General features: G+C 61.8%; 57 protein-coding genes, 3 tRNA genes, 1 pseudogene and 1 riboswitch (2 of these 62 cut by a window edge). Of the genes and pseudogenes, 30 read left to right on the forward strand and 31 right to left on the reverse strand.

Annotated features, from left to right (window positions below):
• Nucleotides 1-800 carry the 5' portion of a lytic murein transglycosylase gene (locus tag HJ536_RS02050; RefSeq protein WP_177156487.1) on the reverse strand. Its footprint begins 505 nt before the window's first position, so only the first 800 of its 1,305 coding nucleotides appear in the window; its start codon is at nt 798-800; its stop codon lies off the left edge, out of view.
• 211 nt (nt 801-1,011) lie between these two features.
• On the opposite strand from HJ536_RS02050, the gene HJ536_RS02055 reads away from it, so the two are divergent.
• Nucleotides 1,012-1,716, forward strand: a complete 705-nt coding sequence (locus HJ536_RS02055) for a glutathione S-transferase family protein (RefSeq protein ID WP_177156488.1) — start codon at nt 1,012-1,014, stop codon at nt 1,714-1,716.
• Here HJ536_RS02055 and rnr read toward each other — a convergent pair.
• The 6 genes from rnr to dapD form a co-directional block, all read right to left on the reverse strand.
• Nucleotides 1,697-3,952 carry a ribonuclease R gene (gene rnr, locus HJ536_RS02060; RefSeq protein WP_177156489.1) on the reverse strand — a complete coding sequence of 752 codons (2,256 nt, stop codon included), beginning with the start codon at nt 3,950-3,952 and terminating at the stop codon, nt 1,697-1,699. The two genes, HJ536_RS02055 and rnr, sit on opposite strands and share 20 nt — an antisense overlap.
• Before the next feature lie 54 nt (nt 3,953-4,006).
• Nucleotides 4,007-4,432 (reverse strand): GNAT family N-acetyltransferase, encoded by a 426-nt coding sequence (locus HJ536_RS02065; RefSeq protein ID WP_177156490.1) that lies wholly within the window; start codon nt 4,430-4,432, stop codon nt 4,007-4,009.
• The gene (gene dapE / locus HJ536_RS02070) at nt 4,429-5,571 is read right to left on the reverse strand and encodes a succinyl-diaminopimelate desuccinylase (RefSeq protein WP_177156491.1); all 1,143 of its coding nucleotides are present in this window, start codon (nt 5,569-5,571) and stop codon (nt 4,429-4,431) included. Before dapE ends, HJ536_RS02065 begins: the two co-directional genes overlap by 4 nt.
• A gap of 56 nt (nt 5,572-5,627) precedes the next feature.
• The gene (locus tag HJ536_RS02075) at nt 5,628-5,981 is read right to left on the reverse strand and encodes a hypothetical protein (protein WP_176852672.1); all 354 of its coding nucleotides are present in this window, start codon (nt 5,979-5,981) and stop codon (nt 5,628-5,630) included.
• A gap of 121 nt (nt 5,982-6,102) precedes the next feature.
• Nucleotides 6,103-6,357, reverse strand: coding sequence for a GlsB/YeaQ/YmgE family stress response membrane protein (locus HJ536_RS02080; protein ID WP_176852671.1), 255 nt, complete (start codon nt 6,355-6,357; stop codon nt 6,103-6,105).
• A 137-nt stretch (nt 6,358-6,494) separates the two neighbouring features.
• Entirely contained in the window at nt 6,495-7,322 is an 828-nt protein-coding gene (dapD, locus tag HJ536_RS02085; RefSeq protein WP_177156492.1) for a 2,3,4,5-tetrahydropyridine-2,6-dicarboxylate N-succinyltransferase, read from the reverse strand.
• Nucleotides 7,323-7,483: 161 nt separating this feature from the next.
• Between dapD and HJ536_RS02090 the strand changes: the two genes are divergently transcribed.
• Nucleotides 7,484-8,302: an LOG family protein gene (locus tag HJ536_RS02090; protein WP_177156493.1), complete on the forward strand. Its 819-nt coding sequence runs from the start codon at nt 7,484-7,486 to the stop codon at nt 8,300-8,302.
• 4 nt (nt 8,303-8,306) lie between these two features.
• Nucleotides 8,307-8,630 carry a YnfA family protein gene (locus HJ536_RS02095; RefSeq protein ID WP_177156494.1) on the forward strand — a complete coding sequence of 108 codons (324 nt, stop codon included), beginning with the start codon at nt 8,307-8,309 and terminating at the stop codon, nt 8,628-8,630.
• Here the strand turns inward: HJ536_RS02095 and HJ536_RS02100 are convergent.
• From HJ536_RS02100 to HJ536_RS02110, 3 genes are all read right to left on the reverse strand, one after another.
• Nucleotides 8,627-9,085 carry an Lrp/AsnC family transcriptional regulator gene (locus HJ536_RS02100; protein WP_176852667.1) on the reverse strand — a complete coding sequence of 153 codons (459 nt, stop codon included), beginning with the start codon at nt 9,083-9,085 and terminating at the stop codon, nt 8,627-8,629. The genes HJ536_RS02095 and HJ536_RS02100 overlap by 4 nt on opposite strands.
• 244 nt (nt 9,086-9,329) lie before the next feature.
• Nucleotides 9,330-9,761 carry a large conductance mechanosensitive channel protein MscL gene (gene mscL, locus HJ536_RS02105; protein WP_176852666.1) on the reverse strand — a complete coding sequence of 144 codons (432 nt, stop codon included), beginning with the start codon at nt 9,759-9,761 and terminating at the stop codon, nt 9,330-9,332.
• Between the two features lie 79 nt (nt 9,762-9,840).
• The gene (locus HJ536_RS02110; protein WP_177156495.1) at nt 9,841-10,497 is read right to left on the reverse strand and encodes a pyridoxamine 5'-phosphate oxidase family protein; all 657 of its coding nucleotides are present in this window, start codon (nt 10,495-10,497) and stop codon (nt 9,841-9,843) included.
• Nucleotides 10,498-10,553: 56 nt separating this feature from the next.
• On the opposite strand from HJ536_RS02110, the gene pdxR reads away from it, so the two are divergent.
• A complete protein-coding gene (gene pdxR / locus HJ536_RS02115; RefSeq protein ID WP_177156496.1) occupies nt 10,554-11,999 on the forward strand; it encodes a MocR-like pyridoxine biosynthesis transcription factor PdxR in 1,446 nt (481 codons plus the stop codon).
• Between the two features lie 33 nt (nt 12,000-12,032).
• Here pdxR and parC read toward each other — a convergent pair whose 3' ends face one another.
• On the reverse strand, nt 12,033-14,288 hold the full coding sequence (parC, locus tag HJ536_RS02120) for a DNA topoisomerase IV subunit A (protein WP_176852663.1): 2,256 nt from the start codon (nt 14,286-14,288) through the stop codon (nt 12,033-12,035).
• A 167-nt stretch (nt 14,289-14,455) separates the two neighbouring features.
• Between parC and HJ536_RS02125 the strand changes: the two genes are divergently transcribed.
• The 7 genes from HJ536_RS02125 (at nt 14,456) to HJ536_RS02155 (ending at nt 19,778) form a co-directional block, all read left to right on the forward strand.
• Nucleotides 14,456-14,989, forward strand: a complete 534-nt coding sequence (locus HJ536_RS02125; RefSeq protein WP_177156497.1) for an SH3 domain-containing protein — start codon at nt 14,456-14,458, stop codon at nt 14,987-14,989.
• A 60-nt stretch (nt 14,990-15,049) separates the two neighbouring features.
• Nucleotides 15,050-15,880 carry an SDR family NAD(P)-dependent oxidoreductase gene (locus tag HJ536_RS02130; protein ID WP_177156498.1) on the forward strand — a complete coding sequence of 277 codons (831 nt, stop codon included), beginning with the start codon at nt 15,050-15,052 and terminating at the stop codon, nt 15,878-15,880.
• Nucleotides 15,881-15,947: 67 nt separating this feature from the next.
• A complete protein-coding gene (locus tag HJ536_RS02135; RefSeq protein WP_176852660.1) occupies nt 15,948-16,160 on the forward strand; it encodes a twin transmembrane helix small protein in 213 nt (70 codons plus the stop codon).
• Nucleotides 16,160-16,732, forward strand: coding sequence for a cob(I)yrinic acid a,c-diamide adenosyltransferase (locus HJ536_RS02140; protein ID WP_176852659.1), 573 nt, complete (start codon nt 16,160-16,162; stop codon nt 16,730-16,732). Before HJ536_RS02135 ends, HJ536_RS02140 begins: the two co-directional genes overlap by 1 nt.
• A gap of 272 nt (nt 16,733-17,004) precedes the next feature.
• Entirely contained in the window at nt 17,005-17,763 is a 759-nt protein-coding gene (locus tag HJ536_RS02145; protein WP_176852658.1) for an electron transfer flavoprotein subunit beta/FixA family protein, read from the forward strand.
• Nucleotides 17,763-18,689, forward strand: coding sequence for an FAD-binding protein (locus tag HJ536_RS02150; protein WP_176852657.1), 927 nt, complete (start codon nt 17,763-17,765; stop codon nt 18,687-18,689). The genes HJ536_RS02145 and HJ536_RS02150 overlap by 1 nt, the downstream gene beginning before the upstream one ends.
• Nucleotides 18,690-18,902: 213 nt before the next feature.
• Nucleotides 18,903-19,778, forward strand: coding sequence for a 3-hydroxybutyryl-CoA dehydrogenase (locus HJ536_RS02155; protein WP_176852656.1), 876 nt, complete (start codon nt 18,903-18,905; stop codon nt 19,776-19,778).
• A 118-nt stretch (nt 19,779-19,896) separates the two neighbouring features.
• Here the strand turns inward: HJ536_RS02155 and HJ536_RS02160 are convergent, their stop codons facing one another.
• The 3 genes from HJ536_RS02160 to HJ536_RS02170 are packed head-to-tail and all read right to left on the reverse strand — an operon-like array spanning nt 19,897 to nt 22,223.
• Entirely contained in the window at nt 19,897-21,006 is a 1,110-nt protein-coding gene (locus HJ536_RS02160) for a CaiB/BaiF CoA transferase family protein (RefSeq protein ID WP_177156499.1), read from the reverse strand.
• A complete protein-coding gene (locus HJ536_RS02165) occupies nt 21,003-21,701 on the reverse strand; it encodes a DsbA family protein (RefSeq protein ID WP_177156500.1) in 699 nt (232 codons plus the stop codon). The genes HJ536_RS02160 and HJ536_RS02165 overlap by 4 nt, the downstream gene beginning before the upstream one ends.
• Nucleotides 21,702-22,223, reverse strand: a complete 522-nt coding sequence (locus HJ536_RS02170) for a DUF721 domain-containing protein (protein ID WP_177156501.1) — start codon at nt 22,221-22,223, stop codon at nt 21,702-21,704.
• A gap of 82 nt (nt 22,224-22,305) precedes the next feature.
• On the opposite strand from HJ536_RS02170, the gene mutY reads away from it, so the two are divergent.
• Both mutY and HJ536_RS02180 read left to right on the forward strand, forming a co-directional pair.
• The gene (mutY, locus tag HJ536_RS02175) at nt 22,306-23,376 is read left to right on the forward strand and encodes an A/G-specific adenine glycosylase (RefSeq protein ID WP_177156502.1); all 1,071 of its coding nucleotides are present in this window, start codon (nt 22,306-22,308) and stop codon (nt 23,374-23,376) included.
• Between the two features lie 56 nt (nt 23,377-23,432).
• Complete coding sequence (locus HJ536_RS02180) at nt 23,433-24,566, forward strand: alkane 1-monooxygenase (protein ID WP_177156503.1); 1,134 nt, start codon at nt 23,433-23,435, stop codon at nt 24,564-24,566.
• Here HJ536_RS02180 and HJ536_RS02185 read toward each other — a convergent pair.
• The 4 genes from HJ536_RS02185 to HJ536_RS02200 form a co-directional block, all read right to left on the reverse strand.
• On the reverse strand, nt 24,563-24,892 hold the full coding sequence (locus HJ536_RS02185) for a potassium channel family protein (RefSeq protein ID WP_228028330.1): 330 nt from the start codon (nt 24,890-24,892) through the stop codon (nt 24,563-24,565). The genes HJ536_RS02180 and HJ536_RS02185 overlap by 4 nt on opposite strands.
• 111 nt (nt 24,893-25,003) lie before the next feature.
• Nucleotides 25,004-26,119 carry a site-specific DNA-methyltransferase gene (locus HJ536_RS02190; protein ID WP_176852649.1) on the reverse strand — a complete coding sequence of 372 codons (1,116 nt, stop codon included), beginning with the start codon at nt 26,117-26,119 and terminating at the stop codon, nt 25,004-25,006.
• A 90-nt stretch (nt 26,120-26,209) separates the two neighbouring features.
• Nucleotides 26,210-26,851 carry a ribonuclease HII gene (locus HJ536_RS02195; RefSeq protein WP_177156504.1) on the reverse strand — a complete coding sequence of 214 codons (642 nt, stop codon included), beginning with the start codon at nt 26,849-26,851 and terminating at the stop codon, nt 26,210-26,212.
• Between the two features lie 97 nt (nt 26,852-26,948).
• A complete protein-coding gene (locus tag HJ536_RS02200) occupies nt 26,949-27,515 on the reverse strand; it encodes a hypothetical protein (RefSeq protein ID WP_177156505.1) in 567 nt (188 codons plus the stop codon).
• A gap of 159 nt (nt 27,516-27,674) precedes the next feature.
• Here HJ536_RS02200 and HJ536_RS02205 point away from each other — a divergent pair, with 159 nt between their 5' ends.
• Nucleotides 27,675-27,953 (forward strand): hypothetical protein, encoded by a 279-nt coding sequence (locus HJ536_RS02205; protein ID WP_176852646.1) that lies wholly within the window; start codon nt 27,675-27,677, stop codon nt 27,951-27,953.
• Nucleotides 27,931-28,617, forward strand: a complete 687-nt coding sequence (locus HJ536_RS02210; RefSeq protein ID WP_338081953.1) for a winged helix-turn-helix domain-containing protein — start codon at nt 27,931-27,933, stop codon at nt 28,615-28,617. Before HJ536_RS02205 ends, HJ536_RS02210 begins: the two co-directional genes overlap by 23 nt.
• Here HJ536_RS02210 and HJ536_RS02215 read toward each other — a convergent pair.
• The 3 genes from HJ536_RS02215 to HJ536_RS02225 form a co-directional block, all read right to left on the reverse strand.
• Nucleotides 28,614-28,883, reverse strand: a complete 270-nt coding sequence (locus HJ536_RS02215; protein ID WP_177156506.1) for a hypothetical protein — start codon at nt 28,881-28,883, stop codon at nt 28,614-28,616. The two genes, HJ536_RS02210 and HJ536_RS02215, sit on opposite strands and share 4 nt — an antisense overlap.
• Before the next feature lie 112 nt (nt 28,884-28,995).
• The gene (locus tag HJ536_RS02220; protein WP_177156507.1) at nt 28,996-30,213 is read right to left on the reverse strand and encodes an acyl-CoA dehydrogenase; all 1,218 of its coding nucleotides are present in this window, start codon (nt 30,211-30,213) and stop codon (nt 28,996-28,998) included.
• Between the two features lie 123 nt (nt 30,214-30,336).
• Nucleotides 30,337-30,413, reverse strand: a tRNA-Arg gene (locus tag HJ536_RS02225).
• A 113-nt stretch (nt 30,414-30,526) separates the two neighbouring features.
• On the opposite strand from HJ536_RS02225, the gene HJ536_RS02230 reads away from it, so the two are divergent.
• The 4 genes from HJ536_RS02230 (at nt 30,527) to HJ536_RS02245 (ending at nt 35,624) form a co-directional block, all read left to right on the forward strand.
• Entirely contained in the window at nt 30,527-31,552 is a 1,026-nt protein-coding gene (locus HJ536_RS02230) for a LacI family DNA-binding transcriptional regulator (RefSeq protein ID WP_177156508.1), read from the forward strand.
• 387 nt (nt 31,553-31,939) lie between these two features.
• Nucleotides 31,940-33,325 (forward strand): 2-oxoadipate dioxygenase/decarboxylase HglS, encoded by a 1,386-nt coding sequence (gene hglS / locus HJ536_RS02235; RefSeq protein ID WP_177156509.1) that lies wholly within the window; start codon nt 31,940-31,942, stop codon nt 33,323-33,325.
• 45 nt (nt 33,326-33,370) lie between these two features.
• Nucleotides 33,371-34,879 (forward strand): L-piperidine-6-carboxylate dehydrogenase, encoded by a 1,509-nt coding sequence (amaB, locus tag HJ536_RS02240; RefSeq protein ID WP_177156510.1) that lies wholly within the window; start codon nt 33,371-33,373, stop codon nt 34,877-34,879.
• Nucleotides 34,880-34,958: 79 nt separating this feature from the next.
• On the forward strand, nt 34,959-35,624 hold the full coding sequence (locus HJ536_RS02245) for a DNA-3-methyladenine glycosylase I (protein ID WP_177156511.1): 666 nt from the start codon (nt 34,959-34,961) through the stop codon (nt 35,622-35,624).
• A 12-nt stretch (nt 35,625-35,636) separates the two neighbouring features.
• Here the strand turns inward: HJ536_RS02245 and HJ536_RS02250 are convergent.
• Both HJ536_RS02250 and HJ536_RS02255 read right to left on the reverse strand, forming a co-directional pair.
• A tRNA-Lys gene (locus tag HJ536_RS02250) sits at nt 35,637-35,712 on the reverse strand.
• A gap of 150 nt (nt 35,713-35,862) precedes the next feature.
• Nucleotides 35,863-35,938 (reverse strand) — tRNA-Lys (locus HJ536_RS02255).
• 109 nt (nt 35,939-36,047) lie between these two features.
• Here HJ536_RS02255 and dapF point away from each other — a divergent pair.
• The 7 genes from dapF (at nt 36,048) to HJ536_RS02290 (ending at nt 42,170) form a co-directional block, all read left to right on the forward strand.
• The gene (dapF, locus tag HJ536_RS02260) at nt 36,048-36,890 is read left to right on the forward strand and encodes a diaminopimelate epimerase (protein ID WP_177156512.1); all 843 of its coding nucleotides are present in this window, start codon (nt 36,048-36,050) and stop codon (nt 36,888-36,890) included.
• A complete protein-coding gene (gene mtaB, locus HJ536_RS02265; protein ID WP_177156513.1) occupies nt 36,883-38,145 on the forward strand; it encodes a tRNA (N(6)-L-threonylcarbamoyladenosine(37)-C(2))-methylthiotransferase MtaB in 1,263 nt (420 codons plus the stop codon). The genes dapF and mtaB overlap by 8 nt, the downstream gene beginning before the upstream one ends.
• A 101-nt stretch (nt 38,146-38,246) precedes the next feature.
• Nucleotides 38,247-38,531 (forward strand): hypothetical protein, encoded by a 285-nt coding sequence (locus HJ536_RS02270; protein ID WP_177156514.1) that lies wholly within the window; start codon nt 38,247-38,249, stop codon nt 38,529-38,531.
• The gene (locus HJ536_RS02275) at nt 38,528-39,127 is read left to right on the forward strand and encodes a glutathione S-transferase (RefSeq protein WP_176852636.1); all 600 of its coding nucleotides are present in this window, start codon (nt 38,528-38,530) and stop codon (nt 39,125-39,127) included. Before HJ536_RS02270 ends, HJ536_RS02275 begins: the two co-directional genes overlap by 4 nt.
• Nucleotides 39,128-39,396: 269 nt before the next feature.
• A complete protein-coding gene (gene petA, locus HJ536_RS02280; RefSeq protein ID WP_176852635.1) occupies nt 39,397-39,960 on the forward strand; it encodes a ubiquinol-cytochrome c reductase iron-sulfur subunit in 564 nt (187 codons plus the stop codon).
• An 18-nt stretch (nt 39,961-39,978) separates the two neighbouring features.
• On the forward strand, nt 39,979-41,307 hold the full coding sequence (locus HJ536_RS02285) for a cytochrome b (protein ID WP_176852634.1): 1,329 nt from the start codon (nt 39,979-39,981) through the stop codon (nt 41,305-41,307).
• A gap of 14 nt (nt 41,308-41,321) precedes the next feature.
• Nucleotides 41,322-42,170 (forward strand): cytochrome c1, encoded by an 849-nt coding sequence (locus HJ536_RS02290; protein WP_177156515.1) that lies wholly within the window; start codon nt 41,322-41,324, stop codon nt 42,168-42,170.
• 127 nt (nt 42,171-42,297) lie between these two features.
• On the opposite strand, the gene rpiB is transcribed toward HJ536_RS02290, so the two are convergent.
• A complete protein-coding gene (gene rpiB / locus HJ536_RS02295) occupies nt 42,298-42,747 on the reverse strand; it encodes a ribose 5-phosphate isomerase B (RefSeq protein ID WP_176852632.1) in 450 nt (149 codons plus the stop codon).
• Between the two features lie 300 nt (nt 42,748-43,047).
• Here rpiB and HJ536_RS02300 point away from each other — a divergent pair, with 300 nt between their 5' ends.
• Nucleotides 43,048-43,905, forward strand: a complete 858-nt coding sequence (locus HJ536_RS02300; RefSeq protein WP_177156516.1) for a DMT family transporter — start codon at nt 43,048-43,050, stop codon at nt 43,903-43,905.
• Here HJ536_RS02300 and HJ536_RS02305 read toward each other — a convergent pair.
• The 3 genes from HJ536_RS02305 to HJ536_RS02315 are packed head-to-tail and all read right to left on the reverse strand — an operon-like array spanning nt 43,902 to nt 47,066.
• A complete protein-coding gene (locus tag HJ536_RS02305) occupies nt 43,902-44,591 on the reverse strand; it encodes a thiamine ABC transporter ATP-binding protein (RefSeq protein WP_177156517.1) in 690 nt (229 codons plus the stop codon). The genes HJ536_RS02300 and HJ536_RS02305 overlap by 4 nt on opposite strands.
• On the reverse strand, nt 44,578-46,101 hold the full coding sequence (locus HJ536_RS02310) for a thiamine/thiamine pyrophosphate ABC transporter permease ThiP (protein WP_177156518.1): 1,524 nt from the start codon (nt 46,099-46,101) through the stop codon (nt 44,578-44,580). The genes HJ536_RS02305 and HJ536_RS02310 overlap by 14 nt, the downstream gene beginning before the upstream one ends.
• Complete coding sequence (locus HJ536_RS02315) at nt 46,077-47,066, reverse strand: thiamine ABC transporter substrate-binding protein (protein ID WP_177156519.1); 990 nt, start codon at nt 47,064-47,066, stop codon at nt 46,077-46,079. Before HJ536_RS02315 ends, HJ536_RS02310 begins: the two co-directional genes overlap by 25 nt.
• A gap of 45 nt (nt 47,067-47,111) precedes the next feature.
• A riboswitch (TPP riboswitch) is annotated at nt 47,112-47,216 on the reverse strand.
• Nucleotides 47,217-47,312: 96 nt separating this feature from the next.
• Here HJ536_RS02315 and aroC point away from each other — a divergent pair.
• Nucleotides 47,313-48,413 carry a chorismate synthase gene (aroC, locus tag HJ536_RS02320; RefSeq protein ID WP_177156520.1) on the forward strand — a complete coding sequence of 367 codons (1,101 nt, stop codon included), beginning with the start codon at nt 47,313-47,315 and terminating at the stop codon, nt 48,411-48,413.
• A 64-nt stretch (nt 48,414-48,477) separates the two neighbouring features.
• Here aroC and HJ536_RS02325 read toward each other — a convergent pair whose 3' ends face one another.
• From HJ536_RS02325 to ade, 4 genes are all read right to left on the reverse strand, one after another.
• Nucleotides 48,478-49,371 (reverse strand): DMT family transporter, encoded by an 894-nt coding sequence (locus HJ536_RS02325; protein ID WP_177156521.1) that lies wholly within the window; start codon nt 49,369-49,371, stop codon nt 48,478-48,480.
• 170 nt (nt 49,372-49,541) lie between these two features.
• The gene (locus HJ536_RS02330) at nt 49,542-49,832 is read right to left on the reverse strand and encodes an HU family DNA-binding protein (RefSeq protein WP_176852625.1); all 291 of its coding nucleotides are present in this window, start codon (nt 49,830-49,832) and stop codon (nt 49,542-49,544) included.
• A gap of 136 nt (nt 49,833-49,968) precedes the next feature.
• Nucleotides 49,969-51,447 carry an AMP nucleosidase gene (locus HJ536_RS02335; RefSeq protein ID WP_177156522.1) on the reverse strand — a complete coding sequence of 493 codons (1,479 nt, stop codon included), beginning with the start codon at nt 51,445-51,447 and terminating at the stop codon, nt 49,969-49,971.
• Nucleotides 51,448-51,453: 6 nt separating this feature from the next.
• On the reverse strand, nt 51,454-53,259 hold the full coding sequence (ade, locus tag HJ536_RS02340) for an adenine deaminase (protein ID WP_177156523.1): 1,806 nt from the start codon (nt 53,257-53,259) through the stop codon (nt 51,454-51,456).
• A 133-nt stretch (nt 53,260-53,392) separates the two neighbouring features.
• On the opposite strand from ade, the pseudogene HJ536_RS02345 reads away from it, so the two are divergent.
• Both HJ536_RS02345 and HJ536_RS20815 read left to right on the forward strand, forming a co-directional pair.
• A pseudogene (locus tag HJ536_RS02345) lies at nt 53,393-54,244 on the forward strand (SDR family oxidoreductase); the annotation flags it as partial.
• A 24-nt stretch (nt 54,245-54,268) separates the two neighbouring features.
• On the forward strand, nt 54,269-54,497 hold the 5' portion of the coding sequence (locus tag HJ536_RS20815) for a YybH family protein (RefSeq protein ID WP_228028629.1). Its footprint extends 119 nt past the window's final position; the window shows 229 of its 348 coding nt (coding positions 1-229); it begins with the start codon at nt 54,269-54,271; its stop codon lies off the right edge, out of view.

Genomic DNA, 54,497 nt, shown 5'->3' on the forward strand with positions numbered 1-54,497 from the left:
ACCCAGCCGAAACGCGCCAGATACGCGGCGGTCGAGGCCAGAGCATCCGAAGGGTCTTCCCCCCAGATGTCGCGACGGCCATCGCCGGTGAAATCGACCGCGTAATCCAGATAGCTGGTCGGGATAAATTGAGTGTGCCCCATCGCCCCCGCCCAAGAGCCAGTCATGTTTCGCGGCGCGACATCCCCCGCTTGCAGGATCTTGAGCGCAGCGACCAGTTGCCCTTCGAAGAACTGCCCTCGGCGCCCATCGAAGGCCAGCGTCGACAGGGCGCTGATAATATCGATGTCCCCGCGGAACGTGCCATAGGCGCTTTCCAGTCCCCAGATCGCGGCAACGACCTCTTTTTCGACGCCATATTTGGCCTCGATCGCATCAAGGGTCTTGGCATATTTGCGCAGGGCATCCTTGCCGTTCTTCACCCGCGCATCCGAGGCGGCGCTGTCCAGATAGTCCCAAAGGGTCTTGGTGAATTCGGACTGGTTTCGGTCTTTTTTAACCACATCGGGCAGATAGGTGGCCCCCGCAAAGGCGCGCTGCAGGGTCGCTTCGGAGATGCCCTGCGACACCGCACGCCCGTGGAACGCGGCCAGCCACGCGTCATAGCCAGAATTTGCGGCGATCTCGGTCACTTGGGGCACCTCGGACGTTTGGGCGACAGCCGGCGCAGCATAGCGGCCGTTTTGCAGAACTGCCACATCCGGCGCAGTTTGTCTTGGCCCGCGCACGGCTATATCGGCGGCAGCGGCCTCGGCAGAGAGGGCCACAACAACTGTCGATAGAATTGCGCGAAAGGGCATAATGGAAACCTGCTCTTATCTTTGATGTCTCAAAGGCTAACTCGCAAAACTGTACCGACAACCAGATCACCCTTGATTTCAAAGGAAATGGCAGTGTTTTGCGCATTGCAAGGAAATAGCGCGGAAATTCGCCGAATTAGGGAATATGACACGGCCCGTTTACCATCTGCTGTGATAGGGTCGGGTCGACGCTCTCAACCAGAATGGTACAATGATTACGCTGCTGACGTTTCCGGCCGGGCTGCACGAACCATCGCTGAGCCCGTTCTGCACAAAGGTGATCCACCTGCTGAACATGTCCGGCCAGGAATGGCAGCGCAAAGACGTGGCGAACCCCTCGCGGATGCCCCATGGCAAGCTGCCGGTGATCCAGTGGGACGGTCAGACCATTGCCGACAGCCACCTGATTCAGGCAGCACTGGAACGGGCGGGGACGGATTTCTATGCGGGCGTCGGGCCGTTGGAACGCGCCCAAGGCCAAGCCATCCTGCGCATGATCGAGGATATCCCCTGCCGCGCCCTGATCTATGACCGCTGGGTGCCGGACCACGCGTGGGACATCTGCCGAGAGGTGTTCTTTGCCAAGATGCCCGCCGTGATGCGCAAGCACGTCAGCAATGTGATCCGCAAAAGCGTCCGGCGCGGGCTGGAGCGCCACGGCATCGCCCTGTGCACCGAGGCAGAGCGCTTGGCTCTCGTCGATCGCGATCTGGCCGCGCTGTCCGAGTTTCTGGGGGACCGCCCGTTTGTGCTGGGGGATGCCGTCACGGCCGCCGATGCGGGGTGCAGTGCCGTATTGGGGGCGATCCGCAACCTGCCGGTGGAAACGCCCCTGCGCCATCGCATCCGGTCGGACAAGCGAATCACGCTTTATCTCGACCGGTGCACTGACGCTTTCAGGTCTTCTTACGTTTGACCTTGCGCTCCACGCGTTCGCGCTTGCGCTTTTCCTTGACCAGACGGCGTTTGACGGGGCCCGAAGCGGGGCGCTGACGACCGCGGGGCAAGGGCTTGCCCTCGATCTCTAGCAGTTCCAGCGTCAGGCCACCGGTTACGGCCACAGCCTCGGCGATGCGGACGGTGACGCGCTGGCCCAGACCGATCAGCATGCCGGTTTCCGACCCCATCAAGGTCTGGCTCTCGGCATCGTGGTGGAAAAACTCGCGCCCCAACGTCCGGATCGGCAGCAGGCCATCGGCGCCGGTTTCGTCCAGCTTCACAAAGGCGCCGAACCGCGCGATCCCGCTGATGCGGCCGGTCATTTCCGCGCCCACACGCTCTGACAGATAGGCGGCCAGATAGCGGTCGGTGGTGTCACGCTCGGCCATCATCGAGCGGCGCTCGGTCTCCGAGATGTGCTGCGCGGTGGTTTCCAGACGCTCGATATCCTCGGGGGACAGGCCGTCATCGCCCCACTTGTGGGCCGAGATCAGACCACGGTGCACGATCAGGTCCGAATAGCGGCGGATGGGCGAGGTAAAGTGCGCATACCGCATCAACGCCAGACCAAAGTGGCCGAAGTTGTCCGCACAGTAATAGGCCTGAGTCATGGCTCGCAGAGTGGACAGGTTGATCAGCTCGGCGTCATCGGAACCAGCGGCATCGTTCAGCAGCTTGTTCAGGTGACGGGTTTGCAGCACCTGCCCCTTGGCCAGCGTATAACCCGCCTCGGAGGCAACCTCGCGCAGGGCTTCCAGCTTGTCGGCGGGGGGCTCTTCGTGGACGCGATACAGCAGCGGCGTGCGCTTCTTCTCGAGGGTTTCGGCGGCGCAGACGTTGGCCAGAACCATCATCTCTTCGATCAGCTTGTGGGCGTCCAAACGCTCTTTCATGGTGATCGAAGCGACCTTGCCGTCCTCTCCCAGCTCGACTTTGCGTTCGGGCAGGTCCAGTTCCAAGGGCTGGCGATCCTTGCGCGCGCTGACCAGCGCCTCGTAGGCGTCGAACAGCGGGTGGATCACGTCCTCCATCAAGGGCGCGGTCTGCTCATCAGGGTTGCCGTCACGGCCCGCTTGCGCCTGCTCATAGGTCAGAGAGGCCGCGGATTTCATCATCCCGCGCACGAATTTGTGGCCGATCTTCTTGCCGTTCGCATCAATGCGGATCTGGCAGGCGATGATGGGGCGCGGCACCCCTTCGTGCAGCGAACACAGGTCGCCTGACAGACGGTCCGGCAGCATCGGCACCACGCGGTCGGGGAAGTAGCTGGAGTTGCCACGCTTGCGCGCCTCGCGGTCCAGGTGCGAGCCGGGGCGCACGTAATGGGACACGTCCGCAATGGCGACCCACAGAACGAAACCATCGGGGTTGTTCGGGTCTTCGTCGCGATAGGCCCAGACGGCGTCATCGTGGTCACGCGCATCGGCAGGGTCGATCGTGACCAAAGGTAGATCGCGCAGGTCCTCGCGGCCGGCCATGTTGGCGGGCTTCATGCTGTCGGCTTCCTCGATCACTTTGTCGGGGAAGGCGTCGGGAATACCGTGGTGGTGGATCGCGATCAAGGACACGGCGCGGGGCGCACTGGGGTCACCCAGACGTTCGACGATGCGGGCCTTGGCCAGTCCCATGCGGTGCTGTGGCCCTGCGGTTTCGGCCTCGACCAGCTCACCGTCCTTGGCGCCGCCTGTCATGCCGTTGGGCACGATCCATTCCTTGTCCGAGCCCTTGTCCACGGGCACGATACGGCCCCCTTCGGAGCCAGCGCGGAAGATGCCCAGCATCCGGCGCGGGTTCGCACCGATCTTGCGGATCAGGCGGGCCTCGTAGTGGTAGTCCTGATCGCGGACAGCCTGCAGTTTGGCCAGGATGCGGTCCCCCTCGCCCAAGGCGGGGTCGGTCTGGCGCTTGATGTACAGAACGCGGGGCTCGTGCCCTTCGCCGTGCCACTCCAGCGGCTTGGCGAACTGGTCGCCATCAATGTCGGGGGCGTGCATCATCAGCACGCTCACCGGCGGCAAGGTGTCCGGATCGCGATAGGATTTCTTGCGCTTTTCCAGATGCCCCTCGTCCTCGAGCTGGCGCAGCAGTAGCTTGAGGTCCACGCGCGCGGCCCCCTTGATGCCAAAGGCTTTGGCAATGTCACGCTTGTTGGCTTGGGTCGGGTTCGCCTCGATCCAGTTCAGGATGTCGGCTTTTGTGGGCATATGCTTCATAACTTGGCCCCTATCACAGGCGAATGACGCCGTCATTCAAGAAAGCGTAGCCCCCTAGCGCAGGGGACGGCGCATCAGCAGATGGGGAATTCCGGCGTCATCGAATTCATCGCCCTCGGCGACATACCCCAGCTTTTCATAGAACCCCAAGGCACTGACCTGAGCGGTCAGGATGGTTTCATCCACCCCACCCAGCTTTGACATTTCCTTTTCACAGGCTCGCACCAGCGCAGCCCCAAGGCCGGTACCGCGCGCCTCCTTCAGGACCGCAACGCGCCCGATCTTGGCCGAGCGCCCCTGCAGAACGATGCGGGCGGTGCCGACGGGTTTGCCGTTCTGGGTTGCCAGAAGATGCCGCGCGACGGCGTCGTAATCGTCATGCTCGATCTCGGCGGGGACGCCTTGTTCATCCACGAACACGGTAAAACGGATCGCCATGCAGGCGTCCAGATCGTCGGTCAGCCTAATCTTGGTGCTCATGCGAAATAGTCCGTCAGGATGCGCGTATAAATCTCTTTTAGCTGGTGGATCTGCTCGACCACCACGTATTCGTCCACTTGGTGCATAGAAGTGCCAACTAGGCCGCATTCGACCACCGGACAGTGGTTTTTCACAAATCGCGCATCCGACGTCCCGCCCGAGGTCGACATTTCCGGCGTCTTGCCCGTTACGGCCTGCACCGCGCTGACGATCATCCGGCTGAACGCGCCCGGTTCGGTGACAAAGCTGTCGCCCGAGATATTGGTCGTCATCTGGACGTCGACGTTGAATTCAGCGGCGACCTTGTCCGCCTCGGCCCGCAGCCACGCGATCAGGCTGTCACCGGTGTGGGCGTCATTGAAGCGGATGTTAATCGTGGATTTGACCTGATTGGGGATCACGTTCGTGGCCGCGTTGCCGGTGTCGATGGTCGTGATCTGCAAGGTGGAGGGATCAAAATGGTCGGTCCCTTCGTCCAGCGTATGGCTGGCCAAGCGATCCATCAGGCGCACCATCGGGGCCATCGGCGTGCGGGCGCGGTGCGGATAGGCCACGTGCCCCTGCTGGCCAATGATGGTGAACTTGGCGGTCAAGGACCCGCGGCGACCGATCTTGATCATCTCACCCATTTCGTTGGGACAGGTGGGTTCGCCCACCAGACAATCGCTCATGCGCTCGCCGTTCGCATCCATCCAGTCCAGCAGGGCCACGGTGCCGTCGCGCGCGGGGCCTTCTTCGTCGCCGGTGATGGTCAGGATAATCGCGCCGTCGGGTTTCTGGTTCTGGACGAAATCCACAGCGGCAGCGGCAAAGGCAGCCACGCCCGACTTCATATCGCAGGCTCCACGGCCATACATGTTGGGCCCGTCGATCTGCGCGCCAAAGGGATCATAGGTCCAGTCGGCCACATCGCCCACGGGCACCACATCCGTGTGCCCGTTGAACCCGAACGACTTCTCCGCGCCCTTGGCACCCCAACGGGCGAACAGGTTCGGCGTGCCGTTCCGATCCACCCGCGTGCATTCGAACCCCGCCTGCCCCAACAGATCGGCCAGCAGCACCAGCGCACCGCCTTCGTCAGGGGTGACAGATGGGCAGCGGATCAGATTGGCGGTCAGCTCTACGGGGCAAGTGGTCATGGGTGGCTCCTTTATCAGCAGCCACTTTTACCGGAAATGTAACCGGATAACAGGGGTCAGTCGAAATAGGGCTCGAGCTGCGCGATGATGACCGAGTTCTCTTCCAACGCGCGCTTCATCAGCTCGCGCTCGTGTTCGTCAATCTCGTGGCCGAGCTGCTCGCGCTCTTCCAGAGTGCCATAGCCGGTCACGTCCAGCGGGGCCATATCGGCTTGCTTCAGGATCAGGACGGTTTCGCGTACGGCCTCTGCCTCGTCCACGCCGCTGGCATAGCACATGATGCCCGCGCCAGTGGCACCTTTGGGCAGACCGTCACCCTTCTTGCGGCCAACCTCGATCACCAGCGTATAGACCTGCTGGGGACGCTTTTCCTTTTTGGGCTTTTCGTCCGTGGGGGTGTTCTCGGTCATGGTGGCCTCGGGCTAGCAGAAGTTGCGCCTGTCGATGGGGCCAAGCACGCGGCATGTCAAGCCAAACGCAAAAGGGCGAGGACCCGTCGGTCCCCGCCCCTTTGAAATCAGTCGGCCGGTGTTACGCGGTGCGACGCATCGCGCGGGCCAGAGCGATCAGGATACATGCCCCCAGAATACCGACCACCAGCTGGCCGATCCAGCCACCCAGCGTTGCACCGAACACAAATACCAGCAGCGCATTCATCACGATCGCACCCAGAATACCCAACACGATATTCAGCAAGAGACCCATGCGTGCGTTCATAAATTGCTCGGCGATCCATCCCGCCAGAGCACCAACAATAATGGCGGCAAGCCAACCCATACCAGTCATAACCAAACTCCTAAATCTTTGAAACAGCGTCTGGTTTACCAATCCCTATCGGGCCGGATTGTTCCCCGTGAAACACAAAACGCGGCCCCGAAGGACCGCGTTCGCCATCACATTCCCGAGAAGACGGGCAGATGAAATCAGTCGCGCAGCAGCTCGTTGATGCCGGTCTTGCTGCGGGTCTTTTCGTCAACGCGCTTCACGATAACCGCGCAGTACAGGTTGATGCCGTTCTTCGAAGGCATCGAGCCCGACACGACGACCGAGTACGGGGGAACTTCGCCGTACATGACTTCGCCGGTTTCGCGGTCAACGATCTTGGTCGATTTGCCGATGTAAACGCCCATGCCCAGAACCGAGCCTTCGCGGATGATACAGCCTTCGACAACCTCGGAACGCGCGCCGATAAAGCAGTTGTCCTCGATGATGGTCGGGCCCGCCTGCATGGGCTCCAGAACGCCGCCGATGCCGACGCCGCCGGACAGGTGCACGTGCTTGCCGATCTGAGCGCACGAGCCAACAGTTGCCCAAGTGTCAACCATGGTGCCTTCGCCCACATAAGCGCCGAGGTTCACGAACGACGGCATCAGAACCACGCCGGGCGCGATATATGCGGATTTGCGAACAACGCAGTTGGGAACAGCGCGGAAGCCAGCAGCGCGCCACTGGTTTTCGCCCCAGCCTTTGAACTTGCTGTCAACTTTGTCCCACCAGCCGCTGTCCTGCGGACCACCGGTCTGGATTTCCATGTCCTGGATGCGGAAGCCCAGCAGAACGGCCTTTTTCGCCCACTGGTTCACGTGCCAGTCGCCGTTTTCCATCTTCTCGGCGACGCGCAGGCTGCCGCTGTCCAGAGCGTTCAGCGTATCTTCGATCGCTTCACGGGTCTCGCCGGTGGTGGCAGGGGTGATCTGGTCGCGGTTTTCCCACGCCGCCTCGATGGCGGCTTCCAGCTGCGCGTTGGACATGGGCAGGCTCCTTGCTGGTGTTATTCGATTTCAAAACTCGCAGGCTTGTAGCCCGATATTCCATCACTGTGAACGGTAAATACACATCCCTGACACGCCTGACTGGCAAACGCATTTGGAAACAATTAGCTATATTAGGTAACGACCCTGACGGAGCCCCTATGAAAGACGACAGACAAAACCCGCTTCCCGACGCCTCTCGCGATATTCGCCTGGCCGAGGGCGTCCCGCGCACCCCGCAAACCCTGTCTCCGTCCTATCAACTGGCCTTCCACGATCTCGACTTTCTGAAGAAAGACGAGCTGCGCCCCGTGCGTCTGCAACTCGAGCTGCTGAAGCCCGAGATGATCCTGAACGAGCAGAACGTGAAATCGACCATCGTGATGTTCGGCGGCGCGCGCATTCCCAGCCCCGAGCGTCGCGATATGGCCCGCAGCCCCGCGATGGCCGAGCTGTCGCATTACTACGACGAGGCCCGCGAATTCGCCCGCCTGATGACCGAAGAGTCCCTGAAATCCGGCGGCAGCGAAAACGTCGTCGCCACCGGCGGCGGCCCCGGTGTGATGGAGGCAGGCAACCTTGGCGCGCTGGACGCGGGTGGCCGGTCCATCGGGTTCAACATCGTGCTCCCGCACGAACAGGCGCCGAACCCCTATGTGACGCCGGAACTCAGCTTCAACTTCCACTATTTTGCCATCCGCAAGATGCACTTCCTGATGCGCGCCCGCGCCATCACCATCTTCCCCGGCGGGTTCGGCACCTTGGACGAACTGTTCGAGACCCTAACCCTGATCCAGACCAAACGGATGAAGCCCGTGCCGATCCTCTTGTTCGGCCGCGAATTCTGGGAGCAGATCGTGAACTGGGAGGCCCTGAAAAACGCGGGGACCATCGCCCCCGAGGATCTGGACCTGTTCCACTATGTCGAGACCGCCCAAGAGGCGATCGACCTGATCAAAGCGTCCGAAAAGGGCGCCTGACCCCATGACCACCTTTGCGGTGTTCGCATTGGCAGCCCTCGCGGAAATCGGGGGCTGCTTTGCGTTCTGGAGCTGGCAGAGGCTGGGGCAATCGCCCCTGTGGCTGATCCCGGGCATGGCGTTGCTGGCCTGTTTTGCCTGGCTGCTAACGCTTAGCCCCGCCGATCAGGCAGGGCGATCCTATGCGATCTACGGCGGCATCTATATTGCCACCTCCCTGCTATGGCTTTGGCTGGTCGAGGGCAAGCGCCCCGACACATGGGATCTGGCAGGCACCGCCCTGTGCCTGATCGGCGCGGCGGTGATCCTGCTGGGGCCGCGCGGTTAGACCGGCAGCGCGGTGGTTTTGAACACCGTCCGCAGGGCAAAAGAGCTCTGCATCTGTGCCACGCCCGGCAGGCGGGTCAGGTACTGGCGGTGGATGCGTGCGAAATCCTCGGTGTTTTCGGCGACGACCTTCAGGATGTAATCCGCCTTGCCCGCCATCAGATGGCATTCCAGCACGTCGGGCACGCGCCCCACCGCTGTTTCAAAGGCTTCCAGAACCTCGTCTGCCTGCGTTTGCAGGGTGATTTCCACAAAGACCGTGGTCGGCACGCCCATCTTGCGGGCGTCCAGCAGGGCCACGTAATCCTTGATGTATCCCTCTTCTTCCAGCCGCTGGACACGGCGGTGACACGCCGAGGCAGACAGGTTGATCGCGTCAGCCAGTTCCGCGTTCGAAATGCGGCCGCGCCGCTGGAGAGTATGAAGGATGCGTCGATCAGTCGGGTCGAGGGTCATGTCGTTCAGATTTTTGCGCCATTATCGCGATTTGGCGAAGAAACTGCCGGAATTGGCCGGAAAGATACAGCGGAATCGAACCGCTGCCCCCTAGCCGAATAGTAGTATCCCGTAACGCCGCGAAATCGGGCCTTTGTTGCACGGCCATGACGTGCTTTTGCGGCGCGTGTGATGTTCACGAACCCCAAGAAGGCTCTCACCAGCTTTCGACAGACTGGGGCCGGCTCGACCGGCCCCCATTTTTTCACTTCTGCAGCAAATCGCGGATTTCCGTCAGCAATTCGATATCGCGCGGGGTTGCCGCGGGCTTTGCGTCGGCAGGGGCGGCTTTTTCCTCGCGGATGGCGGCTTCTTTGACGCGGTTCACCAGCTTGACCATCATGAACACGACAAACGCGATGATAACAAAGTTGATGATCGCCATGACAAAGCGGCCAATCGCGAACACGGGCGCGCCCGCTTCGGTCGCCAGTTCGATCGAGGGGTATTCGTTGCCGTCCAGCGCATAGAACCAGCCGGAAAAGTCGATCCCGCCCGTGAACAGGGCGATGATCGGGTTCATGATATCGGCCACCATGGACTGGACAATCGCCGTAAATGCGGCGCCGACGATGATACCGACGGCCATGTCCATGACGTTACCGCGGGCGATAAAATCGCGGAAATCCTTCAACATTTCACTCTTTCCTTTCAGAGGCGGGAGAATCCCGTTTGCTGACACAACGGAAACAGTGTGGCAGAGGTTTCCTTGAAAATCACCTTTTTGAACGATCCAGCGAGAATCTGGTGATGTGATCAGGCGCTGTGACGTCCGGCAGGTTGCGCGGATCATGCTCTAGCGCGCCCAAGGTCTGGGTCACGGGGATCACACCGGCCCAGATTGGCAGGGCGTAATCCTCTTCGTCGTCGGACGGCGGGCCAGAGCGTGCCTTGGCGCTGGCTTCGGTTATCTCGAGGCCCAGAATCGTAGTCGCCTTGATTTCCTGAGGCTGCATCGGGCGCAGGATCGATGTACGGCCGGGCCACAGGTTCTCGACAAAGGCATCCAACCGAGCGGCCTTATCCTCGTCCGCGACCTTGAAGGCACGGCCGAAAATGGTCACCGACCGGTAGTTGGCCGAATGGTGGAACGCCGAACGCGCCATTACAAAGCCATCCAGAATCTGGACGTTCAGGCACACTTCGGCACCGGTGGACTGGCGGATCATGCGGCTGGCCGAGCTGCCGTGCCAATAAACATGGTTCCCCTCGCGCCAGTGGAAGGTCGGCGTGACATAGGGTTTGCCGTCAATCGCATAGCCGACGGTGCACTGGGGGGATGCGTCCAGAATGTCGTAAATGGTCTGCGGATCAAAGCTGCCCCGCTCGTGCGAGCGGCGCAGGCGGGTGCGTTCGGTAATATCGAGGGTCATGATGGGTGTTTCCTGTCTTGTCCTGTTCGGCATAGAACAGTATTGGACCTATCGAAATGACCAATACTTCACCCAACGCCATATCCAATTTTCAGGCCGCCCTGTTTGCCCTGTCGCTGGACAGACACACGGACACGCCCCTGCACGTCCAACTGGCCGAAGCCCTGCGCGACATGATCCAGCGCGGCAAGGCCACCCCCGGTGCGCGCCTGCCCGCCAGCCGGATGCTGGCCGCCGAGCTGTCCATTTCCCGCATCACCGTGCTGACCGCCATCGACCAGCTGATCGCCGAGGGGTACCTGGAGACGCGGCGCGGTGCGGGCACCTATGTGGTCCATGACCTGCCCGACATGCCGCCTCTGCCGCCCGAGCAGTTGCGCACGCCCCCTGCCCCGCCGCCCCCGCCGTTGCGGCCTTTTCAGCCGGGTCTGCCCTGTCTGGAGAGCTTTCCCCATGTGGAATGGGCGCGGCATCTGGAGCGGTCTTGGCGCTATCCCCATCCGGCGCTGACCGGCGTGCCGGACCCCATGGGCTGGATGCCCTTGCGCGCGCAAATCGCCGCCCACCTGTCCGCATGGCGCGGCATCAACGCCCGCCCCGAGCAGGTGGTCATCACCTCTGGCGCGACCGAAGGGTTCGAGCTGATCACCCGCGCCTTTCTGGCCGCAGGCGACAGTGTGCTGATCGAGGACCCGTGCTTTGCCCCCATGCGGGCCGCCCTAGTGCGCGCAGGGATGAAGGTGCGCGCCTGCCCCGTTGACGCCGAAGGCATGGACATCACCACCGCCCCGACCGAGGGCGCAAAGCTGGCCGTCCTGACCCCGTCGCGGCAATACCCCACGGGGGCGACCCTACCCCTGGCCCGTCGGGCGGCGGCGCTGGAGTGGGCCACCCAAGCGGGCGCGTGGATCATCGAGGATGATTACGACGGCGAATTCCGCTATCGGGGGCAGCCCTTGCCTGCGCTGGCCAGTCTGGATCGGGCGGGGCGTGTGTTCTATCTGGGCAGCTTCTCGAAACTGCTCAGCCCTGCGCTGCGGCTGGGGTATCTGGTGGCGCCAGAGCACACCTTGCCCGCCCTATTCCGCGCGATGGCCGAGACGGGCGCGCGGGCCTCGGTCGTGCCGCAGCCTGCTTTGGCGGGCTTCATGGAAAGCGGCGGTTTCTCGACCCATCTGCGCCGGATGCGCCGGAACTATGCCAAACGCCAAGAGGTTCTGCGGGCGGCTTTGGCGGGATACGAAGACTGGATCATCGCCCCGCCCGAGGATGCAGGCATGCACCTGTGCTGCCGGTTGGGGCCGCGCATGGCGGGTGTTCATGACACCACAGTCGCCGCTGCGGGGGCCAAGGTCGGCCTGACCCTGCGCGCCCTGTCGGTCTATAGCACCCAAGCCGAGCCCGCGCAGGGGTTGGTTCTGGGCTACACCGCCTTTGCACCGGATATTCTGGAGGCAGGGGCCAAGACCCTGATCGCCCTACTTCAGGAACTGGGGCGCTGAAACGAAAACGGCGCCCCGCAGGGCGCCGCATCATCAGGTAAAGGTGTTATCGCGGGGGAAGCCGCGCGGGGCCATGCGCCCTGCGGTCGCCCGCTTGCCGATCCATTCGCCCAAGTCGGTCTCGGTGCGGGTGCGGCCCGCGGGGTCTTTCCACGCCAGACCATTCGCCAGCGTAAAGGTGGTGGCATCGGACAACCCGCCATCCTTGTACTTTTGCAGGCGTACGCCCTTGCCGCGGGACATCTCGGGCAGTTCTTCGATCGCAAAGACCAGAACCTTGCGGTTCTCGCCCACCACAGCGACGTGGTCGCCATCGACGGGTTTGCAGATCTTGGCGCGGACATCGTCCTTGACGTTCAGCACCTGCTTGCCGCTGCGGGTTTGCGCAACGATGTCGTCCTCGGGGGCGATGAAGCCATCACCGGCACTGGACGCGATCAGCAGCTTGCGGCCCGGTTTATGGATGAACATGTCCACAATTTCGGCCTCGTTCGGCAGGTCCACCATCAGGCGCAGGGGTTCCCCCATGCCGCGCCCGCCGGGCAGGTTCGCCGCCGAAATGGTGTAGAAACGGCCGTTGGTGCCAAGAACCAGCAGACGATCGGTAGTTTCCGCGTGGAACACGAAACGCCCTTCGTCGCCGTCCTTGAACTTGAGCGCGGTATCGAGGGCCAAGTGCCCCTTCATAGCGCGCACCCAACCCATTTTCGAGCAGACAACGGTGATCGGCTCTCGGTCGATCATCATTTCCAGCGGGACGTCTTCGATCTCGGTGGCTTCGGCGAACTGGGTGCGACGGGCGCCAAGCTCGGTCTTTTTGCCGAACTGCTTGCGCACTTCTTTCAGCTCGTCCGAGATGCGGGCCCATTGCAGGTCGTCGCTGCCCAGCAGCTCGACCAGACCTTCACGTTCGGCACGCAGATCGTCACGCTCTTTGCGAAGCTCCATCTCCTCGAGGCGGCGCAAGCTGCGCAGACGCATGTTGAGGATGGCTTCGACCTGATTGTCGTTCAGGAAAACGCCGCCGCCCCAATCCTCGGCCAGCATAACGGCCTTGGGGTCATCCTCGGTGCGGATGATCTGGATCACGCGGTCAAGGTTGAGGAAGGCAATGATGTAGCCTTCCAGCACTTCCAAACGCTTGTCGATCTGGGCCAGACGGTAACGCGAGCGGCGTTGCAGCACGTCGCGGCGGTGGTCCAGAAACGCGCGCAGCACCTCTTTGAGCGAGCAGACCTTGGGCGTCACGCCGTCGATCAGCACGTTCATGTTCAGGCTAAAGCGGATTTCCAGATCGCTGTTGCGGAACATCATGCCCATCAACATCTCGGGATCGACGTTCTTGGAACGGGGCTCGAGGATCAGGCGAATGTCGTCCGCCGATTCATCGCGCACGTCCGCCAGCAGCGGCACCTTCTTCAGCTGGATAATCTCGGCGATCTTTTCGATCAGCTTCGATTTGGCCACCTGATAGGGGATCTCGGTGATCACGATCTGCCAAGTACCGCGACCCAGATCCTCGACCTCCCACTTGCAGCGCAGGCGGAACGATCCACGGCCAGTTTCATAGGCCTTGAGGATGTTTTCCTTGGGCTCGACGATGATACCGCCGGTGGGGAAATCGGGGCCCGGAACATAGTTCAGCAGGGTCTCGTCCCGCGCATCGGGGGTCTTGATCAGGTGCAGCGATGCGGCGACAAGCTCGTCGATGTTGTGGGGCGGGATGTTGGTCGCCATCCCCACCGCGATCCCGCTCGAGCCGTTGGCGAGCAGGTTCGGAAAGGCTGCGGGCAGAACCACGGGCTCTTGGAGCGTGCCATCGTAGTTGTCGCGGAAATCGACGGCGTCCTCGTTCAGACCTTCCAGCAGCGCCTCGGCGGCGGCGGTCAGACGGGCTTCGGTGTAACGGCTGGCCGCTGGGTTATCCCCGTCGATGTTGCCAAAGTTACCCTGACCGTCCACCAGCGGGTAGCGGACGTTAAAGTCCTGCGCCAGTCGGGCCATCGCATCGTAAATCGCGGTGTCGCCGTGGGGGTGGTAGTTGCCCATCACGTCGCCCGAAATCTTGGACGATTTCCGGAAACGCCCGTTCGAGGCCAGCTTCAGTTCCCGCATCGCAAACAGGATGCGGCGGTGCACGGGCTTCAGACCATCGCGCGCGTCAGGCAGAGCCCGGTGCATGATGGTGGACAGCGCGTATTGCAGATAGCGCGACCCCAGCGCCCGGCGCAAAGGCTCGGTCGTGGAACGGGGCTGATCTGGTGATGTGTCGTCGTCGATCTCGGTCATGGGAGACGTAGTACAGCGCCGCACAGGCACGGTAAAGCGCGTAGAATTGTAAGCAGGTCAGGAATACGCGCAATGAATTTGTAAAAATTATCTGCGAGTAAACGGGAACCCTTTGGGGTATTATGAGTAGTAATTTTATAATTCCATTTAATTCAGGTTGTAGAACAATGTGGCGGCTCATCATTGTGACTTTTGCATTTTTGGCATTCGCTCTTTACGAATTGAGCGGCGGTGCGAAATTCGAACCGGCAGCACCGGTTGCACAAGTCCGACACCTTACCCCGATGCAAACGGCCACGGCTGAACCGGTTTTGCCCGCGATTCCGGTGATGGGCATTCGTAAGCCCAAGACCGAAGAAACCGTCGGAATTACCCTTGCCAGCATGGACGCGCCCGCTGACACGCCTGCGATGATGATGGCCCAAACGCAGGTCGACGCGACGGTTATGCCCTCTGTTATCGTCGAAACCTCTGCATCGGCCACCGATGAAATGATCCGCGATATTCGTAAGGTGACCGGTAGCCGAGTGAATATGCGCCAAGGCCCCGGCACCCAATACAGCGTCGTTTCCAGTTTGCGTGCCGGAGACGAAGTAGAAATCCTGCAATCTCCCGGAAATGGCTGGGTAAAATTGCAAGTTGTATCGTCAGGTCGAATTGGCTGGATGGCCGAACGGCTTGTAAGCAGCGCCGCACGCTAAACCACGCATTGATTCCCTCGGAACGTGCCGCCATGGTGCCCCCAAGTTTTCGGAGGTAACATGGCGGCACGTTCTATTTTGATCACAGGCAGTTCCAGCGGCATCGGGTATGCTGCGGCACATGACCTCAGGGCGCGGGGATGGCGGGTGTTTGCATCCTGCCGCAAACCCGAAGATTGCGCCCGCCTTCAGGCCGAAGGGTTCGAAGCTCCCCAACTGGATTACGCTGACCCCGCCTCTGTCCGCGCAGCCTTGGCCGAGGTGCTGGACGCGACCGGCGGCACGCTGGACGCACTCTATAACAACGGCGCCTTCGCCCTGCCCGGCGCGGTCGAAGATCTGCCCCGCGGCGGCCTAGAGGAGCTGTTCCAGACCAACCTCTTTGGCCCCCACGATCTGACGCAACTGGTCCTGCCGATCATGCGGAAGCAAGGGCATGGCCGGATCGTCAACTGCTCCTCCGTTCTGGGGCTGGTCGCGATGCCGTGGCGCGGGGCCTATGTCAGCAGCAAGTTCGCGATGGAGGGCCTGACCGACGTGCTGCGTCTGGAGATGAAGGGCACCGGCATCCACATCATTCTGATCGAACCGGGGCCGATCACCTCGAAAATCCGGCAGAACGCGATCCCGAATTTCGAAAAATGGATCGACTGGGAAAACTCGCCCCGTGCGGACCAATACCGGAGCCAACTGCGCAAGCGCCTCTATGAAGATCGCGGCCCCGACAAGTTCGAACTGCCCGCCAGCGCCGTCACCAAAAAGCTGATCCACGCGCTGGAATCGAACAACCCGCATCCGCGCTATTTTGTGACCGCGCCGACCTATATCGGCAACGTACTAAGGCGTATTCTGCCCACGCGGATGCTAGATCGGTTCACTTCGGGCGGCTGAGGCAAATTGCACGTTCGCTTTTTGGCCCAACTCCCCTATTTGCGGGGAAACATCAAAGGAACCTGATATGGCCAATGATCCACTGTTCTACGTCGTCGCGATCGCCTGCTTCGCGGTGCTGGGTATCCTGATGGTCGGGATCGGCAGTTTCGCCAAGGGCGGTGACTTTAACCGCAAGCACGCCAACCGCATTATGCGCTACCGTGTGGCGGCGCAGTTCGTGGCGGTCATTCTGATCGTCGGCTTTGCCTATATCCGTCATAACTACGGGGGAAATTGATGGTCGTCCTGAACAAGATCTACACCAGAACCGGTGATGCGGGGGAAACCGCGCTGGGGAACGGGGCCCGCGTGGCCAAGCATTCCCTGCGCGTCACCGCCTATGGCACCTCGGACGAGTTGAACGCCACAATCGGCGTCGCCCGCCTGCATGCCGACGGTCTGATGGACGAACGTCTGATGCGCATCCAGAATGACCTGTTCGATCTGGGGGCCGATCTGTGCCGCCCCGACATGGCCAAAGATGCCGAGTCCGAATACCCGCCCCTGCGGATGGTGGATTCCCAAGTGTCGCGCCTTGAAGCAGAGATTGACGAGATGAACGCCGATCTGGCCCCGCTGCGCAGCTTTGTTCTGCCCGGTGGCAGTGCCCTTGCAGCGCATCTGCACATCTGCCGCACCGTCGCCCGCCGCGCCGAGCGTCTGGCGGTCGAGCTGTCGGGCCATGAAGAAGTGAACCCCGCTGCGGTGAAATACCTGAACCGCCTGAGCGACTGGTTTTTTGTGGCCTCGCGCGCCGCAAACCAGAATGGCGCGGGCGATGTCCTGTGGGTACCGGGCGCAAACCGCTGAGGCCACCACTTCTGGCGGACGTTGTGCCGTTGAGTATTTGGGCAAAGCAGAAGTTGCAGGTCAGTGCGGCGGACAGATTCGCCGCATAGGACTATGGCAGGACTCGCCTTGCACACTGCGGCGCAGCATAAAAGGTGCGGAACGCGGCGTCCGATGGCGCTAACGTGACGTTTTTGCTCTGTTTCGCCTTGGCTCGAGTCGCTATCAAGTCTGGGACGAACGAGATAGGGCGCGGGTGAGTGCCCGAGGAAACCATAGGGAGAGCCACGCAAATGAAGGTATTGGTGCCTGTCAAACGCGTGATCGACTACAACGTGAAGGTTCGCGTGAAAGCGGACGGTTCTGGTGTCGATCTCGCCAACGTAAAGATGTCGATGAACCCCTTCGACGAGATTGCCGTCGAAGAGGCGATCCGCCTGAAAGAGGCCGGCAAGGCAACCGAGATCGTGGTTGTGTCGATCGGCGTGAAGCAAGCTCAGGAAACACTGCGCACCGCTCTGGCGATGGGTGCAGACCGCGCGATCCTTGTGACCGCAGCGGATGATGTCCACACCGACATCGAGCCTCTGGCCGTTGCGAAAATCCTGGCGAAAATCGTCGAGGAAGAAGCCCCCGGTCTGGTGATCTGCGGCAAGCAGGCCATCGACAACGACATGAACGCGACCGGCCAGATGGTTTCGGCGCTTCTGGGCTGGGGTCAGGCGACCTTTGCTTCGGAAGTCGAAATCGACGGCGAAACCGCGAAAGTCACCCGCGAGGTTGACGGCGGCCTGCAGACCATCAGCGTCAAGCTGCCCGCAGTTATCACTGCGGACCTGCGTCTGAACGAGCCCCGCTATGCGTCGCTGCCGAACATCATGAAGGCCAAGAAAAAGCCGCTCGATGAGAAGACCGCAGCCGATTACGGCGTCGATGTCGCGCCCCGTCTGACCGTGGTCAAAACCTCGGAGCCCGCGGTGCGTCAGGCCGGTATCAAGGTTGGTTCGGTTGACGAGCTGGTGTCGAAACTCAAGGAAGCAGGAGCTGTATGATGGCTGTTCTTCTTCTTGCCGATGTGGCTGGCGGCGCGCTGGCCAAGGATGCAGTTGCCAAGGCCGTGACCGCTGTTGCAGGTCTGGGTGACGTCCACGTTCTGGTTGCTGGCGAAGGTGGCGATGCCGCTGCTGCCGAAGCGGCCACTCTGGCCGGCGTGGCCAAGGTTCTGTTCGCCGGTGATCATGGCTTCTGCCACACTCTGGCAGAGCCCGTTGCCGATCTGATCGTGTCGCTGGCCGGTGGCTACAGCCACATCGCCGCAGCGTCGACTTCGGATGCGAAAAACGTCCTGCCCCGCGTTGCGGCGCTGCTGGACGTGATGATCATCTCGGACGTGACCGCCGTCATCGACGCGGACACCTTTGACCGCCCGATCTATGCAGGCAACGCGATCCAGACCGTCAAATCGTCGGATAGCGTCAAGGTTCTGACCCTGCGAACCACCTCGTTCGAGGCGGCAGCAGAAGGCAACTCGGCTCCGGTCGAGGCTGTCGGCACCGCAGCGACCACCGGCCTGTCGTCGTGGGTCGAGGACAAAGTCGCCGAGAGCGATCGCCCCGAGCTGACCTCGGCTGGCATCGTTGTGTCGGGCGGCCGTGGCGTGGGTTCCGAAGAGAACTTTGCCCTGATTGAAAAGCTGGCTGACAAGCTGGGTGCCGCCGTTGGCGCATCGCGCGCAGCTGTGGACTCGGGCTTTGCACCGAACGACTGGCAGGTTGGCCAGACCGGCAAGGTTGTTGCGCCCCAGCTGTACGTTGCCGTCGGCATCTCTGGTGCGATCCAGCACCTTGCCGGGATGAAGGACTCCAAGGTCATCGTCGCGATCAACAAAGACGAAGAAGCCCCGATCTTCCAGGTCGCGGACTATGGTCTGGTTGGCGACCTGTTCGAGGTTGTCCCCGAGCTGACCGACAAGCTCTGATCCCTTCGCCGGATTAATCATCACAAAGGCTCGCCATCCGGCGGGCCTTTTTCATTCTGATGGGCCAAAATTCCGTTTCTGTGCGCAAGAAAAAAACCTGAAACCTACACTTTCGGTCATGAAAAAACCGACGTGACGTTACGGACACCAAGCACACTTGCAACGTTGTTTTGAGCGGTCCATCCTCTGGCGGAAATCGCAGGAGACATCCAAATGGAAGTTAAAAAGGTCGGCATTGTCGGCGCAGGTCAAATGGGTAACGGCATCGCCCACGTGTTTGCGCTGGCCGGATACGACGTGCTTCTGAACGACATCTCGCAGGAAGCGCTGGATCGCGGCGTAGCAAACGTGCGCAAGAACCTTGACCGTCAGGTCAGCCGCGAGAAAATCTCGGCCGAGGAGCGTGACGTCGCCATCGCCCGCATCTCGACGACCCTGCAGCTGACCGATCTGGGACAGACCGATCTGGTCATTGAGGCCGCGACCGAGCGCGAGACCGTCAAGGTCGCGATCTTTGAGGATCTGGTGCCCCATCTGCAGCCCCACACGATCCTGACGTCGAACACCTCGTCGATCTCGATCACGCGTCTGGCCAGCCGCACCGACCGCCCCGAGAAGTTCATGGGTTTCCACTTTATGAACCCTGTGCCGATCATGCAGCTGGTGGAACTGATCCGCGGGATCGCCACTGACGAAGAGACCTATAAGACCTGTCTGGGTGTGGTCGAGAACCTTGGGAAAACCGCCGCAAGCGCCGAGGATTTCCCTGCGTTCATCGTAAACCGCATCCTGATGCCGATGATCAACGAGGCGGTCTATACCCTGTACGAAGGCGTCGGCAACGTGCGCTCGATCGACGAGTCGATGAAGCTGGGGGCCAACCACCCGATGGGCCCGCTGGAACTGGCGGATTTCATCGGTCTGGACACCTGTCTGGCGATTATGAACGTGCTGCACGACGGTCTGGCGGACACCAAGTACCGCCCCTGCCCCCTGCTGACCAAATACGTCGAGGCGGGCTGGCTGGGCCGCAAGACCCAGCGGGGCTTCTACGATTACCGCGGGGAAACGCCGGTTCCGACACGTTGATCTTCAAACGGGCCTTCGGGCCCGTTTTGTTTTCGTGCGGTGGTCTGGCGTGGTGAATGCGGAGGGGACGCGCCGCCTCCGGCGGGGGTATTTTTACCAAGCTGAAGGTGGGGGCGTTTTAGTTTGCCGGCAGCTTGGGGGCGGGTTTGTCGAGCGACAAGTCGGCGTCCGAGAAGGTGACCGGAGTACGCACACCGGGGACCCCCTCGGGGGTGATTTTCATGCCGCGCGCGATGACTTGGGGGTCGGCAAAGACCTCAGCCATGGTGTTGATCGGGCCGGCGGGGACACCGTGGGTTTCGCAGGCGGCAAGGAGATCGGTTTTGGGCCATTTCGCCACGAGACCGGATAGGGCACCGTCCAAAGCGGAGCGGTTTGCCACACGCTCGGGGTTCGTACTGAACCTTGGGTCAGACCCCAATTCCTCAACGCCGAGCAGCGTGCAAAACCGCTGAAACTGGCCGTCGTTCCCCACCGCAATGATCAGGTGGCCATCGGCGCAGGCAAAGACCTGATAGGGCGCGAGGTTGGGGTGGGCGTTTCCAAGGCGTGTAGGAGATTGGCCTGTTGCCAGATAGTTCATGGCTTGGTTCGCCATAACCCCCACGGCCACGTCAAACAGCGCCAGATCCAGATGCTGCCCTTGCCCCGTACGGTCGCGCTGGTACAAGGCGGCGAGGATTGCGTTGCTGGCATAGAGGCCAGTAAAGATGTCGGTGACCGCCACGCCGACTTTCATCGGTTGGCCTTCGGGATCGCCGGTCACGGACATCAGGCCGGACATGCCTTGGATGATGTAATCATAGCCCGCGCGGTTGGCGTAGGGGCCGGTTTGGCCAAACCCGGTGATCGAGCAATAGACCAGACGCGGGTTCACCTGACGCAGGCTGTCATAGTCCAGCCCGTATTTCTGTAGCCCGCCGACCTTGAAATTCTCGATCAGAACGTCGGCGTCTGCGACCAGTTTGCGGACCGTCTCTTGGCCTTCGGGGGTGCGGAAATCGGCGATCAGGGACTGTTTGCCCCGATTGCAGCAATGGAAATACGCGGCGCTTCGGTCGCCATCCCGCTCAATGAACGGGGGGCCCCATTTGCGGGTGTCGTCGCCTTCGGGGCTTTCGACCTTGATGACCTCGGCACCGAAATCGGCCAAGAGCTGACCGGCCCAAGGGCCGGCCAGAATGCGCGCCAGTTCAACGACTTTGACACCGGCAAGCGGCGAGGTCATTTCGCTGCGGCCACGGCTTCGTCAAGCTTAACGGCGAATTCCTCGTAGGTGCTGTTCGGGAACTTCTCGCCGTTGATGATAAAGGTCGGGGTGCCGGTGATGCTGTCTTTGGCATCGTTGGCCTGATACCAGTCGACCAGCGCCTGTGCGGTGGCAGCGTCGGACATGCAGACGTCAAGCTGCTCGTCGTTCAGACCGGCGATCTTGCCGAATTTGCGCAGGTCGGTGACCATTTCCACCGGATCTTTCTTGTGCGCCCAGTCAGACTGGTTCTCGTAGATCAGGTCCACAATGCCGAAGTAGCGCAGGGGGCCGCCGCAACGCGCGATCATCGAAGCCCAGAGGCCGGGACGGTCGAAATACGCTTCGCGGAAGATCAGGCGGACTTTGCCGGTGTCGATGTAGTTCTTCTTGATCTCTTTCAGGGGGCCGGTGTGGAAGTTTTTGCAGTGCGGGCAAGTGAACGACGCATATTCCACCATTGTGACCGGTGCATCGGCAGAGCCCATGACCATCTCGACCACTTCGACTGGCTTGGCTTCGGTCTCGGCTGCGGGGGCGTCGGCGGTGGTCTCTTCGGCGATCGCGGCTGCGGGCAGCAACGAAGAAGAGGTTTCCGGCGTGCTGGTCAGCCAGAATGCGCCCCCAAGGACAGCACCTGCAAGCAGGACGGATGCGAACAACTTACGGGTCATTTAAGGCCTCTCGTTTTGGGTCTTGTTCTTTAGGTAAACGTTCTGCGCCAGGCGTTCCAGCGCGGCGCGCAGCCCCTCGTCCCCGACATCGGCGGCCGTTTGAGCGGCGGCCGCGCGGATTTCCGGCGTGGGCAGGGGCTTTGACTTTTTGGGCATGTGGCCGAACTGGGCCTGCCCCTCGGCAAAGCCGGTGGGCGCAGTTTGCGTGATGTAGACCCGCGCAATCGCGTTGTAGCCATAGCAGGCGTTCACGCGGTTGCGGATGGTGTCCTTTTGCATTTCCAGCATCGGGGCGTTCGCGCCGGTGGTCAGCAGGGTCAGGGTCGCGCCCATCCCCTGACGGCCATAACCGACCTTCACGGGGCGGGCGATGCTGGCGATATCTTCGCCCACAACCTCGGACCAGTGGGTCAGCAGACGCGCCACGGCAAAGCCGCGCTTTTCGCCAACCTGGCGAATCTGCGTCGTCAGCAGATTGCTGGTGCGGGCAAAGCCGCGTGTCGAGGGCTGGCGTGGGGCCATGGGTCTTGCATCCTTCTGTCAGGCACTATTCTAGTGACACGCGCCCCGAGGGCCAGAGCCCTGTTGGCACAAAGGATAAAGAATGCGTGACACTTCTGCGATCCCCGTTCCGAAACCTGAAACATTGCTGGACTGGTACGACCGCCATGCCCGCAAGATGCCTTGGCGTGTGGGGCCTGCAGAGCGCAAAGCGGGTGTAATGCCCGACCCCTATCGCATCTGGATGTCCGAGGTCATGCTGCAGCAAACCACGGTTGCGGCGGTGCGCGAGTATTTCCTGAAGTTCACGGATAAATGGCCCCGTGTCAGTGACTTGGCCGCAGCGGCGGATGCCGATGTCATGGCCGCGTGGGCGGGGCTAGGGTACTATGCCCGTGCGCGGAACCTGCTGAAATGCGCCCGCGCGGTGGCAGCCGATTATAACGGCGTGTTCCCCCAGACCTATGCGGAGCTGCTGAAATTGCCCGGCGTTGGCCCCTATACGGCGGCGGCGGTAGCCTCGATCTCGTATGATGAACCGGCTGTGGTGGTCGACGGAAACGTCGAGCGGGTGATGTCCCGCGTGTTCAACGTGCTGACCCCGCTGCCCGATGCGAAACCGGAACTGACGGCGCTGGCCGCCAGCCTGACTCCCCAAGACCGCCCCGGCGACTATGCGCAAGCAGTGATGGATTTGGGCGCCACGATCTGCACGCCCCGCAATCCGGCCTGTGGCCTGTGCCCGTGGCGGGACAATTGCGTGGCGCGTCTGCAAGGCACCCCCGCCGATCTGCCCCGCAAAAAGCCCAAGAAAGTAAAGCCCAAGCGCCGCGGCATCGCCTATATCGCCCGCCGTGTGGACGGGGCCTATCTGCTGGAAACGCGGCCCGAAAGCGGGCTTTTGGGCGGGATGCTGGGGTGGCCCGGATCGGACTGGACAGAATCGGACCCCACCCCCGCGCCCCCGATCCGCGCCGAATGGAAAACCCTGAACGCCGAGGCGCGGCACACCTTCACCCATTTCCACCTGAGCCTGACGGTCCTGACTGCCCTTGTCCCGATGGAACGTCAGCCCGAGCGCGGCGAATTCATCCCCGCTGAAGAGTTCGACCCGAAATCCCTGCCCACGGTCATGCGCAAGGCCTATGACCTGACGGACAGCGGCAGAACGTGAAATTGACTACTGTGGATAAGGGCTTAGGCTGCGAGGAACCGTCCGAGGAGCCGACCATGATTCCCGCAGTACAAGTGTCCCGTTTTTCCCGCGCCCTGCCCTTTTGGCTGCCGGCGCTGCTGCTGCCGCTGGCATGGTTCTGCGCGGTCACGGGGGGCTTGGCGATTCTGCTGATGCCGATCGTGACGTGGTATATGTTCAGCGTTCTGGACGCCGTGGGCGGGCTGGAAACGGACAACGCCGATCCCGACACGCCCGAATCGGACCTGTTCTGGTACCGCGCGATCACCGTCATGTGGCCGCCCCTGCAATTCGCGACCCTGTTCGGGATGATCTGGTACGTCACCCGCGCCGATCACCTGAACACGCTGGAAAGCATTCTGATGTTCTTTGGCGTCGGGGTGATTACGGGGACCATCGGGATCACCTATTCCCACGAGCTGATGCACCAGAAAAACGCCAAGGAACGGTGGCTCGGGGATATCCTACTGGCGATGGTGATGTACTCGCACTTCCGCAGCGAACACCTGCGCGTTCACCACATCTATGTCGGCACACCCAAAGACCCCGTCACTGCCCGCTATAACGAGGGCTTCCACCGGTTCTTCCCCCGCGTGCTGCGCGAATCTCTGGTGTCGTCGTTTAAGGCGGAAAAGGCGATGCTGTCCCGCCGAGACCTGCCGTGGACCCACCAATCCAATCCCTTCTGGCGCTATTGGGCGCTGCAGGCGGCAATGTTGGTGCTGGCGTTCGTGATCGGCGGATGGGCGGGGCTTGGCCTGTTCCTGTACCAAGCGTTCATCGCGATCTGGCAGCTGGAAGTGGTGAACTATGTGGAACACTACGGCCTGACCCGCAAACATCTGGGGGACGGCAAGTACGAGCACGTCAAACCGCACCACAGCTGGAATGCCTCGCACAAGGGGACGAACTGGCTGCTGATCAACCTGCAGCGTCATTCGGACCACCATTACAAACCCGACCGGCGCTTCCCCCTGCTGCAGAACTATTCCGAGGATGAGGCCCCGCAGCTGCCCCACGGGTACCCGCTCATGACGATGGGCGCGATGATCCCCAGCTATTGGCGGCGGGTGATGAATCCCAAAGTGCGGGAATGGCGGGCCAAGTATTACCCCGAGATCGAGGACTGGAAGCCCTATAACAAAGGGCAGAACCCCCTGCCCCGTTAACGGTGCTCGCGGATATATTTGATGACGTCTTCGGCGAACGCGCCAACGGCGAGGAAGAAGAACCCCGCGCCGATAAAGATGTAGCCGGATGTGAATAGCTTGCCCGCAGGCGTGACCGGCACCAGATCACCGTAGCCGACGGTGGAAATCGTGATGACCGAGAAATAAAGGGCTTGGATAAATCCCCAGCCTTCGATGTGCATGTAGATAACAGAGGCAATCGACACCAAAAGCAGGTTCACGGAAAACAATGCCAGAACCAGTTGGTGTGTGAACGCTTCGTAGATGGCCCGAAGCAGGCGGATGTAGGCATTCAAAAGCTGCATCATCGCCCCGAAAAAGCGCCCCGCCGCGAATGGGATTACCAGCGGGGCGAAGTTGAGACCGCGTCTGACAAAGGAACGCGGTCGCAGGCAACTGGAGTTGCTTGTTAGAGGTTAGTTGGTCCGGCCTTCCATTTCGGCGCGGATTTGCTGGCGCAGCACATCGATCGGAATGATCTGGCCGTCACGCTTGAAGTGCCAGTAAGTCCAGCCGTTGCAGCTGGGAGCACCTTCGTAATGCGCGCCGACCTGATGGATCGAGCCCTTGAAATCCTTGCCGACCAGAGTGCCATCCGCACGGACAATCGCCTTGTAGCGGTTGCCCGCCGAATACAGCTCGTCGCCGGGCTGGAGCATGCCACGCTCGACCACTTGGCCGAACGGAACACGGGGGGCTGCGCGCTTCGACGTGGACACCTCGAGGGCGGTCTTGTCGAAGGGTTTGACTTGGGCGATGCGCTCTTCGGCGATGGCGCGATAGGTTTCTTCGCGCTCGATCCCGATGAAGTCACGGCCAAGCATCTTGGCAACAGCGCCGGTGGTGCCGGTGCCAAAGAACGGGTCCAGAATAACGTCGCCCGGATTGGTGCTGCCGACGATCACGCGGTGCAGCAGGCTCTGGGGCTTCTGGGTGGGGTGCGCCTTGTTGCCATCAACGTCCTTCAGACGTTCGTGGCCGGTGCAGATGGGCAGAACCCAGTCGGAACGCATTTGCACGCCTTCGTTCAGGGCCTTCAGGGCCTCGTAGTTGAAGGTGTACTTGGCGCCCTCGGATTTCGAGGCCCAGATCATGGTTTCGTGGGCGTTGGTCAGACGTTTGCCGCGGAAGTTCGGCATGGGGTTCGACTTGCGCCAAACCACGTCGTTCAGGATCCAGTAACCGGTGTTCTGGAGCGCCGCACCAACGCGGAAAATGTTGTGATAGCTGCCGATGACCCAGATGGCGCCATTCGGCTTCAGCAGACGGCGGGCCGCAGCGAGCCAACCACGCGTAAATTCATCATACGCTTGGAAGCTGTCAAACTGGTCCCAATGATCGTCAACCGCGTCTACCTTGCTGTTGTCGGGGCGGCTCAGCTCACCACGCAATTGCAGGTTATACGGGGGATCCGCAAAGATCAGGTCGACACTGTTTTCGGGAAGGGAGTTCATCAACTCGATGCAGTCGCCGCCCAAAATAGTGTTCCTAGGAAGCGCGCACCGCGCGTCCTTGTGGAGATTCTTTGTCATTTTTATCTGCCTCTAACCGTGGCGCTTGTTGCGCTCTAGTTGTGGATAAAAATGTGGGAAACCTGAGGGTAGGTCAATTTCTTTTTTGAATCAGGAAGTTAAGTTTTTGCCTTGATACAAGATATTGTGGATAGGTTTGAAGGTACGCCTATGGTGCTCTGTTGCGCCCAAAACCGTAAGTGCATCCATGTGAGCCTTGGAACCATAGCCTGCATTCTTCTCCCAGCCGTAGCCGGGGAACTGCTGCGCAAGGTCACGCATGATGGCATCGCGGTGTTCTTTCGCAATGATAGAAGCCGCCGCGATCGAAACCGACCGGCTGTCCCCTTTAACGATGCACTCCGAGAAGCCATTGAGTTCAGGCGGTATTTTGTTGCCGTCAATTAATAGATGGGCCGGTTTACGGGGCAAGGCTTCGACCGCGCGGCGCATGGCAAGGAAGCTGGCCTGCAAGATGTTGATCTCGTCAATCTCCTGCACCGAGGCGATTCCGATGCCCCACTCGGCCTTTTCCAGAATCACGTCCAGAATCGCGGCGCGGCGTTTGGCGGTCAGCTTCTTGGAATCATTCAGACCCTCGGGAATGTCGTCGGGGTTCAGAATCACAGCGGCCGCCACCACGGGACCGGCCAGCGGGCCGCGACCCACCTCGTCCACGCCAGCTACGGGAATCAAACCGCGCGCCATCGCAGCGCGTTCGAAGGAATCGTCGGGATAGGCTTTCTCTGTCATGGGACGCATGTGGCCCCTGCCCCCGAAACCCCGCAAGCACAAAAAATGGCGGACCTGAAGGCCCGCCAGTCCGGTCGTCACACCAATGGAAGGGGGATCAGCGGCGTGACAACTCGACCCCGTTCTTGCTTAGGCAACGGGGCTCGTATCCACGGACGTTGCCGTCCTTGATCCGGACCGAGCGGAAGCATTCGTTCGGCAGATCGCGCAGGCGCACGCCAGCGTTGTCCAGACAGCTCAGACCGTAGATGACCTGATCGCCGCGGGGGCTATCGACCACCTTCAGGCAGCTGCGCGGCAGCGCCTTGGAGCGCTGGGGCTGCTGGTACTGGGGGCGCTGCGAATGGTGCGCGGGCGGCTGGATATAGTCCCAACGCTGGGGCGCGGGCTGCTGCCACCGGTCGTGCACCGGATAGGGCTGGTACTGGGTGTGCTGGTCGCGCTCGTTCTTGTACTTCTCTTTGTACTTCTGGGCCTGCTCTTCGGCCTCGTTCGCGCGGTTGGCGTTATTTACCGCCAGCGCGATACCGGCCAGCGCCGCGATTCCCGCCAGCGTCCGGAGGGCCTGATCATTCTCGGCGGCTTGGACGGGGTGCACAGCACCAGCGGTCAACAGGGCGACCGAAAGGGTCAGGGTGCTCAGGGCTTTGCGCATCTGTTTCATGGGTTCGTCTCCGTTAGGGGCGTTTGGCCGTGTCTTGATGGGGCCAATCTGGAGCCAACCTCGAAAGTCTAGCAATATCATCGGGTTGATATCGAATAACGACACCCCGTGACGCCATTGTTATTGCATAACACGCGGCGGATCGGGCAGTTTGGTGCCATGAAACACATCATCCTCGCCCTCGGGCTTCTGGCCCTGGCCGTCCCTGCTCAGGCGGCGTGCTATGCCGACTACAAGGCCAAGAAAGACAATCCCCTGCGACTGGCCTATGGCGTGACGCAGGTCTCTGGCGAATGCACCAAGCAGAACGCCGCAAGCAAACTTGCGCCCAAGCTCCAGCGAGACGGCTGGACGTTGCTGAGCATCGTTGGCACGTTCGACGAATCTGGTCTGGAACAACGCAAGGGCGCCGCGGGTGATTTCTTCCTTCGCTACTAAAGGGAACCGGATCGTCTGGATCGGTCTGGGTATCGTGATCGCCATTCTGGCGGTCGCGGCGTGGTTCCTGATTCTGAACCTGCCCGACGCGAACGCATTCAACGCGCAGGTCGAGCGGATCTTTATCGAGAACGACACCCTGACGGGCCGCGCCGATCTGAAGCTTTTGGAGATTCTGGCCCAGTCCGGCACCGCGTTCTCGGACACGCTGGCCAGTTACCGGATGGTGATCTTTGTGCTGCTGGTATTTTCCTGCGCGATGCTGCTGTCGGCGCTGGTGTTTCTGGTCCTTCTTACCACGATGGGCCGCCGCATGGCACAGGTCGAACGATCCGGCATTCAGGTGCGCTCGTTGGTGATCCAGCGGAACGAGAACATGGTTTACCTGAACGACATGGGCTTCAAACTGACCCCTGCGGCCATCGAAACCCTGTCCGTTCTGGCCGAGGCGCGCATGGACGACGACATCCTGTCCGGCTCCGAGATCGAAGGCATGATCAGTGGCAAACCCTCCGCCGACTGCGAAGAGGCCGCGGGCGCCACCAGAATCAAGCGCCTGCGCGATGCGTTGGGCAACCAGATGGTCAGCGAACTGCTGGTCCGCAGCATCGCACGTCGGGGCTACATGTTGTCAGTGGCCAAGGACGCGATCGACGTGCGTTAGTCGCGGAAACGCCCGAACTTGAGCCCGTATTCCTCTAGCACCTGACGCAGCCCTCCGTAGGGCTGCATTTCGTCTGACAACATAAAAAACAACTTCATCATCAGCCAAGCGAACACAAGGCGATAGGTCCACAGAAAGACCCGACCAAGTCTGGTCGTGGGCTTGCCGAAGTACCGTTCAGGGATGAACCAGAGCTGGTTCTTAATTTTCAGCCGCTCGTTTTTCCAATGGCCGGCTTCCACTATTTTCTCACTGAGCTTGCTCAAGCCCTTCCCTCAAATCTTGCAGAACAAATACCCCTGGAACCGCGAACATACGGCGAGGGTGACGTACAGGGCGCAGCATATAAACGGCACCCTGCACACGTAAAACAGCCCCTCAGAAAAACGCCTGAAGCCCCGTCTGCGCCCGCCCAAGGATCAGCGCGTGCACGTCGTGGGTGCCTTCATAGGTGTTCACCGTCTCGAGGTTGATCATGTGGCGGATCACTTGAAACTCGCCGCTGATCCCGTTGCCGCCGTGCATGTCGCGGGCGTGGCGGGCGATATCGAGGGCCTTGCCGCAGTTGTTGCGTTTGATCAGGCTGATCATCTCGGGCGCGGCTTTGGCGTCGTCCATCAGGCGGCCCACCTGTAGCGCGGCCTGCAGGCCAAGGGTGATTTCGGTCTGCATATCCGCCAGTTTCTTCTGGAACAGCTGGGTCTGCGCGATGGGCCGGTCGAACTGTTTGCGATCCAGACCGTATTGGCGGGCGGCGTGCCAGCAGAACTCTGCGGCCCCCATCACCCCCCAAGCAATCCCGTAACGCGCACGGTTCAGGCAGCCGAACGGCCCCTTCAGCCCCTCGACATTCGGCAGCAAAGCATCCTCGCCGACCTCAACGCCATCCAGAACGATCTCGCCGGTGACGCTGGCACGCAGAGACAGCTTGTTCCCGATCTTGGGGGCGGACAGGCCGGGCGTGCCTTTTTCCAGAACAAAACCTTTGATCTTGCCGCCATGGGCCTCGGATTTCGCCCAAACGACGAAGACATCGGCGATCGGGCTGTTCGAGATCCACATCTTGGACCCCGTCAGGCGGTAGCCATTCGCGGTTTTCTCAGCGCGGGTTTTCATGCCGGCGGGGTCACTGCCCGCGTCAGGCTCGGTCAGACCAAAACAACCGATCAACTCGCCACTGCACAGACCGGGCAGGTATTTGCGGCGCTGTTCCTCGGTGCCGTAGGCGTAGATCGGGTAGATCACCAGCGAGGACTGCACCGACATCATGCTGCGATAGCCTGAGTCCACACGCTCCACTTCACGCGCGATCAAGCCGTAGGACACATAGGACGCCCCCAGACCGCCGTATTCCTCGGGCAAGGTCGCGCCCAACAAACCGGCCTGCCCCATTTCGCGGAAAATCTCGGGCTCCACACGCTCTTCCTCGAAAGCCGCCACGACGCGAGGCTGCAACCGGTCCTGCGCAAAGGCATGGGCCCCGTCCCGCAGCATCCGTTCCTCTTCGGTCAGCTGGGTTTCCAAGAGCAGCGCATCGGCCCAGTCAAAAGAGGCCAGCGACGGCGAATCCTTGGGTTTCAGAGTGGCTTCGGTCATCGGTGTCCCCCCGTGAATTGAACAACTGGTCAGTAAGCTGTCCTGCGCGCACCACTTTGTCCAGTGTGACATAGCCCGGGCGCCTACCGATTTCTCATGAGGTGATGACGGGCGGAAAACACATGGTGACCCCGACTGGATTCGAACCAGTAACCTGCCCCTTAGGAGGGGGCTGCTCTATCCTGTTGAGCCACGGGGCCACGCGCGCCCTCTTGTCGCCAAAACGGCGGGGTTGCGCAACCCTGATTGGTTCGCACTGGACACCGAGGCCGCGAGGGGGAAAGATGAGGGGAATTCAACATACGGAACGGCCATGACCAATACCCCGACGCGCCCGCTTACCCTGCGTGATGTTTCCGAAGCTTCCGGCGTCTCCGAAATGACTGTCAGCCGCGTGCTGCGCAACCGTGGCGATGTTTCCGAAGCCACCCGCGAACGGGTTCTGAAGGCCGCACGGGAACTGGGGTATGTTCCGAACAAGATCGCAGGCGCGCTTGCCAGCCAACGGGTTAATCTGGTGGGCGTGGTCATTCCCAGCCTGTCGAACATGGTGTTCCCGAATGTCATGACCGGCATTAGCGAAGTCCTCAGCCAGACCGATCTGCAACCGGTGGTTGGGGTCACCGACTATAACCCCGAAACCGAAGAACGCGTTCTCTACGAGATGCTGTCGTGGCGTCCCTCGGGGATGATCATCGCAGGTCTGGAGCACTCGGACGCCGCCCGCGCGATGCTGGTCGCCGCAGGAATTCCGGTGGTCGAGATCATGGATGTGGACGGAAAATGCGTGGATAGCATGGTTGGCATCTCGCACCGCCGCGCTGGCCGCGAGATGGCGCAGGCCATTATCAAGCAGGGATACAGCCGGATTGGCTTCCTTGGCACCAAGATGCCGATGGATCACCGGGCCCGAAAGCGCTTTGAAGGGTTCACCGAAGCCCTGGCAAAGGCAGGAATCGAAATCGCGGATCAGGAATTCTACTCGGGCGGGTCAGCCCTGCTTAAGGGTCGCGAGATGACCCAGGAGATTCTGGAGCGCACCCCCGACCTCGACTTCATCTATTACTCTAACGATATGATCGGTGCGGGCGGCATGTTGTGGCTGCTGGAACAGGGCATCGACATCCCTGGCCAGATCGGTTTGGCAGGCTTTAACGGGGTCGAACTGCTGGACGGTTTGCCGCGCCGCTTGGCCACAATGGACGCCTGCCGCAAGGATATCGGCCGCAAAGCCGCAGAAATCATTGCAGCGCGGAACGACGCGGATGCACCCGATCCGGAGAGAATCGTTGAACTGACGCCGAAAATCTCGTTTGGCGATACGCTCAAAAGGTACTAACACGACAAAAGTGCAAAAACCTTTGCATTACGTTAGGTCACCTTACCAATACTGCTCCGAAGGTATTATAGACTTTGGAAAGAATCCCGCATATACAGGTTTGCAAGATCGTCGAGTGTAAGACGATCCAGTACCGAGTTTTCTGTTACCGTTATCGAGTGACTGGTTATTGAAGCAAGAGCGGCTTCAGTAAGTTTAGGAATGGCCCGACCATCGTGTCGGGTCATTTTCATTTCTGCCCCCCCTATCCCGAAACAGTCCGTGACAATGGCCCGCAAAGCCTTGATCATTCCGAACAGGAATAAGGTCGAGCCAAGGCGTCACAACATTCTGCCTCTCTGCCATGCTAGGCCATTCCAAATGACCTGCCGCAGATAGAGGTTTGCTATGACCGATCCCCGCTTTGCCCACCCCGATGACATCCGCAGCCGCTTTTCCGCAGCGATGTCCGCGATGTATCGCACCGAGGTGCCCGCCTACGGGACGCTGATGCAGATCGTGTCGGACGTGAATGACGGAGTTCTGGCGGCAAATGCGGGCCTCAAGGCCGATCTGGAAAACACCGATCAACTGGCCCGCATCTCCGAGGAACGCCACGGTGCGATCCGCCTTGGCACACCCGCAGAGCTGTCTACCATGCGCCGCCTTTTTGCGGTGATGGGGATGGCGCCCGTTGGCTACTATGACCTGACCGAAGCCGGCGTGCCCGTGCATTCCACCGCCTTTCGCCCCGTGGGCGAGGCCGCCCTGCGCCGCAACCCGTTCCGCGTCTTCACTTCGCTCCTGCGTCTGGACCTGATCGAGGACGCAGACCTGCGCGAAACGGCCCAAACCGTTCTGGACGCCCGGCAGATCTACACCCCCCGCTGTCTGGAGCTGATCGATCTGGCCGAGCAAAACGGCGGCCTGACCGAAGCCGAGGCTGATGAGTTTGTGGCCGAAGCCTTGGAAACCTTCCGCTGGCACCCCGAGGCGAATGTCAGCGCCGACCTTTACAAGCAACTCCATGATGCGCACCGCCTGATTGCTGACGTGGTGTCCTTCCGCGGGCCGCACATCAACCACCTGACGCCGCGCACGCTGGACATCGACCGCGTACAGGACCTCATGCCCGAATACGGCATCGCGCCCAAAGCCGTCGTCGAAGGCCCCCCGCGCCGCGAACACCCCATTTTGCTGCGTCAAACCAGCTTCAAAGCCCTGTCCGAAGCAGTGAATTTCGACGGCATCCCCGGTTCGCACACCGCACGGTTCGGAGAGATTGAAGCCCGCGGTCAGGCCCTGACTCCCAAGGGCCGCGCCCTCTATGACCAGCTTCTGACCGAGACGCGCCAGAAATGCCTGCCCGCAGGGGACGGCTCGAACGCCGATGCCTACATGACTGCGCTGCAAGACACCTTTGCCGCATTCCCCGACGATCTGACCGCCATCCGCGAACAGGGTCTGGGTTACTTCGAATGGTCCCTGACCGGCAAAGGCACCGCTGGCCAGATCACCGAGACCGACCCCGAGGCCCTGCTTGCCGCCGGTTACCTGCGCATCGACCCCATCGTTTACGAAGATTTCCTGCCCGTCAGCGCCGCTGGTATCTTCCAATCGAACCTAGGCGACGACTCGGCCCAAGAATTCACCGCCAGCCCCAACCAGCAGCGGTTCGAGACCGACCTTGGCGCGACCGTTCTGAACGAATTCGACCACTACCAGCAGATCGAGGACCAGTCCCGCATCCGCTGCGTTACCATTTTGACCACCGGCGCCGCCGCCGCAGAGTGACGCGCCACCCCTTCCCCTCCGAAGGCCCAACAGAAGAGAGCAAGAATGACCCTTTCCAACGCTGCCGCAGAGATTCTGTCGAAACTCGGCGTAGATCAGGCCGCCTACACCGGTGGCACGCTGGCCAGCTACAGCCCCGTCACCGGCGAGCAGACGGGCGCCCTGCCCGAAGCCACTGTTGAGGCTGCGACCGCCGCCATCGCCACCGCCAAGCAAGCGTTCAAAGCATGGCGCATGGTCCCCGCCCCGCGCCGCGGCGAACTGGTCCGCCTGTTCGGCGAGGAACTGCGCGCCGCCAAGGATGATCTGGGCCGTCTGGTGTCGATCGAGGCGGGCAAGATCCCGTCCGAGGGCCTAGGCGAAGTGCAAGAGATGATCGACATCTGCGATTTCGCTGTGGGCCTGTCCCGTCAGCTCTATGGCCTGACCATCGCGACTGAGCGCCCCGGTCACCGCATGATGGAGCAGTGGCACCCGCTTGGTGTGGTCGGCGTAATCTCGGCCTTCAACTTCCCCGTGGCGGTCTGGTCGTGGAACACCGCACTGGCGCTGGTCTGCGGCAACTCGGTCGTGTGGAAACCGTCTGAAAAATCGCCCCTGACCGCGCTGGCCTGCGACGCGATCTTGAAGCGCGCTCTGGCCCGCTTTGGTGACGCGCCCGAAGGTCTGACCCAAGTCCTGATCGGCGGCGCCGATGTGGGCAACGCACTGGTCGAAAGCCCCGATGTCGCGCTGATCTCGGCCACTGGCTCGACCCGCATGGGCCGCATCGTCGCCCCCAAAGTGGCGGCGCGTTTTGGTCGCTGCATCCTCGAGCTTGGCGGGAACAACGGCGGGATCGTCTGCCCCTCGGCTGATCTGGACATGACCCTGCGCGCGGTCGCATTCGGCGCGATGGGCACCGCAGGCCAACGCTGCACCACCCAGCGCCGCCTGTTTGTCCATGAAACCGTTTACGACGATCTGGTCCCCCGCCTGATCAAAGCCTTCGAATCCGTCAGCGTCGGCAATCCGCTGGAAACCAGCGCCTTGGTCGGCCCGCTGATCGACAAGGCGGCCTTTGACAACATGGAGAAATCACTGGCCGAGGCCAAAGCTGCCGGTGGCACCGTCCACGGCGGGGGCCGCGTGGATACGGGCGCGGAAAACGCCTATTACGCCCGCCCGGCCATCGTAGAAATGCCCAGCCAGTGCGGCCCGATGATGGAGGAAACCTTTGCCCCCATCCTGTACGTGGTCAAATACACCAACTTCGAAGACGCGATCGAGGCGCACAACGCCGTCGCAGCTGGCCTGTCCTCGACCATCTTCACCACGGACCTGCGGGAATCAGAGATGTTCCTGTCGGCGGCGGGCAGCGACTGCGGCATCGCCAACGTGAACATCGGCACCTCTGGCGCGGAAATCGGCGGGGCCTTTGGTGGCGAGAAGGAAACCGGCGGCGGCCGCGAATCCGGCTCGGACGCTTGGAAGGGCTACATGCGCCGCGCGACAAACACGATCAACTACTCGCGCGAGCTGCCGCTGGCGCAGGGCGTGAAGTTCGACATCTGATGATGGGGGCGCCTTCGGGCGCCCTTTTCCTTTGGCGTGTGGGCGCGGCTCCCCTACCCTGCGGGAAAGGGGGACCATCATGCGCGCATTCGACGACATCTACGCCATCGCCGCAGACCGCAAAGGCGGCCCAGAGGCGCTGGAGGCCCTGCTCTCCTGCCCCAAGTCCCCCGCAGAATTAACCGCGATTCCCGATGACCGCTGGCTGTCCATGATGGCGCGCTGCCTGTTTCAGGCGGGCTTCAACTGGAAGGTCATCGATTCGAAGTGGGAGGGCTTCGAAGCCGCGTTTGACGGGTTCGACGTGGGCCGCGTGGCCTTTTACCACGACGAGGACATGGACCGCCTGCTGTCGGACAAACGAATCGTGCGCAACGGGGCCAAGATCGCCGCTGTCATCGACAACGCGCGCTTTCTGTCTGATCTGAGCCGCGACCACGGCAGCGCCGCGCGATTCTTTGCGGACTGGCCGAACGACGACCTGCACAGCCTGCACCAACTGATCGCCAAGCAAGGCGCGCGGCTGGGGGCGGCCACAGGGCAGCGCTTCCTGCGGTGGATGGGGCGCGACACATATATACTGTCAACGGACGTGGTGGCACGGCTGGTGGCCGAGGGTATCGTCCCGAAACAACCGACATCGAAACGGGATCTGGCGGCGGTGCAACAGGCGTTCAAAACCTGGTCGCAGCAATCGGCGCGCGGCATGACGCAGATCAGCCAGATATTGGCGTTCAGTGTTTGATTTCTTGGTAAGTGGTGAGCCGTGCAGGATTCGAACCTGCGACCCACTGATTAAAAGTCAGTTGCTCTACCAACTGAGCTAACGGCCCACTTGAGGCGTTCCTCTAAGGGGTAGGCGCACGGGGGTCAAGCGCATAATCGGAAAAAACTGAACTCTTTTTCGGGGATGCCCGCAGTGGGCGAAAGACACACCGAACCCGTTGATAAAAACGGGAAAACAGTGATGTCTTGGAGGTAAGTGGTGAGCCGTGCAGGATTCGAACCTGCGACCCACTGATTAAAAGTCAGTTGCTCTACCAACTGAGCTAACGGCCCACTTAGGGGGCCTCCTCTAGGGGGTTCCGGCGGGGCGGTCAATAGAGAAATACAAACTTTTTGTGTCACCCGCTGGATTCATTCCCATGGCAGGCGTATATGCCCGCTCATGCAGACACAGACCGCTTCCTCCGGCCTGCCCTTCATGAAAATGCACGGGCTAGGCAACGACTTCGTTGTGATCCACGGCACTGACATCCCCGATGGGCTGTCGGAAACGCTCGTGCGTGCGATTGCCCACCGCAATACCGGCGTCGGCTTTGACCAGCTTACCGTGATCGCGGAATCGGACCGCGCCGATGCGCGTCTGGTGTTCTACAACGCGGACGGATCGCTGTCGGCGACCTGCGGCAACGCCACCCGCTGCATCGCGCGCCACCTGATGGACGTGCGCGGCGTGGACCGTCTGGTGCTGGAGACCGAGCGCGGCCTCTTGCATTGCGAGGATGCCGGAAATGGCATGACCCGCGTGAACATGGGCGCGCCCCTGCTGGCGTGGAACGAAATCCCGATCGCGCAGGACATCGACACGCTGCACCTGCCGATCGACGGGTATCCCGTGGGCACCGGCATGGGCAACCCGCACTGCACCTTCTTTGTTGCGGATGCCGAGGCAGTCGATCTGGCCACCTTTGGGCCCCCGATGGAGCATCACCCCCTGTTCCCCCAGCGTACCAACGTTCAGGTCGCGCACCTGATCGGCCCTGACCACCTGCGGATGCGGGTGTGGGAACGTGGCACCGGCATCACCATGGCGTCCGGGTCGTCCAGCTGTGCGACCGCTGTAGCCGCTGCCCGCCGTGGCATCACCGGCCGCAAGGTCCGCATCAGTCTGGATATCGGCGATCTGGTCATCGACTGGCGCGAAGACGGCGTCTGGATGGAAGGGCCGACCGCCCACGTGTTCAGCGGCACCTTCACCCGTGAATTCCTTGAGGCGCACAATGGTTGATGTGCCCAAGTTCACCACTCTGGGCTGTCGTCTGAACGCCTATGAAACCCACGCGATGGAAGAGCTGAGCCGTCAGGCCGGCCTGTCCAACGCGCATGTGGTGAACACCTGTGCCGTCACCGCCGAGGCCGTCCGCAAGGCCCGTCAGGAAATCCGCCGCATCCGCCGCGAGAACCCCGACGCCAAGATCATCGTCACCGGCTGCGCCGCGCAGACCGAGCCCGAGACCTTTGCCGAGATGGAAGAGGTCGACCACATCATCGGCAACACCGAAAAGATGCAGGCCGAGACGTGGAACGGGCTGGCCAAAGGCCCGAATTTCATCGGCGAGACAGAGCGCGTTCAGGTGGACGACATCATGTCCGTCACCGAAACCGCTGGCCACCTGATCGACGGCTTCGGCACCCGCAGCCGCGCCTATGTGCAGGTTCAGAACGGCTGCGATCACCGCTGCACCTTCTGCATCATCCCCTTTGGCCGCGGCAATTCACGGTCCGTCCCTGCGGGCGTCGTGGTGGACCAGATCAAGCGCCTGGTGGATCGCGGCTATAACGAAGTCGTTCTGACCGGCGTGGACCTGACCAGTTGGGGCGCCGACCTGCCCGCCACCCCCAAACTGGGGGATCTGGTGCTGCGCATCCTGAAACTGGTGCCCGACCTGCAGCGCCTCCGAATCTCTTCGATTGATTCCATCGAGGTGGACGAGGCCCTGATGCAAGCCATCGCGACCGAACCGCGCCTGATGCCCCACCTGCATCTGTCTCTGCAGCACGGCGACGACCTGATTCTCAAGCGCATGAAGCGCCGCCACCTGCGCGACGATGCCATCCGTTTCACCGAGGAGGCGCTGAAACTGCGCCCCGAGATGACTTTTGGCGCGGATATCATCGCGGGCTTCCCCACCGAATCCGACGCGCACTTTGAAAATTCGCTGAAACTGGTGGATGACTGCCAGCTGACGTGGCTGCACGTGTTCCCCTATTCGCCCCGCCAAGGCACCCCCGCCGCGCGGATGCCCCAAGTGAACGGCAAAGCGATCAAGGAACGGGCAGCGCGACTGCGCGACGCAGGGGACCGCCGCGTCCAGCTGCATCTGGCCGCCCAAATGGGCCGTGAGCACTCGATCCTGCTTGAAAACCCGCGCATGGGCCGCACCGAGCAGTTCACCGAAGTCCTGTTCGACACCGACCAACCCGAAAGCCAGATCGTGCTCGCCATGATCCGTGGCATCGACGGGGACAAGCTGCTGGCCTGACCCCTGCGCTGGCGCAGATGTGAGCCTGTCTGCGCCAAAAGAATCGGCTGTTTCAAAAACCATCTGCTAGACTGCCCGAAATTCCGGCAGGAGGAGCAGGGATGGCATTACCTTTGGCAGCAACGGTTCTATTGCGTTACGGCGCGGTCGCTTTGGCGGCCTATGCGGCGGCCCGGCGGCTGCCCGAAGCCACTCGCTCCCAACCTTTGGAAGATGCTTTGGACCACCTGCCCGAGGGCATGACCTTTCGCGAAGATATCGCGAATGGCGAACGGCATATGACTGGCCGGTTTCGCCGCGTGGTCCGGTTCGGGAACACCAACAAAGGGTTCGAAATCGACGGAACCCTCATCGGACGGCTAAAGGTACGCAAACTATGGCAATGACACTTTTCACCTCCCCGACCTCGCCTTTTGTGCGCAAAGTCAGGGTAATGCTGCACGAAACCGGCCTGCTGGAGCACACCACGCAGGTGGACGTTAAGGCCAATCCGCTGGGCTCTGACCCCACAATTCTGGCCGTCAATCCGGTGGGCAAGATCCCCGCCCTGCAGCGAGAAGAAGGTCCCGCCATCTACGACAGCCGCGTGATTTCGCGCTATCTGAACGCGCGGGCTGGCACCGACCTCTACCCCGACGCCCGCATCTGGGAGGTCCTGACGCTGGAGGCCAGCGCCGACGCGATCATGGAGGCGGCTGTTTTGGTGCTCTATGAAAAGCGCCTTCGCCCCGAGCCGCTGGAATCATGGGTGACTGGCCAGCAGACCAAGATTTTCAACGGCCTCGACGTGCTAGAATCACGCTGGATGAGCCACCTGAACGGGCCCCATGATGCGGGCCAGATCGCGGTCGGTGTGGCCTTGGGTTATCTGGATTTTCGTTTCGACTCATGGAACTGGCGGGCAGATCGCCCTGCCTTGGCCGTGTGGGCAGATAAATATCTGCAGCGCCCCGCAATGCAGGCAACTGCACCGCACGACTGATTCCCCCGAAAGCCCCGTTTTTACGGGGCTGACACCCGCCTTGATGTGGTCATCTGACGCAGTGCGCTTGATTTAAGGCAGATTGGACCAGTTTTGCGACCACACAAGCGGCAGGTGTGCGCGAATGTCCGCTGGACGGATGCTCACTCTCTCGTTAATTAGCGCGTGATGACAAGGGCTACGGGCTTTCCGTGGCCCAAATCTGTATCGGCTCGGCTGCTTCTCCAACGTTTTCCGGGGTTCGGTCGGCAAGAGAATGGAGAAACCTCGTGTCCCACGCAGAAGACCACGAAGGCACCCGCAGAGATTTCCTCTACTACGCCACTGCTGGCGCCGGTGCCGTGACCGCAGGTGCCGCGATCTGGCCCCTCGTGAACCAGATGAACCCCTCGGCAGATGTTAAAGCACTGTCGTCGATCCGTGTGGACGTGAGCGCCCTCGAGGTCGGCTCGCAGATGACCGTGCTGTGGCAGGGTAAGCCGGTGTTTATTCGCCGTCGTACCGCAGCAGAGATCGAAGCGGCACGTGCCGTCGAGATGAGCGACCTGATCGACACCAACGCGCGTAACGAAAACGACCCGGCGGATGCGCTGGCGACCGACGCCAACCGCGCAATGGACGAAAGCGGCGAATGGCTGCTGATGATGGGCGTATGTACTCACCTGGGCTGCGTGCCTCTGGGTGATGGTGCTGGCGACTTTGGCGGCTGGTTCTGCCCCTGCCACGGTTCGCACTACGACACCGCTGGCCGTATCCGCAAAGGACCCGCGCCGCAGAACCTGCACATCCCCGTTGCCGAGTTCGTGGACGATGCCACGATCAAGCTGGGTTAAGGGAGAGGAGATTTAACTATGTCGGGTATCCCACACGACCATTACGAGCCGAAGTCCGGCTTCACCAAAGCGGTCAACAGCCGTCTGCCGATCATCGGCCTGCTGTATGACACCCTGATGATCCCCACCCCCAAGAACCTGAACTGGATGTGGATCTGGGGCATCATCCTGACTTTCTGTCTGGCTCTGCAGATCGTTACCGGCGTTGTTCTGGTAATGCACTACACCCCCCACGTCAGCCTGGCGTTCGCTTCGATCGAACACATCATGCGTGACGTGAACGGCGGCCACTTTATCCGCTACCTGCACATGAACGGCGCGTCGCTGTTCTTCACCGCTGTGTACCTGCACATCTTCCGCGGCCTGTTCTACGGCTCGTACAAGGCACCCCGCGAGATCACCTGGATCGTCGGCATGCTGATCTACCTGCTGATGATGGGCACCGCGTTCATGGGCTACGTTCTGCCCTGGGGCCAGATGTCGTTCCACGGTACCGCAGTTATCACCGGTCTGTTCGGCGCGATCCCCTTCATCGGTCCGGACATCCAGACCTGGCTGCTGGGTGCATCGGCTGTTGGTCAGCCCGCTCTGAACCGCTTCTTCTCGCTGCACTACCTGCTGCCCTTCCTGATCGCGGGTCTGGTTGTCGTCCACATTTGGGCGTTCCACCACACCGGCAACAACAACCCCTCGGGTGTTGATGTGCGCCGCACCTCGAAAGCCGAAGCAGAAAAAGACACTCTGCCCTTCTGGCCCTACTTCGTGATCAAGGACCTGTTCGCTCTGGCAGTTGTTCTGGCCGTGTTCTTTGCAGTTGTCGGCTTCATGCCCAACTACCTTGGCCACCCCGACAACTACATCGAGGCGAACCCGCTGGCGACCCCGTCGCACATCGTTCCCGAATGGTACTTCCTGCCCTTCTACGCAATTCTCCGCGCGTTCGACGCATCGGTCTGGGTTGTGCAGCTGGCCAGCTTTGTGACCTTCGGCATCGTTGACGCGAAGTTCTTCGGTGTTCTGGCGATGTTCGGCGCGATTGCTGTGATGGCTCTGGCCCCCTGGCTGGATACCTCGAGCGTTCGTTCGGGCCGCTACCGTCCCGCCTTCAAGTGGTGGTTCCGCCTGCTCTGCGTGGACTTCATGGTCCTGATGTGGGCCGGTTCGATGCCCGCCGAAGGCATCTACCCCTACATCTCGCTGCTTGGTGCAACCTACTGGTTCGCGTACTTCCTCGTTGTTCTGCCGCTGCTGGGTATTTTCGAAAAGCCCGAAACCCCCGTTGCGACCATCGAAGAAGACTTCAAAGCGCATTACGGCAAGTCGGCTGACGCCACCCCTGCCGAGTAAGAAAGGTGACCACAATGATCCGGAAACTGACCCTTACGGCGATCGCTACTCTCGGCCTTATGGCCGGGGGTGCACAGGCCTCGGGCACCACTGCCCACGTCGAGGACTTCCAGTTCTCGTTCGAAGGCCCCTTTGGCTCGTACGACCAGAACCAGCTGCAGCGCGGTCTGAAGATCTTCACCGAAGTATGCTCGGCATGCCACGGTATGAAGTATCTGCCCTTCCGTTCGCTGGGTGACGAAACCGGTCCGGGCCTGCCCGAAGACCAGGTTCGTGCCTATGCTGCGAACTTCGAAGTCACCGACGCTGTCACCGGCGAAGACCGTCCTGCGACCCCCGCAGACAAATTCCCGGCGAACACCGGCGTTGGCGCGCCTGACCTGTCGCTGATGGCCAAAGGCCGCGCGGGCTTCCACGGCCCCATCGGTCTGGGTATCAACCAGATCGTCAAAGGCATGGGCGGCCCCGAGTACATCGCGTCGCTGCTGTCTGGCTATCACGAGACCCCCGAGTGCGCCCCCGAGGGCTTCCCGGGTTACTACAACGCTGTTTTCGCAGCGGGTGGTTTCCCCGAGGAGTGCAAGGACGAGCACGGCAACCACACTGTCCCCGGCAGCTGGATCGGCATGACGCCCCCGCTCTCCGGCGAGGATGTCGAGTTTGACGACGGCCACTCGAACGAACTGCACCACGAAGTACAGGACGTTGCTGCATTCCTGATGTGGGCTGCCGAGCCCAAGATGATGCAGCGCAAGACCGCTGGCCTGACCGGCGTGATCTTCCTGACCGTTCTGGCGGTTCTGCTGTACCTGACCAACAAGCGCATTTGGGCGCCGGTCAAATACGGCCGCAAAGACGACTAATCGTCCGCGCATCGCATAAAAAGCCCCGTCAGAGCGATCTGGCGGGGCTTTTCTTTGGGGCGAGCAGGCCAAACAAAAAAGGCCGGTCCATTGCGACCGGCCCTTTTGGCATTCCCGAGGGGATGGATCAGTCTTCCATCGCCTTGATCATGTCGACGCGCAGACCGTGACGGCCGCCTTCGAACTCGGTCGACAGGAAGGCATCAACGATTTCCAGCGCCAGACCCAGACCAACCACGCGGGCGCCCATCGACAGGATTTGCGCGTCGTTGTGCGCGCGGATCATCTTGGCCGAGAAGGTCTCGTTGCAGACGCCGCAGCGGATGCCTTTGACCTTGTTCGCGGCCATCATGATGCCCTGACCGGTGCCGCACAGGATGATGCCCAGATCGCAATCGCCCGACGCAATCTTCTGCGCCGCCGCCTCCCCCATCGAGGGGTAGTGCACGCTGTCAGGAGTGGTCGGGCCGATGTCGACGGCCTCGTAGCCTTGGTCGGTGATGTGCTTGGCGATGGCCTGGCGCAGCTCGATCGCGGCGTGGTCGCTGGACAGGACGATGCGTTTCTTGGCGGTCATGGGCAGATCTTTCGCTAGAAAATGGGTTGGGGCGGGCATCAGCCTGCCTTTCATTCAAACCCTTAGGCGGAACCGACGATTTTGGCAAATGGCGCATCGGCGCACCCGCATTTGCCTTGCCGCACCGTGCGCGCCATCCTACGCTACCTCCAGCCTTTCCATGTGCGGCTAGGGTTCCGCTGCGGTTTTCGCAGGCTGGTCCGAGCGCCGATATGAGCCGTTGGCAGACACCCAAGGATTAAAAGACCAGAGGGGGTGGACAGGGCGTGATGACGCACGTCTGTACCCCAAGGAGTCTTTATGTCTGCTCTATCCCTGTGTCTCGTGATCGCTGCGGCGGTCTGCCATGCCAGCTGGAATTTCTGCATCAAGCGGATCAACGGCGGCCCCGAACTGATCTGGCTGTTTTCTGCCCTGTCGGTGCTGATCTACGGCCCCGTTGCTGTCTGGGTCCTGCTAGACACCCACACGGCCCTAACCCTGCTGGCTTGGGCCTTTGTGATCGGCAGCGCGGCGCTTCATCTGGCCTATCTGGTGCTGCTGCAAACCGGCTATCGCAAGGGGGACCTGTCACTGGTCTATCCCGTCGCCCGTGCCACGGGGCCGATCCTGTCCTCGGCCTTTGCTGTGCTGCTGCTGGGGGAACACATCACCCCGCAGATGGGCGGCGGCGCGGCGATTATCATCTTCGGTGTCTTCATGCTGACCGGCGGGATCAAGGCCGGGGCGACGCGCACCGGCACCTCATTGGGGTTCGGCCTAGGTGCAGGGCTGCTGATCGGCAGCTATACCGCGTGGGACGCCTACACGGTGGCGGCGCTGGCGGTGCCCCCTGTCCTGCTAGAGATCACGTCGAACATCGGGCGCACGGCCTTGCTGGCCCCCATCGCCCGCCAGCGCAAGGATCTGGTCCGGCAGCACTGGCAAACCCACAAGCTGGCCGTGATCACCATCGCGGTGCTGAACCCTTTGGCCTATATTCTGGTGCTCTATGCGATGCGGATTGCGCCCGTGACCTATGTGGCCCCGATCCGCGAACTCAGCGTCCTGCTGACGGTTCTGGCCGGTAGCCTGATATTGGGCGAAGGGCACCTGCGCTGGCGTCTGACGTGGGCGGCAGTGATCTTTGGCGGGATCACCCTGCTGGCCAGCGCCTAGTGTCCCAGATAGTCCCGCAGCGCCTGATCCGGGTTCGCAAACAGGTCTTCGGTGTCTCTGGGGGCCAAGGCCACCCCTTGATCCACCACGACCACCAGATCGGCAAAGCGGCGGGCGTCCTCGGGGTCATGGGTGACCATCAGAATGGTGGCGCCGACTTCGGCCGCGATCTGCTGGACCAGCGCCAGCATTTCCGACCGAAGCCCGGGTCCCAGCGCGGCAAAGGGTTCGTCCAGCAGCCACAAAGGGCGGTCCTGTAGCAGCACGCGGGCCAGCGCCACGCGGCTCTGTTGGCCGCCTGACAACTGCGAGGGTTTGCGGTTCTCCAGCCCGTCCAGCCCGACACGCGACAGGGCCAGCCCGACACGCTGGCCTTGAGCCTTGGTTAGGCGCCCTTGGGACAGCGCGAGGCCGACATTCTGCGCGGCGGTCAGGTGGGGAAACAGGTTCTGGTCCTGAAACAGCATCGCTATGGGGCGCTTGCCGGGGGCCAAGTCGCCAAGGGGCGCGCCATTCCACAGGACCTTGCCCTGCGCCTCGGCGAAGCCCGAGATCGCGGACAGCAGCGTCGATTTCCCCCCGCCAGACGGCCCGATGATCGCCACCCGCGCGCCAGTCGGCACGGACCAGTCGGCGGTCAAGCGGAAGTCGTCTTGAACGATGTCCAATCCCTCAAGTGTCAGCATTGATCCGCCCTCCGCGGTCAAAAATCCAGAACAGTCCAAAGCTAAGGATCAGCAGCAGCAGCGCCGCCCCCGCCGCCTGCTCCATCCGGTAGGCCCCCATCAAGCGGTACATCTGCAAGGGCAAGGTCGCCGTATCGGGGTCGGCAAACATGGTGATCACCCCCAGATCGCCCATCGCCAGAGCGCCCGTCAAACCCGCCGCAAACCCCAAGGGCCTGCGCAACCGTGGCAACATCAGCCACCGCAGCCGCGCCCATCCGTGCAGGTCCAGACTGTCGGCCAGGCGGCCATGCTCTGCCTCGATCTGTGCGGCGGCGGGGCGCAGGATACGCAGTGCAAAGGGCAAGGCCATCACCGCATTCACCGCCGCCGTCACGGGCAAGGCCACATCCCACGGCGCAATGAACGGGTTGATCATTAGATAAAGGCCAGTCCCCAGTACCAAGGGTGAACTGGCGATGCCCATCAGGCCGACCAGTTCAATCCACTTCCTACGGGACAGGGCCAGCGGCAGGGCCAGCACCAACGTCACCGCCACGGCCCCCAAGGATACCGCCACCGAGTATAGCGCCGCGTACCAGACCGACGCGGGCAACGTCGCGATGGCCCCTGCCCCGCGCAGACCGATCGCCGCCAAAGGCAGCAGCAGGAACAGAGCCACCAGCGCAATCCAGAAACCGTCCACAATGCGGCTGCCATCCCAGCGGGGCACCACTCTGTCCAACCCGCCAAAGCCCGCTTCGGGCAGGGTCAGCTTCATGGCGGCCAAAGCCGCGCCTCCGGCCAGCACCAGCTGCACCACGGCCAGCTGCGCGGCCTTGCCGATGTCGAAATCGAAACGGAACGCCTGATAGATCGCCAGCTCCACCGTCGTCGCCTTAGGCCCTCCGCCCAAGGTCAGCGCCACCGCGAAAGATGACAGACAGATCACGAAAATCACCATCGCCGCCCCCGGCGCAATCCTCCGCAGCATCGGCCATTCGATCAGCCGGAACATCGTCCAAGGGCGCAGGTTCAGCGTGGCGGCCACACGGAACCGCTCGGCCGGAATGTCCTGCCAGCCTTGCAGCAGCAAGCGCGTCGCCAAGGGCAGGTTGAAAAACACATGGGCAAGCAGAACGCCGTGCAGCCCGTAAATCTTGACCGCTGGCAGGCCGAACAGCCCCATCACGTCAGACAGCCATCCCTTTTGGCCGAACACCGCCAGCAGGCCCAGAATGGCCACGATCACCGGCAGAATGAACGGAGCCCCCAGCAAAGCCACCAGCGCCGAGCGACCGCGAAACCGGCGCCGCGCCAATGCCCGGGCCACGGGCACCGCCAGCCCGACAGACAGCACCGCCGACAGGGCGGCCTGCCACAGGGTGAACCAGACCGCATCCCACGACCGGCCATCCAAAGGGGACAGTCCTCCGGCCCGCCAGATGACCGCGGCCAGAGGCAATAGAACCGCCGCGCCCACAAGCGCGGCGGCAATCAGGGGGATCAGCCCCCGAAGGCGGTCAGCCATTCCTCGAGCGCGGCATCGCGCAGGGCAGCGGCTTCGTCTTCGGAATAGAAGATCGCCTTGTCGGGCATGGGCAGTTCGCGGAAGCCATCGGGCCACTGATCCCGCGGCAGCGCCGACGGGTAGGACCAGTTGGCGGTCGGGATCATCTTCTGGAAATCCTCGCTCAGGACATAAGCCAGGAACTGATCCGCCAGCTCGGGCTGCTGGGTGGTCGCGGTTTTCGCCACCAGTTCAGCCATGAAATAGTGACCCTCGGGGAAGATCGCTGCCTGCTTGGTCAGGTCACCCTCGGCGATGATGTGATAGGCAGGCGAGGTGGTGTAGCTCATCACCATGTCCGCTTCGCCATCGGTAAACAGGCCATAGGACTCGGACCAGCCCTTGGTCACGGTCAGCACTTTGGGGGCCAGTTTGGCCCATGCTTCAGGGGCCTTGTCGCCGTAGATCGCCTTGACCCACAGCAGGGTCGCCAGACCCGAGATCGAGCTGCGCGGGTCCTGCAGGACAATCTTGTAGGTATCGTCAGGCGCGTTCAGCAGGTCCTCGAACGAGGCGGGCGGGTTCGCCATTTTCTCGTTGTTGTAGACGAACGCGGTGTAGCCCCAGTTGAAGGGGAAGAACGTGTCGTCGTTCCACTCGATCGGCAGGGTCAGACCGGACAGGTCCTGACCGTGGGGCGCGAACAGGCCGCTCTCGCGGGCTTGCTTGCTGACGTCGGTGTTCAAACCGATGACCACGTCCGCGCGGTTGCGCTCGCCCTCCAGCAGCAGGCGGGGCAGCACGTCGCCGGCCTGATACTGGACGTCACAGGCGCAGATCGCCTCGAAGCCCTGTTCGATGCTGGGACCGGGGCCCCATTCGCTGGTGAAATAGTCGGGGGCATAGATCGTCAGCACAGGCTTGTCCTCGGCGGCTGCCGAGGCGGCTGCGATCAGACCCGTTGCAAATACAAGCGCCTTGTTCATGAGGGCGTCTCCTACTGTTACGGGCGGAGACGGTTTGGACCTGTGAACCAGAAAACCAACCTTCCCTCCGCCGGTCCTAACCGGTTCAGGTTCTACGGGTTCGCGCATCCGCGCATCTCAGGCCGCATCCGGCCACCCCGAGGTGCCCCAACACCTAGAACGGAGCCCCCTGTAATGCAAGGGCCGCGCTTGCCACTGGCGCGGGCGTCCTTTATCGAACGTCCCCAAGCAACAGGAGCCAGCCCAATGAGCTTGAATACCTTTGGTCACATCTTCCGCGTCACCACTTGGGGTGAGAGCCACGGGCCTGCCTTGGGCGCAACGGTGGACGGCGTGCCGCCGAACGTCGAGATCACGCCCGAGATGCTGCAGGTCTGGCTGGACAAGCGCAAACCCGGTCAGAACAAGTTCACCACCCAGCGCCGCGAGCCGGACGAGGTGGAGATCCTGTCGGGTGTCTTCGAAGGCAAGACCACCGGCACCCCTGTGCAGCTGATGATCCGCAACACCGACCAGCGCTCCAAGGACTATGGCGATATCGTCGAAAAGTTCCGCCCCGGTCACGCTGACATCACCTACTGGCAGAAATACGGCATCCGCGATTATCGCGGCGGCGGGCGTTCATCTGCCCGTGAGACGGCGGCCCGTGTGGCGGCTGGCGGCTTGGCCCGCGCGGCACTGGACAAGCTGGTGCCGGGGATCGAGATCAAAGGCTACATGACCCAGATGGGCCCCCATGCGATTGACCGTGCACGGTTCGATTGGGACCAGATCGACCAGAACCCCTTCTGGACCCCGGACGCTGTGGCGGCGGACGAGTGGGCCGAGTATCTGGACGGTCTGCGCAAGTCGGGCGAGAGCGTCGGCGCGATCATCGAGGTTGTGGCGCGCGGCGTCCCCGCCGGTCTGGGTGCGCCGATCTATGGCAAACTGGACACCGATCTGGCCGCCGCGATGATGAGCATCAATGCCGTGAAAGCGGTCGAGATCGGCGAAGGAATGAACGCCGCCTGTCTGACCGGCAGCGCCAATGCGGACGAGATTTACATGGGGCCGAACGGGCCGGAGTACAGCTCGAACCACGCGGGCGGTATCTTGGGCGGGATTTCGACCGGCCAGGACGTGGTTGTGCGCTTTGCGGTGAAGCCGACCTCTTCGATCCTGACGACCCGCAAAACTATCACCAAAGCGGGCGAGCCTGCGGAGATCATCACCAAGGGCCGTCATGATCCTTGCGTTGGTATCCGTGCAGTTCCCGTGGGCGAAGCGATGATGGCGTGCGTGATCCTGGACCACCTGCTGCTGCACCGTGGTCACGTTGGCGAGAACCAAGGGAAAATCGGCTAAGCGCCGGGGCGCTGCCCCGGACCCCGGGGTATTTTAGCCAAGATGAAGTGAGGGCGCCCGGCTGTTATGCGGGGCGCTTTTCTGTTTGCGGAGCTTCTTTGGAGAGCTGGACGGCAAGGATGCCTGCCGCGATGATCGCAACGCCGACAATGTCGAGGGTGCCGATCTGTTCACCCAGCAGAAGGGCCGCGATGGCGACGCCAAAGAAGGGATTCAGGAAGTGGAAGGTGGCGGCGCGGACGGCTCCAATCCGCTCGACCAGCCAGAACCACACGAGGGTCGCCAGAAGGCCGGGGATCAGCGTGGTATAAAGGAAGGCCAGCGTCAGGCGCGGGGTCAGGGTGACGTCCAGCGTCGGCAGCTCATAGATTGCGGCAAAGGGGAACAGGGCGGCAGAGCCCACCAGCATTTGCAGGCCCACGACCATCAGTCGGTTGCCGCCAGCTGAGGCCACGCGCACCGACAGGGTTGCCGCAGAGAGTGACGCCACACCAAGGCCGCAGAGCAAGAGGCCCCACGCATCCGCGCCCGCCTGAACCCGCGTGCCCATGATCAGCGCCACACCTGCGATGCCAGCCCCAAGACCAAGCCACCCAGCAGGGCGCACCGACTGGCCAAAGAACGCAACGCCCACCAGCGCCACCCAGAGCGGCATGGTGGAGGCGACGATAGAGGCGAGCGAAGCCTCGACCGTTTGCATAGCGATGAAGTTCAGCCCCAGATAAAGCGCGTTCTGGCAGAGGCCGAAGATCACGGTCGCGCGCCATTGGGCTGCGCTAAGGCGGGGACGTTGCCCAAGGGCCCACGCGATGCCGATCCCGACCACGCCGGACACCAGAAACCGCAGGGACAGGGCCGTCAGCGGGGGCGCTTCGGCGACGATCATCCGCGCCGAGGTAAAGGCCGACGACCACATCAGGCCAAAGGCCAGACCGGCCAGCATCGCGCGAATATCCATAGTGTCCCCCACCCGTTGGTAATTCGCCGGAGCCTGCCAGACAGACAGCTATTGATCCAGCGAAACGTGGGGCATGACAGCCATGCACCAGTGACATAGCTGAAGTGCAAAAAAGAAAGGGCCTCTGAGACCAGAGACCCTTCGAACCTTTGCGGAGATCCGCAAAAAGATCAGCCGTTGACGCTGTCTTTCAGAGCCTTCGCGACGGTCACCTTGACCACCTTGTCCGACTCTTTCTTGATCTGTTCGCCGGTCGCGGGGTTACGCACCATACGCTCGGGACGCTCGCGGCAGTAGAACTTGCCAACGCCAGGCAGGGTTACCGAACCGCCGGCTGCAACTTCGCGGGTGATGATCGCGGTCACTGCGTCCAGTGCCTGCGCTGCCGCTTTCTTCTCTGCCCCCATCTCCTCGGCCAGAGCCGCAACCAGTTGGGTTTTCGTCATAGGCTTCGTTGCCATTTCTGGTCTCCGTTATTTTATTCCCGATCATCGCCGGGTAACTGTTGGGGCATCTAACGCGAAATATCAGGACAAGACAATCTCAATGGCCTTTTTTTCAAGGCCATGTTGCAGATTTTTGCGCATTTACCACAGTTCAGAGAAAGGCTGTTTCCTCGAATGACCGTAGTTTGCGGGAATGGATACGCTCGAGCGGCATCTCACTGAGCCTTTCCATTGCCCTGATCCCAATCAGAAGGTGACGTGCAACCTGAGTTTTATAAAAATCGCTCGCCATGCCGGGTAGTTTTAGTTCTCCGTGCAACGGCTTGTCGGACACGCACAGCAAGGTGCCATAGGGCACGCGGAACCGGAATCCGTTGGCCGCAATCGTGGCGCTTTCCATGTCCAGCGCGATGGCGCGGGACTGCGACAAACGCTGCACAGGGCCGGACTGGTCGCGCAGTTCCCAGTTACGATTGTCGATGGTGGCAACTGTGCCGGTCCGCATGATGCGCTTCAGTTCGTAGCCTTCCAACTCGGACACTTCTTCCACTGCATCTTCCAGTGCGATCTGGATTTCAGCCAGAGCGGGAATGGGCACCCAAACTGGCAAGTCTGCGTCCAGCACGTGGTCCTCTCGCAGGTAAGCGTGGGCCAGAACAAAGTCGCCCAAGGCTTGCGTGTTGCGCAACCCTGCGCAGTGACCAACCATCAGCCACGCATGGGGGCGCAGCACCGCGATGTGGTCCGTGGCGGTTTTCGCGTTCGACGGACCCACCCCGATGTTCACCAAAGTGATTCCGCTGCCGTCCGCCTTTTTCAGGTGATAGGTCGGCATCTGGGGCATTTTCTTGGGCGTCTCGATGGGGGTTTCGCCATCGGTGATCTCGACATTTCCGGTCGAGACGAACGCGGTATAGCCGCTGGCCTTGTTCGCTAGCATCTGGCGGGCGTAGGCCTCGAACTCCTCGACATAGAACTGGTAGTTTGTGAACAGAACGTGGTTCTGGAAATGCGAGGGGTCGGTCGCAGTGTAATGCGCCAGACGGGCCAGCGAATAGTCCACGCGCTGCGCGGTAAAAGGGGCCAGCGGCCGCGCGCCGTCGGGATAGGTGAAGCCTTCGCCATTCACGATGGCGTCGTGGGTGATGTTCAGGTCCGGCACGTCGAACACATCCCGCAGGGGGAAGTTGGCCGCGCCCTGATGGGGGATCACGATATTGGCGTCCGACAGCACGGCAAAGTGGATCGGCATCGGCGTTTCCGACGGGCCAATCGACACCGGCTGATCGTGGTTTTCAATCAGCAGGCCGATTTGCTGCTCCAGATAGTTCGCGAACAGATCGGGGCGCGTGATCGTCGTGGCATAGGTGCCCGGCTCGACCACGTGACCAAAGCTGAGACGGCTGTCCAGCTTGGCATAAGAGGTCGAGACAAAGCGCACCTCGGGGTAGAACGCGCGGAAACGGGCGCGGTGGGGGGCGCCTTCGATCAGTTCCTGAAAGCGGTCGTGCAGATAGCCGGTCGCCTCGTCATACAGCTCTTGCAGACGGGCGACGGCGGCTTTGGCATCGGTGAAGTATTGGTGACCCCGGTTCTCGGGGGTCTCGATCGGCAGTTCGGGCTTGTTCATTTATGGTTAGCTTTCTTCAAACAGGTCCGTGATTTCAAATGTGGTCACATCCACCAGCCCCAAGTCGCTGATGCGCAGGGCGGGGATCACGACCAGCGCCAGCAGCGAATGCTGCATGAACGCGTTGTTCAGGGTGCAGCCGCAGGCCTGCATCGCGTGCCCTAGGGCGGTTGCTTTGGCCGCCACGGTTGCGGCGTTGTCGTCAGACATAAGGCCCGCGATCGGCAGTTCAACCAGCGCCTTTTCCTCGCCATCAGCGAATAGGGTCACGCCGCCGCCGACCCCGGCCAAGCGGTTCGCGGCCAGCGCCATCATCTCGCGGTCGGTGCCGACGACGATCATGTGGTGGCTGTCATGGGCCACGGTCGAGGCCATCGCCATCGGCTTGTCATAGCCGAAGCCGCTGACGAAGCCGTTGGTCACGCCCCCGGTCGCGCGGTGCCGTTCGACCAAGGCGATCTGGCAGATGTCCTGCGCGGGGTCGCCCTGCACCAAGCCATCGGTGACAGCCAGTTCAGCGATCAGCGCCTTGGTCGGGGCTTGGTTTTCGACGACGCCAATGACCTTGGCGGTGACGGTGTTCTTACCTTCGGGCGCGGCGATCTCGAAATCCGCCGCCACGCGGTCCTGATCCAGATGCACGGTGTTCCGCGCTGTATCAGGCCAGTCGAAATGCGGGCAATCGACCAGACATTCGCCCCCTTCGGCGATCAGTTGACCACGGGCATAGACCTGCTCGATCGGCAGGGTTTTCAGGTCCGAGGTCAGGATCACATCGGCGCGGCGACCGGGGGCAATCGACCCAAGCTCTCGCTCCAACCCGAAGTGGGTGGCGGTGTTGATCGTCGCCATCTGGATCGCGATCAGCGGGTCGCAACCGCATTCAATCGCATGGCGCACCACGCGGTTCATATGACCATCGTTCACCAAGGTGCCTGCGTTACAGTCATCCGTGCACAGGATGAAATTGCGCGGGTCCAGCCCCTTTTCGGTGACCGCGGTGATCTGCGTCTCCACATCGTACCAAGCGGACCCAAGCCGCATCATGTGGCGCATCCCCTGACGGGTGCGGGAAATGGCGTCCTCTTCGCAGGTGCCCTCGTGGTCATCCGCCGGGCCGCCCGCTGCATAGGCGTGAAACGCGGGCCCCCGATCGGGGCTGGCATAGTGGCCGCCCACCGTCTTGCCCGCCCGCTGGGTCGCAGCAATCTCGGCCAGCATCTTGGGGTCGACGTTGATCACCCCGGGGAAGTTCATCATCTCCCCAAGCCCGATGATCCCGGGCCAAGACATCGCGGCAACCACATCCTCGGGGGTGATTTCCTGCCCAGTCGTCTCCAAACCGGGGGCCGAGGGCGCGCAACTTGGCATCTGGGTAAAGGTGTTCACGGGCTGCATCAGCGCCTCATCGTGCATCATCTTCACGCCATCGAGGCCCAAGACATTCGCGATCTCGTGCGGGTCGGTGAACATGGTCGTCGTGCCATGGGGGATCACCGCGCGGGCAAATTCCGCAGGCGTCAGCATCCCCGATTCAATGTGCATATGCGCATCGCACAGGCCAGGCATCATGTAGCGCCCCGCCACATCGACGACCTCGGTACCTTCGCCGATGCAATGGCTGGCGTCCGGCCCGCAATAGGCAAAGCGCCCGTCCTTGATCGCAATGTCGGTATTTTCAATAACTTCGCGGGTGTGGACATTCACCCACCGCCCATTTTTCAAAACCAGATCGGCCGGCGCGCGCCCCGCAGCGACGGCAACCAGATTGGCCGCAACATCGGCCCAGGATTTCAAAGCAGTATGTGTCATGTTTCAAGTGTGACCGTTTTTGTTAGCGCCGCAAGTGGGCTTTGCACAGTTTACGGGCAGAATGCACCGTTCCAGATCACAGGGTTACGTCAGGTGTCTTGAAAAGCGGCAATCAGGCGCACAAACATGAGGCATGAAAAAGACTCTGCTCTCCTTCGGGCACGGCTACTCGGCCCAAGCCCTTGACCGTGTGCTGATCCCGCAGGGCTGGCGCATCTATGGCACCACCCGTTCCGCCGACAAAGCCGCCGAGCTAGAGGCCCGCGGGGTTATCCCCTTGGTCTGGGGCGATCCGGCGGTGCGCGATGCATTGGCCGAGTGTAGCCACATTCTGATTTCTGCCGGCCCCAAGGACGCAGGCGATCCGGTTCTGGCCCTGTACCGCGATGTGATCGCAGCGCGGGCGAGCGAGCTTGAGTGGGTCGGCTACCTGTCCACCACCGGTGTTTACGGCGACCACGATGGCGACTGGGTGACCGAGGACGCGCCGCTGGTCCCCGCCACTCCGCGCGGCATGTCCCGCAAAAACGCCGAGCAAGCATGGGGCAGCATCAGCGGGTTGCCTCTGCACATCTTCCGACTGGCGGGCATCTACGGCCCCGGCCGCGGCCCGTTCGAGAAGGTCCGCACAGGCAAAGCCCGCCGCATCATCAAAAAGGGACAGGTGTTCAGCCGCATCCACGTGGACGACATCGCGCAGGTTCTGGCGGCCTCGATCGCGCAGCCCAACCCCGGCCGCGCCTACAACGTCTGCGACAACGATCCCGCCCCGCCGCAGGACGTGATCGCCTATGCCGCCGAGCTGCTGGGGATGCCCCTGCCCCCCGCCGTCGCGTTCGAGGACGCGGACATGACCCCCATGGCCCGCAGCTTTTACGCCGAGAGCAAGCGCGTGGATAACACCCGCATCAAAGAGGAACTCGGCGTCGAACTGGCCTATCCCGACTATCGCGCGGGGCTCCAAAAATCCCTGTCGGTCGAGGATCCGCGCAGCTCTGTCCTGAGTTTTCTGGAACGCTACAACAACGCCTTTTACGCCCGCGACATCGCCGCGCTACAGGACTGCTATACCGAGGATCACGTCAGGTTCTGGGACAACCACGCCGGTTGCGACAGCGATGACCTGCCCGCCCATCTGGCCGCGGTGCGGGCATTCTTTGACAACGGCACGATCGAGCAACTGGAGATCGACGCACCCCAAGTCTGGTTCCACGGCGAAACGGCCACCCTGACGGCAA

Origin of the sequence: Donghicola mangrovi (assembly GCF_013377535.1) — a bacterium.
In the GTDB taxonomy this organism is placed as follows: Bacteria; Pseudomonadota; Alphaproteobacteria; order Rhodobacterales; family Rhodobacteraceae; genus Donghicola; species Donghicola mangrovi.

What these genes read in the sequence shown, in the direction of transcription:
- HJ536_RS02055 (WP_177156488.1), top strand. Translation starts at nt 1,012, where the DNA reads ATGATTACGCTGCTGACGTTTCCGGCCGGGCTGCACGAACCATCGCTG.
- rnr (WP_177156489.1), bottom strand. Translation starts at nt 3,952, where the DNA reads ATGAAGCATATGCCCACAAAAGCCGACATCCTGAACTGGATCGAGGCG.
- HJ536_RS02065 (WP_177156490.1), bottom strand. Translation starts at nt 4,432, where the DNA reads ATGAGCACCAAGATTAGGCTGACCGACGATCTGGACGCCTGCATGGCG.
- dapE (WP_177156491.1), bottom strand. Translation starts at nt 5,571, where the DNA reads ATGACCACTTGCCCCGTAGAGCTGACCGCCAATCTGATCCGCTGCCCA.
- HJ536_RS02075 (WP_176852672.1), bottom strand. Translation starts at nt 5,981, where the DNA reads ATGACCGAGAACACCCCCACGGACGAAAAGCCCAAAAAGGAAAAGCGT.
- HJ536_RS02080 (WP_176852671.1), bottom strand. Translation starts at nt 6,357, where the DNA reads ATGACTGGTATGGGTTGGCTTGCCGCCATTATTGTTGGTGCTCTGGCG.
- dapD (WP_177156492.1), bottom strand. Translation starts at nt 7,322, where the DNA reads ATGTCCAACGCGCAGCTGGAAGCCGCCATCGAGGCGGCGTGGGAAAAC.
- HJ536_RS02090 (WP_177156493.1), top strand. Translation starts at nt 7,484, where the DNA reads ATGAAAGACGACAGACAAAACCCGCTTCCCGACGCCTCTCGCGATATT.
- HJ536_RS02095 (WP_177156494.1), top strand. Translation starts at nt 8,307, where the DNA reads ATGACCACCTTTGCGGTGTTCGCATTGGCAGCCCTCGCGGAAATCGGG.
- HJ536_RS02100 (WP_176852667.1), bottom strand. Translation starts at nt 9,085, where the DNA reads ATGACCCTCGACCCGACTGATCGACGCATCCTTCATACTCTCCAGCGG.
- mscL (WP_176852666.1), bottom strand. Translation starts at nt 9,761, where the DNA reads ATGTTGAAGGATTTCCGCGATTTTATCGCCCGCGGTAACGTCATGGAC.
- HJ536_RS02110 (WP_177156495.1), bottom strand. Translation starts at nt 10,497, where the DNA reads ATGACCCTCGATATTACCGAACGCACCCGCCTGCGCCGCTCGCACGAG.
- pdxR (WP_177156496.1), top strand. Translation starts at nt 10,554, where the DNA reads ATGACCAATACTTCACCCAACGCCATATCCAATTTTCAGGCCGCCCTG.
- parC (WP_176852663.1), bottom strand. Translation starts at nt 14,288, where the DNA reads ATGACCGAGATCGACGACGACACATCACCAGATCAGCCCCGTTCCACG.
- HJ536_RS02125 (WP_177156497.1), top strand. Translation starts at nt 14,456, where the DNA reads ATGTGGCGGCTCATCATTGTGACTTTTGCATTTTTGGCATTCGCTCTT.
- HJ536_RS02130 (WP_177156498.1), top strand. Translation starts at nt 15,050, where the DNA reads ATGGCGGCACGTTCTATTTTGATCACAGGCAGTTCCAGCGGCATCGGG.
- HJ536_RS02135 (WP_176852660.1), top strand. Translation starts at nt 15,948, where the DNA reads ATGGCCAATGATCCACTGTTCTACGTCGTCGCGATCGCCTGCTTCGCG.
- HJ536_RS02140 (WP_176852659.1), top strand. Translation starts at nt 16,160, where the DNA reads ATGGTCGTCCTGAACAAGATCTACACCAGAACCGGTGATGCGGGGGAA.
- HJ536_RS02145 (WP_176852658.1), top strand. Translation starts at nt 17,005, where the DNA reads ATGAAGGTATTGGTGCCTGTCAAACGCGTGATCGACTACAACGTGAAG.
- HJ536_RS02150 (WP_176852657.1), top strand. Translation starts at nt 17,763, where the DNA reads ATGGCTGTTCTTCTTCTTGCCGATGTGGCTGGCGGCGCGCTGGCCAAG.
- HJ536_RS02155 (WP_176852656.1), top strand. Translation starts at nt 18,903, where the DNA reads ATGGAAGTTAAAAAGGTCGGCATTGTCGGCGCAGGTCAAATGGGTAAC.
- HJ536_RS02160 (WP_177156499.1), bottom strand. Translation starts at nt 21,006, where the DNA reads ATGACCTCGCCGCTTGCCGGTGTCAAAGTCGTTGAACTGGCGCGCATT.
- HJ536_RS02165 (WP_177156500.1), bottom strand. Translation starts at nt 21,701, where the DNA reads ATGACCCGTAAGTTGTTCGCATCCGTCCTGCTTGCAGGTGCTGTCCTT.
- HJ536_RS02170 (WP_177156501.1), bottom strand. Translation starts at nt 22,223, where the DNA reads ATGGCCCCACGCCAGCCCTCGACACGCGGCTTTGCCCGCACCAGCAAT.
- mutY (WP_177156502.1), top strand. Translation starts at nt 22,306, where the DNA reads ATGCGTGACACTTCTGCGATCCCCGTTCCGAAACCTGAAACATTGCTG.
- HJ536_RS02180 (WP_177156503.1), top strand. Translation starts at nt 23,433, where the DNA reads ATGATTCCCGCAGTACAAGTGTCCCGTTTTTCCCGCGCCCTGCCCTTT.
- HJ536_RS02185 (WP_228028330.1), bottom strand. Translation starts at nt 24,892, where the DNA reads ATGCAGCTTTTGAATGCCTACATCCGCCTGCTTCGGGCCATCTACGAA.
- HJ536_RS02190 (WP_176852649.1), bottom strand. Translation starts at nt 26,119, where the DNA reads ATGACAAAGAATCTCCACAAGGACGCGCGGTGCGCGCTTCCTAGGAAC.
- HJ536_RS02195 (WP_177156504.1), bottom strand. Translation starts at nt 26,851, where the DNA reads ATGACAGAGAAAGCCTATCCCGACGATTCCTTCGAACGCGCTGCGATG.
- HJ536_RS02200 (WP_177156505.1), bottom strand. Translation starts at nt 27,515, where the DNA reads ATGAAACAGATGCGCAAAGCCCTGAGCACCCTGACCCTTTCGGTCGCC.
- HJ536_RS02205 (WP_176852646.1), top strand. Translation starts at nt 27,675, where the DNA reads ATGAAACACATCATCCTCGCCCTCGGGCTTCTGGCCCTGGCCGTCCCT.
- HJ536_RS02220 (WP_177156507.1), bottom strand. Translation starts at nt 30,213, where the DNA reads ATGACCGAAGCCACTCTGAAACCCAAGGATTCGCCGTCGCTGGCCTCT.
- HJ536_RS02230 (WP_177156508.1), top strand. Translation starts at nt 30,527, where the DNA reads ATGACCAATACCCCGACGCGCCCGCTTACCCTGCGTGATGTTTCCGAA.
- hglS (WP_177156509.1), top strand. Translation starts at nt 31,940, where the DNA reads ATGACCGATCCCCGCTTTGCCCACCCCGATGACATCCGCAGCCGCTTT.
- amaB (WP_177156510.1), top strand. Translation starts at nt 33,371, where the DNA reads ATGACCCTTTCCAACGCTGCCGCAGAGATTCTGTCGAAACTCGGCGTA.
- HJ536_RS02245 (WP_177156511.1), top strand. Translation starts at nt 34,959, where the DNA reads ATGCGCGCATTCGACGACATCTACGCCATCGCCGCAGACCGCAAAGGC.
- dapF (WP_177156512.1), top strand. Translation starts at nt 36,048, where the DNA reads ATGCAGACACAGACCGCTTCCTCCGGCCTGCCCTTCATGAAAATGCAC.
- mtaB (WP_177156513.1), top strand. Translation starts at nt 36,883, where the DNA reads ATGGTTGATGTGCCCAAGTTCACCACTCTGGGCTGTCGTCTGAACGCC.
- HJ536_RS02270 (WP_177156514.1), top strand. Translation starts at nt 38,247, where the DNA reads ATGGCATTACCTTTGGCAGCAACGGTTCTATTGCGTTACGGCGCGGTC.
- HJ536_RS02275 (WP_176852636.1), top strand. Translation starts at nt 38,528, where the DNA reads ATGACACTTTTCACCTCCCCGACCTCGCCTTTTGTGCGCAAAGTCAGG.
- HJ536_RS02285 (WP_176852634.1), top strand. Translation starts at nt 39,979, where the DNA reads ATGTCGGGTATCCCACACGACCATTACGAGCCGAAGTCCGGCTTCACC.
- HJ536_RS02290 (WP_177156515.1), top strand. Translation starts at nt 41,322, where the DNA reads ATGATCCGGAAACTGACCCTTACGGCGATCGCTACTCTCGGCCTTATG.
- rpiB (WP_176852632.1), bottom strand. Translation starts at nt 42,747, where the DNA reads ATGACCGCCAAGAAACGCATCGTCCTGTCCAGCGACCACGCCGCGATC.
- HJ536_RS02300 (WP_177156516.1), top strand. Translation starts at nt 43,048, where the DNA reads ATGTCTGCTCTATCCCTGTGTCTCGTGATCGCTGCGGCGGTCTGCCAT.
- HJ536_RS02305 (WP_177156517.1), bottom strand. Translation starts at nt 44,591, where the DNA reads ATGCTGACACTTGAGGGATTGGACATCGTTCAAGACGACTTCCGCTTG.
- HJ536_RS02310 (WP_177156518.1), bottom strand. Translation starts at nt 46,101, where the DNA reads ATGGCTGACCGCCTTCGGGGGCTGATCCCCCTGATTGCCGCCGCGCTT.
- HJ536_RS02315 (WP_177156519.1), bottom strand. Translation starts at nt 47,066, where the DNA reads ATGAACAAGGCGCTTGTATTTGCAACGGGTCTGATCGCAGCCGCCTCG.
- aroC (WP_177156520.1), top strand. Translation starts at nt 47,313, where the DNA reads ATGAGCTTGAATACCTTTGGTCACATCTTCCGCGTCACCACTTGGGGT.
- HJ536_RS02325 (WP_177156521.1), bottom strand. Translation starts at nt 49,371, where the DNA reads ATGGATATTCGCGCGATGCTGGCCGGTCTGGCCTTTGGCCTGATGTGG.
- HJ536_RS02330 (WP_176852625.1), bottom strand. Translation starts at nt 49,832, where the DNA reads ATGGCAACGAAGCCTATGACGAAAACCCAACTGGTTGCGGCTCTGGCC.
- HJ536_RS02335 (WP_177156522.1), bottom strand. Translation starts at nt 51,447, where the DNA reads ATGAACAAGCCCGAACTGCCGATCGAGACCCCCGAGAACCGGGGTCAC.
- ade (WP_177156523.1), bottom strand. Translation starts at nt 53,259, where the DNA reads ATGACACATACTGCTTTGAAATCCTGGGCCGATGTTGCGGCCAATCTG.